The organism is Pseudoalteromonas sp. T1lg65 (genome assembly GCF_051930985.1).
In the GTDB taxonomy this organism is placed as follows: domain Bacteria; phylum Pseudomonadota; class Gammaproteobacteria; order Enterobacterales; family Alteromonadaceae; genus Pseudoalteromonas.
This window is the reverse complement of sequence record NZ_CP196838.1, coordinates 288,358-346,028: the sequence shown is the minus strand read 5'-3', so window position 1 is coordinate 346,028 and position 57,671 is coordinate 288,358. Positions and strand designations below refer to the sequence as shown.

Below are 57,671 nucleotides of genomic sequence, written 5' to 3'. Positions count from 1 at the left end.
ATTCAATATCTCTTCGGAGCGTTCTTTGAGCTTTTCTTCTAGCACTTGTAGACGCTCTTCATATTCGTCGGTGATACTGCCAACTCGTTGGTTCACTATATCCTCAACCTTGTTTTTAATATCTCTAAATGAGGTCCAACCGACCACAACTAAGATGGAAGCAGCCGCTGTGATTAATAAAAAGACGTTATTGATAGTATCAGTGGTGTAAGTGATTGCTCTGTCAGCGGTAGTTAGTTGCGTTTGTGCTAAGCGAGACTCAATATCAGTTCTAAGGCGTAATTGATCCTCGCGAACGGATTTCAATTCATCCAGAATATAGCGCTCGATGAGCGGTCGATACATTGGACTGTCTAGTTGCTGCAATGCTTGTTTTTGTGGTTCTGTGTTAGACTTAGAAGGTTGTTGAGCTTGCTCTTGCGCAACTGTTGCGGAGCAAAATAGTAGTGCGAAAAATAAAATAATTTTTTTCATAACATGTGTTCGGAATGAATTTTTGTCGTCATGGTGCATGAGTTATGGCAGAAATGCAAAGGCTTCGCCAATGTTACACTCACTAGCAAAGGGGGTTGTATGAAATATTCGGTGACCGTTTTGATGTGTTTGCCGCTGTGGAGCATCCCATGTTGGGGCGTAAAGCTGAATGTGGTAACCGAACAATGGCGACCATATAATTATACTGATGAGCAAGGAAAAATTGTTGGGCGTGCGACTCAAAAAGTACGGGAAGTCTTAGATGCCGCTGGAGTTGACTACGAGATCCGCATTTATCCTTGGGTTCGCGCCATGAAAATCGCCCAAACTACGCCTAACACCATGATTTACTCTATCTTTCGTAATGAAACAAGAGAGCACTTATTCCAGTGGGCATGTCCATTGTTGCAACCTGTAGGTGAGTATTTCTTTAAACTGAAAGCCCGGCACGACATAAAAATCCAATCGACGGATGATGCTAAAAAATATGCAATAGCCGTGGTGAAAGGCAGTGCAATCCACGAATTTTTGGTGCAACAAGGCTTTGAGCAAGGCATAAACCTAGATGTGACAGCTGGAGTTGATGGGCTATATAAGAAGTTAGTTGCTGGTCGAGTCGATTTACTGCTTGCCTCTGAGTTCACTATGTATGAGGGCCTTAAAAAAATTAATGTCCCGTATGAAACGGTAGAAGCCATCTATGAAGTGAAAAAAGTTACTGGACAGAAAGCATGTATGGCTTTTAATCATCAGACAGACGCAAAAATTATTGAGCGTATTCGGGTTGAACTCGAGAAGCATAACGAATTGTATATTGGTCCTTAGGCTTCGCTCTCTTCAATTTTGCGTCAAGACTTACCCCAAGTTAGGGAAGCTTCCTATCACCAGTCTTTTCAGCCAAGCGTTGATGGACTTGCACATTGACCATACCACTAATCGGTCCGGGTTGTTTAAGCGATTGCTTTGAAGTGAAGAAATCGCTTTAGTTTGTTCTGTGGGTGCTTAAGCTTGTAACTCTTTGCGGATAATATCTGTGCCAGCTCTCAATGCATACAGCTTGGCATTTGCCACGTTGCGAGACAAAGGTGCCATGCCACAGTTAGTGCATGGATAGAGTTTATCAGCGTCTACATATTTAAGCGCTTCTCTGAGCGTATTGGCGACTTCTTCCGGTGTTTCAATGGTATCAGTTGCCACATCAATAGCGCCAACCATTACTTTTTTACCGCGAATAAGCTCGAGTAATTCCATAGGAACACGAGAGTTATGACATTCAAGTGAGATGATATCGATGCTTGAACGCTGCAGTTTGGGAAACGCTTCTTCATATTGTCGCCACTCTGAGCCCAGTGTTTTTTTCCAATCGGTATTCGCTTTGATCCCGTAGCCGTAACAAATATGCACTGCCGTTTCGCACTTTAGTCCTTCCGTTGCTCGTTCTAAAGCGGCGATACCCCATTGGTTAAGTTCATCAAAAAACACATTAAACGCTGGTTCATCAAATTGAATAATATCAACGCCAGCGGCTTCAAGCTCTTTGGCTTCTTGATTGAGGATCTTAGCAAACTCAAACGCTAGCTTTTCTCGACTTTTGTAGTGAGCATCATACAAGGTATCGACCATGGTCATTGGGCCGGGCAGTGCCCACTTTATTGGCTGTTTGGTTTGTTGTCTTAAAAATTTGGCATCTTCAACAAAAACCGGCTTTTGGCGAGAAACGGGGCCTACCACAGTAGGTACGCTCGCGTCATAACGATCCCGAATTTTAACCGTTTTACGCTGCTCAAAATCGACACCGTCAAGGTGCTCTATAAACGTAGTAACAAAGTGCTGACGTGTTTGCTCACCATCGCTAACGATATCAATACCAGCCAGCTGCTGCTCTTGCAAAGAAACTCGCAGGGCATCTTGCTTGCCGTCTGTTAATTCATCGCCTGCTAATTTCCATGGTGACCATAATTTTTCTGGCTCAGCAAGCCAAGATGGTTTGGGTAAACTGCCAGCTGTCGAAGTGGGTAATAATGTTTTCATGATCAGTAAATCCGTTCTGTTTAGAGTGCGTAATTTGCAGAAAACTGCTCAAGTATGGCTTGATAAGGTTTGATAAAATACTCTTGCGTAAAGCGACCTTGTTCGATAGCTAGTCGACTACGCTCTTCTCGGTCATAGACTATTTGCGTGATAGAGTGGTCCGAATTTCTTAAATTTGGACGGTAGCACCTTCCAGCGACAGCATTGGCGTTATAGATTTCGGGCCGATAAATCTTTTGGAATGTTTCCATCGTTGCGATGGTGCTGATCAACTCGAGGTTGGTGTAGTCATTTAATAAATCGCCAAAGAAATAAAATGCCAACGGCGCGACACTATTTGGCGGCATAAAATAACGCACCTGCAGCCCCATTTTTTTAAAGTACTGCTCGGTTAATGAGGATTCATTTGGTTGATATTCAAAGCCCAGCACAGGGTGTTGATTTTCAGTACGGTGATAGGTTTTGCTATCGGATACGCTAAGGCATATCACCGGCGACTTATGAAAGTGTTGCTTATAGGTATCAGAATCGACAAACTTTTTAAACAATTTACCATGCAACTCGCCAAAGTTATCGGGAACGCTAAATTGCGATTGGCCTTTATTATGATCAAGCAGTAAAACACTGAAATCGTAATCTCGCACGTACGACGAAAAGTTATTGCCAACAATGCCTTCAAGGCGTTCGTTAGTGTGACGGTCGACGATGGTGGTTTTTAACACCTCGATAGAAGGAAAAGCTTCACCACTGCCTGCAATGTCTAAGTCAACTGACACGATATCAAGTTCTAACGCATAACGGTCACCATTTGGGTTATCCCAATTTGCTAATGCGTTGAAGCGGTTATCAATCATGGTTAGGGCGTTACGTAAGTTTTGTTGACGGCTTTCGCCTCTGGCTAAGTTCGCGAAGTTGGTGGTAAGCCGAGTATTATCCGATGGGTGGTAGTTTTCATCGAGACGCGTACTTTTAATAGTAAATGTAATATCTGTATTCATGATGCGCGGTATCCAAAGTTTAATTTGTTGTCTGGTTGTGTGTTAATCACAGCACTAAAATTTTCCCTGTATGCAATTGCACGTTCGACGGCGTTGAGGTTTCGCATCAGGCATGGAGAATTTATACGTGGATCGTTAGATGAAGAAAAACGGTTTAATTTCACATAAAACTTGAGTTAGATTCATCAGTTAGCGCTTGGGCCTGGCATATTTAAGCGATCCACCACAAGCAATATCAACATTCTCAAAAATAAAGGTGGATTTCTAGACGTCTAGATGGTTTTGTTGAATTTGGCTCACTTCAAACATGAAGAATATTCAGGAGGTTTTAAGGCGAGAGCTAATCTAGCGCACATTATTTAGAAAGTGGCTAACATAGCAAATGATGACGATGTCCAGCGTGTATCATAATGACCATGTACTCAGAGATCTCAGCATAAACAGATAACCATCAACGGTTTCAGAAATTAAGAAGCGTGTTCGCTTCTCATCTGCTTTGTAAGTTGTGAAACAATCACATGTTGTAAGGCAAGCCTATTGCAGCCCGCCGCAGGACGACCGGGAGACTGGAGAATACGATCATTAGGTGATGGACGCTGAGATAGGGTTACCCAAAGCGGCAAGATGGAAAGTCACGTAAGTTTCTGCTACTCAACTGAATACGTTCGTGAGTAGCTTGAAATAAAGCACAAGTTTAAGTTTTAACCATGCGAGGAGAAGTATTAGCTTTGTTTTTAGCTTTGCTACTTCCCTTTACAAGTGAAACGACCAACAAAAGCAATCCAAATAATATCGTAACATCGGCGATGTTAAATATGCCGGTTCTTAACGTACCAATGCCGATATTAAGGAAGTCAACAACTGCTCCAGCATTATTGACCCGATCATATAAGTTACTCAGACCACCAGCAAAGATCATCGACAGTCCAATGAGTGATGTAACGCGCTGTTTGGTATTCAGTAGGAGATAACACAATATACCCAGCAACATCAAACCAACTAGAATTACCAACAAGCCAAACCGAGAGTGTATTGACAATGTGCTACCTAGTCCCAAAAATGCACCGGTGTTTTCTATATACTGTAGTCTGAGAAAACCGAATAAATAGCTTGTGATCGTTCCTTCTGTGAGGTTTTTAGCAGCCAGAAATTTGCTGGCTTGATCAGCTCCAATACAGGTGATGGTGATGACAGCAATGGTCATAACTCTGATAAATAGATTCATTGTTTAGAAAAACTTATTGTTATTAAATGGCTCTGTTTGAAATGTATTAAGGAGTTAGGCTGTAATGCATTTCGATGTCTGCTACCTTGCAACTCAAGTAGATGATAAAAATTTTGTTGCAGCTTTAGCTGTGGATTATGCTCAATAATATCCATGCTGGCAGTAAGTTAGCATAGTTTGTACCTGTATTGCTATATTTACTGTCCCAAAAAATGGTTCGTTTTAGCTTCAAGTATTGCATGTGAACTTAACCACAGGGCGTTGGTAGTCGGCGGGATTAATGGTAGGCTGACTGGCGGGAGCTATAGTCGTATTAATCGAGTAATAGTTTGAGTTTTTCTGCACCAGAGCGACTCGTGATTAACTCGGTCGCATGTGCGTCGTTTATGATCACAGCAAGTTTACCGTTGAAATAGCGCTGTATTTCTTTGACGTGATCTAAGTTGACTAAATAACCTCTGTGAAGTCGTACAAACTGTTCGGCAGCTAAGCGTTGTTCCAATTGCTCAAGGCTGAGCGTTAATGGTTTATTTCCAGCTTCGGTATGCGCAATTGCGCCACTGTTTCCAGCACTGATGTAATAGATGTCATTAGGTTCTACAAAACTGATCCGCTCTGCTTGTTTGCTGACAAGCCTCTTAAACGCCGGCTGGCGTTGCTGTAGGGGAGTTAATCTGGCTTCAGCTTTATCCAGTGCGCTTTTAAGTCTGGAAAGCGGGAATGGCTTCAATAAGTAATCAAGAGCATCATGTTCAAATGCCTCTACCGCGAATTCAGAGTAAGCGGTGGTAAAAATAATATAAGGTTTAAAATCAAGCACATCAAGTAAGTCTAACCCGCTGAGTTCGGGCATTTCTATATCTAATAGTGCGACATCGGGTCGTAGTTTTTCAATCAGTGTAAGTGCTTCCTTACCTGTTGTCGCTTCGCCAACGATTTCCACATGCTCTAGCATTGACAGCTGGTTGAGTAGTTTATTTCTTGCCGGAGTTTCGTCTTCGGCTACTAATACTCGAATCATCTTAAACCTGCATTATAATCTGAACCTGTGCGCCACCATCGTTACTTAGTTGCAGCTTGCCTTGGGGTTGCATTGCGACACGCTGTTGAAGATTTTTTATACCAATGCCATGTTGGTGCGTGAGTGCCAGCACCTCACTTGAAAATCCACTGCCATTGTCTTTTATGCTGATATGTAGCTTATCTTGTTTTAACTCAATGCGACATTGAATATGCAAATTTGTGACTTGTCGACAATGCTTAAAGCAGTTTTCAATAATAGGCTGTAGTAATAACGGAGGAATTTTCTTATTCAGTGCAGCGTCGTCAATTGTAAACTCGACTTTTAGCCTTTCGCCAAATCTCGCTTCCTCAATAGCTAAGTAGGTATTCACTAACTCAACTTCTTTCTTCACACTGACTAGTTCTAATTCGCCCGTATCGAGTGAATACCGCAGCACATCCGCAAGTTTGTGAAGTACTTCATCTGCTAGGTTAGGATCAGTATGAATATATGAGGAAATGGTATTAAGGCTATTAAACATAAAGTGTGGATTAAGCTGGTAGCGCAGTGTTTGCAGTTGTGCTTTTTGGGTTGCCTGTTTCTGTTTAGCAGCCTTACTGCGGTATTCAAACATCGCATAACTGGCGTACAAGCAAGTTCCCCAAAGTATGCCATTAAACACCACCATGGCACCCATATTGAGTCCGCCAGGATAATCATAGACAAATTCCAATATCCAGCTAACTACTTGATTACCAAAGCTCATAAAAGCTACGACAGTGAACCACTCGATTATTATGTTGGTCTTACCGTTGCGTCTGCGCGCTAAGATTATTAATGCAGCTCCCCAAACCGGTAGCAAGTAAAAAAACACAAACCAAGTCCAAATACCACGGAATGCGTCTTCGACTGAGTTGGTATAGCCCATAAAGGCATAAAGCGATGCATAAGCGATATCGAGCAACAGCAGCACGACAAAAGAGCGGCGGAAAAAAGGTAAGCGCAAATCTTGGAAGATGGACATCATATTCCCGTTTTTATTTAAGATAGTAAACTGCTCGGGGCCATAGCCCCAAGCTTTTTGTTTATATAGTACAAATATCTAAGCGCTAGGCGAGGTCAGCCTAGCGAGCGCCGCGCTTAAAACCCATTGAGAGGAACAAAATCAAACAGTAAAGGTCAACAGGCCCTAGCGCTGCGTTGATTAATAAAACTTCATGGTTGCTACTTTGGCATCAATTGCAGTAGCCAATTGAGGCTGCCCTGGCATAAGTCTCCACAATAAATCAACACCCTTTAATTCGCTGGTGGTAAGTTCTACTTTTGGGCCAAAGCCAAATTGCTTCAGTTTTTCAAAAGGCACTTTGACTGAGGTCAGCGTATCACTAGGTTGCAGTACGATATGATGATGATCCCAATTTTTTACCTTACTACTATGCACGGAGAAATAGACCGGGTGAGAGCTTTGGTAGCGGATCTCAATACCTTGGTAATCAGAGCCATCACCAAGCATGCCAAAATCGAGCATTGCGCCGCTAAATGAACCATACTGCCCAGGCTTACCAAGTGTTGTAGTGAGCGCTAAGCCAAGTTCTGACCGCTCTATTTGGGTGGTAGAGCTACCGCTAAACATTGTGTCACTCACGGCTACCCAATTTCTCCCATTTTGTTGTGAACTAAAAATTGTCGGATCCAATTTGTTTTGTGCAACAGAGCAAGAATTACCTTGTGGTTGCATTTTGGCGTTAGCAGCGACCAGTTGTTGGCGATCCACTTTTTTGCCAGCGAGAAATACTGATTTAGCTTGAGTTAATGCAGTGATATTTTGCAGCGGGTTGCTTTCGAGTAAGACCAAGTCGGCAGATTTTCCGACCGTTAACGTACCATAGCTACCAGCTATACCAAGCGTCTTCGCTGCATTGATAGTGACTGCTTGTACTATGGTTTGATTGTTAAGGCCTGCATTTTTCAACGCTAATAGCTCAGTGATTAAGCCGCTTCCATGTGGAGTGTAGGGGTTACCAGCATCGGAACCTGCGCCTATGGTTATACCTGCTAATGCAAGCTTTTGTAGGTTTTGATAAGCGATGGACTTCTTTTGCCAAGTAAATTCAAAATAGCCTGTTGGTGGGTCCACTTTATCAAACAAGCAAGACTTGAGCTTAGCGTGCATTGGCGATAAATCTAAACTACTCAGTTGCTGATGATCTGCTTCATCACCATGGTTATGTGCTACGGCAAGGGTAGGGATATAGGTCACCTGATTTGATTTCATCAAGTCAATAAACTCTTCATCTATTGGTTCATACAGGATCCCGTGAGCAAGGGCTGTGGCACCGGCTTTAATAGCGCGTTTACCGTCTTCTAATGTAGAAACGTGAACGAAAAAAGGTAACCCCGCAGCTTTTGAGCGTTTGCCTAGATCGGCAAGTACTTCATCACTTAAAGGCGTAACGCTGCCGTTAAAGGTTTCTATCATCGCTTTGGTGAGCTGCGTTTGGTTAGCTAGGTGTAGCTGCCAGCGTGTTTCAACATCTTTTAAATCAGTCACTTCGTGCGCTTTAATGCCAAATTGAGTTCCATGACCGCCGGGGTTAGTAAATGCAGGACCCGCGGCGTACACATTTGGGTATTGACCATCTAGCCCTTTGACTGTCGATAACATTTCATCTGACATCATAAGGTCGGTCACGCTAGTAATGCCGTAGTAAAGCTGGCTGTTTAAATTCGCTTCAATTGGGAGCTGCTGGTAACTGCTATAGGTTGAGCCGGATGCACTGAGATGGGTGTGTAAATCGATAAAGCCCGGTACAAGATAACCACCTTGGGCATTTTCAACTTGAGTCGCAGTTTGTGCAGACTCGTCCATACTGGCGATAGATTTAATCACACCGTTTTCAATATAAACGCGGCTTAGTTTGCTAAAGCCAGTTGCTTGTTCATTTAAAACATGCACATTGTCAATTCGTAAGCTGTGCTCACTGGCGTATGAATTGATACTCATTATGAGACAAAGTAAAGAAGCATGTTTGACTTGGTTATTTGAGAATATTTTCATTGTTGTACCCTACTGTTGATTTACAGCAAGTCTAGACATACATCTCATTATCTTCAGCAAAACTTGGCTGAACCGACACAAAGCACTGTGAATCGACATATTTGGCTGGCGAAAGACAATTTCTAATGAAGTATAAAAAACCCACAACGTTGTATTGTGGGCTTGGAATAACCAGTTTGTGTATCGTTGACCGGGAAACTAGTTAGCCTCGACTTGTTGTTCTACCCAGTTGCCAAGATCATTGAGAAACTCAGGTTGAAATGCGTGCTCTTCCATCATTATCATCTTAAGCCAAGCCCAAAATGGAGAGTTTATCGAACTAAACTCATCCGCTTTTAGCATGGAATGTAAGGCGTTTTGGTACACTGAGTAGCGCAATTGACTTGGACGATATTGAAAAATAGATTGGTATTTGACGAGGTTGTTTTCGACATCAATATTGGCGTCTTGTGCGCCTAACATCAAAAAAATCGGCTGATCTATTTGATTTAAATCCTCAGTTGAATCTGACAGCATGTTTTTCTGAATAAATTCATATCTAGCAGGGTCTAGCGCCGCTGGTTGAAATGGTTGGGGAATGTGATTTTGGATGAACGTTTGGTATTCCGTGAAGCTTGCGCCAGAAGTGATAAGCTCGTTAAGCAGAGCGTCATACCCTAATTGTTGCTCAATAAACGCGTCATCTTTGCCTTCGCTCACTAACCTCAGTACGGTCATATATTCACTTTGCTCGAGCCAATTTGTAGGCGTTGAGACGAATGCGGCGAATTTAAGGTTTGGGTTTTGTCTAAGTGCTTTGGGCATCACCCAACTTGCTTGTGAAAACCCGATTAGCCCGACTGGTTTACCCGCAAGTTCACGAGTTTCTTGGAGAGTGCTATATGCCGCAAGTACCGTGCTGGCTCTGTCGTCCATGGTTTGTGATAACCAATTTCCTGGCGCTTCATCTACCCCTGGCTTGTCCCATGAAATAGATGCAATACCTTTACTTGCCAGCATTCTCCAGATGGGCTCGTAATATCCATCAGCAAAGCTGTTCATTGCTCCGTCACCATGGACAAAAATTACGCTGCCTTTTATTTCAGTGCGCCTACTTGGAAGCGCCAGCACCGCGTGGCGTACTGCACCATCGGCTTTAAATGTTACTTGAGATAATCGGATGGGTGCTTGAGCTGCATCACAGCCCAGAACGAATAATGTAAAACAACAGCCTATGAGCAGCTTAACTATAAATCGAGCATGCAGCATACTTTCTTTCCTTGCATTAATGTATTTGAATAAGGTCCGAAAAACTATATGTCGCTATTATCGAGTTTGTTGTAATTATTTGTATGGTTTTTGTTTGGCAGTTGTGTTTTAAAGTTATGTATTAACCTCTATGCATTCAATTTTTGGATATAACTTCCATTGGCGCAGCAGAGGTTACTCAAGTACAATGTGCGTTTCGATTGCAATACACCGGAACCTCCAATGGAAATCAAAGTTAATTATCTCGATAACCTCAGAATTGAAGCCAAGTTTGACGACTTTTCAGTTATCGCCGATCAGCCAATTCGCTATAAAGGCGATGGTTCAGCGCCTAGCCCATTTGACTACTTTTTAGCGTCATCAGCATTGTGTGCGGCGTACTTCGTGAAGGTGTATTGTAATTCGCGTGATATTCCTACCGATGGGATCCGAGTTTCGCAAAACAACATCGTTGATCCTGAAGATCGTTATAATCAAATTTTTAAAATTCAGGTTGAACTGCCTGAAAGTATTTCTGAAAAAGACCGCACCGGAATTTTGCGCTCGATAGATCGCTGTACGGTTAAAAAAGTCATCCAAACCGGGCCAGAGTTCCAAGTGGAAGCGGTTGAAAGCCTCGAAGATGATGCCCAAGCGATGTTGATGGTTGATACTGACGAAGATCATAACACCTTTATTTTGGGTAAAGATCTACCGCTTGAGCAAACGATTAAAAACATGACCGCTTTGTTGTCTGATTTGGGCATGAAAATCGAAGTGGCTTCATGGCGTAACATTGTGCCTAATGTTTGGTCTTTACATATTCGCGATGCTGCTTCGCCAATGTGTTTCACCAACGGTAAAGGCGCAACCAAAGAAAGTGCATTATGTTCTGCGCTGGGTGAGTTTATTGAGCGGTTAAACTGCAACTTTTTCTATAATGATCAGTTTTTTGGTGAAGAAATAGCCAATGCGGAATTTGTTCATTACCCCAATGAAAAGTGGTTTAAGTCAGGGCCAAACGATGCATTGCCGACAGAGATTTTGGATGAATATACCCGTGAAATATACGACCCAGAGGGAGAGCTTAGAGGGTCGCATTTAATCGACACCAACTCTGGCAATGTCGAGCGTGGCATTTGCTCAATTCCTTACACCCGCCATTCCGATGGTGAAACGGTGTATTTTCCGTCTAACTTAATTGAAAACTTGTTTTTAAGTAACGGCATGAGTGCCGGTAATAACCTGTTTGAAGCGAAAGTACAGTGCTTGTCAGAGATTTTTGAACGAGCAGTGAAAAGACAAATTATTGAACAAGAGATCGTGCTGCCAGACGTGCCAGAGTCAGTGTTAGCAAAATATCCAAGCATCGTAGCAGGTATTAAAGGGCTTGAAGATCAAGGTTTCCCGGTAGTGGTCAAAGATGCTTCATTAGGCGGTCAATTTCCGGTGATGTGTGTGACGTTAATGAATCCGCGCACTGGTGGGGTTTTTGCCTCATTTGGGGCGCACCCAAGTCTTGAAGTGGCGCTAGAGCGCAGCTTAACCGAGCTGCTACAAGGTCGCAGCTTTGAAGGGTTAAATGATGTTCCTCGTCCAACTTTCAACAGTATGGCGGTGTCTGAGCCAGAAAACTTCGTTGAGCACTTTATTGACTCAACGGGCGTGATTTCTTGGCGTTTCTTCAGTGCTAAGCATGACTACGATTTTGTAGAATGGGACTTTAGTGGCAGTAACGAAGAAGAATGTGAAAAGCTTTTCGGTATCTTAAAGGCTCAAGGCAAAGAAGCGTATATCGCTGAATATACTGATATGGGTGTTGCGTGCCGTATTCTGGTACCAGATTATTCAGAAGTTTACCCAGCAGAAGATCTTATTTGGGATAACACTAACAAAGCGCTTCAGTATCGCTCTGATATTTTAAACATTCACTCGTTGGATGATGACGCGTTGGCAGATTTGGTAGAGCGTTTAGAAGAAAGCCAGTTAGATAACTATATCGATATCATCACTCTGATCGGTGTCGAATTTGATGAAAACACCGTGTGGGGTCAGTTAACGATTCTAGAGCTTAAGATCTTGATTTATTTAGCTCTTGGTGCACTTGAAGATGCTATAGAGTTGGTTGAAACCTTTTTACAATTTAACGATAACACGGTACAGCGCGGCTTATTCTATCAAGCAATGCACGCAACATTAGAAGTCGCGTTAGATGAAGACCTAGAGATCGAAGATTATATTCATAGCTTCACTCGTATGTTTGGACAAGAAGTGATGGATGCCGTGATTGGCTCTATCAATGGTGATGTGAAGTTTTATGGTTTAACGCCGACCAACATGAAGTTAGAAGGTTTAGACAAGCATTTACGCCTGATTGATAGCTATAAAAAGCTACATGCAGCCAGAGCGAAATTCGCGGGAAAATAACCGAACTGATGCGTCAGATTCTTGAAGAAAAAGCGGCCGGTTGGCCGCTTTTACATTAAACTTAGCCAGCTTTACCCACATCGAGCTTTTCAAACCACTCTAAAAACTCTCTTACCATTTCTCCTTTGAAGATCCTGCCATGTTGTGGAGCAAGCATATCGATTTCTAATTCTCGAACCCGAGCAACCCAGTTGTTTTTGGCGGTGTTAGACGGCATCCAGCGGCGGTGGAACATCTCCATATACTGTACATGACGTCCAAAGTTTTCTACAAACATGGGCACGTCGCCTTTTTCAAGCGCAGCGCCAATATCGCCACTCATTAAAATTCGAGCATTCGGGTCATACACGTTAAAATTTCCCGAGGAGTGCAAATAATGAGCGGGAATAAATCGTAAGCTAATTGGCCCAAGCTCCAATGTACCACCTTCATCTTTAATTGGCATGTAAGTAATGTTTTCCATACCAAAATGACGAATAAACCCTTCCCACAGCCATGGCGCATATAGCTTGGCATTGGGAATGGTTTTGTCCCATAGTCCAAGTGACGAAATGATGTCAGGATCTTGGTGTGACGCGAATAAAGTGGTCAGTTGTTCGAGCTTTAGGTGTTGTAATACTCCAGACAACATGGGAGAAAACAACTCAATACCACCAGGGTCGAGTAAAATCGCTTCAGAAGCAGTTTTGATTAAATACTGATTTGTATCAATGATTCGCTCGGCTTTAGACTCGTCGCGCCCAAATACAATCCACTGATGTTCAGAGCCTGAAAAAATGGTTGTCGATTTCAAAAGGCGTTCCTTTGTATTTTATTGATTTCTTTTAGGTTATTAACTGTGACTTGCTTAATTTTTAATGCTGCACCAGCGATGTAATCGGAAACCGACTCAAGGCTATGGCAAAACTCATTGGCTTGAGAAGCTTCAACGCGCGAGCGCACGGCGATGTATTCAGCACTGCGCATTTGCTTTTCTATTTCTTCGAAACAGCCTTGTAGGGCAAACAGTGCACGCGTAAAAGCATGCATATCCGTGTTAAATTCAACCTCTGCTTGATGCACGCGTTGATTAACAAACGGGTTGTCGTGTAGGGTTGCTGCACGTGTTAAATGAGCTGTGTATTGCTGACTACGCATCACCGATAAAGCTAACTTAAACAAAGAGTTGGATTGTTCTTCAATACGCTTGGAAATTTGAATTGTGGCGGTAGAAAACTCGTCGATATAGTTGGTTATGGGGGCAAATCCACGCGCTTCTTCCCCCGCTCGTACCGACACCACTCGGGCATTTTTGGCCGTTAACGAAAGTCGTTTGGCCTCATCCACAATGACGCTAAGGTTAGCGACAACCTTCGCTACAATGACAAAATTATCAATAGAACTGGTAGCTTGGCGCATAATCAGCCGAAGATTAAAATAAGTCTTTAACCAAGCTTAGATAATTTACCGCAAGTGTCTAATTTAAAGTTGGTTTGTTGTTAATTTAAGGCATTAATAGAGCTATATGAATAACTTTCTTTTAGCTTTATGGAAACCCCAGTAAGCTTTGAGCTCAGAGAGTTCTCCAAGTTTGAAAACCCACTTTAACTCGAGCCATCTAGTTTGAATAAGATTTGGTTGTTCTTCGTGGGTTTGAATTTCGTTTGTACACTCCCATGCTTGGTATGTTTTTAAAAATTGGCAGGGGAGTTTTGACAATTTTTTCAGGTTATTGGTCATATCGCCCGATATGATGAAGTTTACACTGGTCCTTTGAGGAACTTTTCTTCCCACATCTCTTAAATCGATATCGAAAAATAGTGCATTGGCGTGCAAAGTTTCTGCTAAATTATCGCCTTCGGCATTATTAAGCTCTAAAGGAGCCCATTGAATAAACTCGTAAAACTGTGCAAGTCGGCTCAATTCTATATGACTATAAAACTTGTTTTCAACGACCTCCCGTTGCAGCATCAAAGTGAAGTGTATTAGCTCAGCTGGGTTACTTTGGTTAGTATATAAAGCTAACTTGGCTTGGTTAAGCAAATAGCTGGGCAGGTTAGAGACTAGCCACTCTTTTATTGAGGTTGGTTGATTACGTATCTTGTGATGAAAGGTAAAACTGACACCGAAGCTACTTATATCGAAAGAGGAAATATTATCCCACTCGAGCCAAATACATTCCAATTTGTTTCTAAATGGATGTTCTATGTCTAACCAAGCATTGATTATATTTATTAGCCAATCGAAGCTCTCTTGTAGCTGATTATAAATAAGAAATTCTTTCAATTTATCAGCGTCTAGACGATCGACTCTGGCCAAAAAGTCAACTTGTTCACTGTCTGATAGCCGATATTCAAAATAAAAAGAGCTGTTGAACCTATCTGTTATATCTTGCACCCTTGAGAATGATGCAGTTACCGCTTTTGGAAAAAGACCACTGAGGTTCTCTATTTGTGCTTTATTAAGTAACTGCATCTATTTTATTTTTACCAAGTAATAGGGTTGTCAAGAAGTTGAGCTTCGGCAGACTCTAAAAGTTTATCAAGCTGCGCTTTATCAAATTGACCACCAATTGGCATATCTTGTAAAAGGTTCTGTAAATCAGTTGGCATGAAGGGACAATATTTTTCAATGTATGTATTTAGACCTACTTCGGTCATTTTATCTATGCCACCATTCACATACATTTCATAAAGAGATGCTAGGTACGAATACTTCTCTTCCATTTCTTGCTTTTTGATTTCTTGACTGCTCATTATTAGTTTCCTTTTTGTTTAGTTTGTGTTTTCGCGTCGTATAACGACCATATAAAATCTGATGCAGGGGTATGTCCTGTGAGCGTACTTTTAGTAAAGTTTGTACCCTGTCCATACCAGCCTCTGTTTAAGAATAAAATGTTAGGGCAGGTATCTTCACCATGAGACTTTTGCAAACATTGTGACTTATTATTTGGGCCCAGCTTATAACTATTGTTATATGAGCACTTTTGTTCTTTTATCATATTAAAAATTTCGACTTGTGCTTTCCCACTGATGCTCTCAATTTCAGTGTTTGTTAGATTGTCACAGCTTTCACTGCTTGACTTGCTAATGTTTGCCCAAACGACCGCTTTTGAGTGACAGCTCATACAGCTGCTGGTAGCCTGCCTATCCCATTCAATTATCTCATTGGCAAGAATCTCACCGCTTGGAATCGCTACTGATTGAGCGAACTCTTTATTTGAAAAGGGAATGATCTCACTGGTTTTATTTGCCGCAAACCCAAAAGCATTAACGGGGCGTTGCACGCCAACCAGTTGGTAGTATTGGCTGACACTTTTTCTCTTTGCAGCAGTACCCTGACGCACTTGATTGTATTCAACCACTGGCTTAGTAATTGGTGTGACACGAGCTAGCTGTGTCTTTCTTTTGCCATCTTTTAGTTGAGGGCACGTATTGATGGGGCACTCTTCTTCTGAACAATTGGGGTTTGTGAAAGACGGATTGTCACCCTCTAGATTATTGATGTGGCTAAAAGTTGTCCATATCCAGTAGTTGTTCGTCGATGCTAACTTAGCGGCTAGGTGAAAAGCAACTAGACCATATTTTTCATTGTTTCTTGGGTTGTTCCAAGTGAAATATTGGTTTTCGTTATCAGCACTGGTTAACTTTTTCCAAGCCAGTTTAATTGACAAGGGACCATTTGACTCATTGGTTTGCCAATTTTTGATGTAGAGTTTCCTATCACTTTTGGTATAGAGTTCAAATTGTTGGGCGGCTGAGTCAAGCGCATTTTTACCGTCGTCAAAAGTATAATTGCTTGCTGCTATGCTGTTAAGGTATGCGGTCAATACCACTTGATTTCCAGCTTGGTCCCATAATGGGTTGTGTGGCTTCGGAAGCTTAATATTAGCTTCGATGTCAGCTTGCTGATGCCAAGTTGGTTCTAGGAATTCTGAAAAACTGCTGGTTGAATAATTTTTACAACTACTGGGAACATACGTGTCTTGTTCTTCCCAGTTTGAGTTGTCAGGGAAGTTGTTTTCATTCAGTAACGTCTCAAAGGCATCCCACGCGAAACTATAATAAAGCTTGTCTACTTCAGCTTGGCGCTCTGGATAGTTTGCATCGATGAAACTGCAAAACTTAAAGTTTCTTTGATTTGGTAAAGCGTTTTCAATTGTGTTGTCTGACGGGCAGATTATGTCGTAAATTCGAGATTCGTCTTGAGCAACCGATGAGTGTGCTATTAATGTAGCAGCAAGAAGGGTGACATTCCTTAACATAGTTGTGATTTTCCCTTTATAAAGGTATTGATGTATTTTACGTCACTGCTTCGCAGTGAATCGATAAACTTTTGATTTATATCTTTTGATTTGCTTTTTTGTTCTGTCTTTTCGGATGCCAGAGCGCAAATATATAAATAAAATGGAGCATGGATTGGTAAGCCTAACATCGCTTCGAGCCCGTTATTAATGGCTTCAATTTGTTGTATCGATGGACTCTTTAGAGCCTTAGCACTAGCTAAATTTAAGAGGTTGAATAACTCGTAGAATTTGAATCCGTAACGAGCTGCCAAGTCATAACCTTGTTCACTGTTTTTTATACATTGCTCAAGACTTTCGTTATCTCCAGACAAAATAAAGTGGAATAGGTTTAGAAGCCCCAACTGACCATGAAAGCTGGATATAACATCGGGAGTAGAACGCGCTTTGGATTCACTCAGTACATCAGTCATTAATGTAAAAGCTTTTGTTATTTCTCCACAAAGGCAAAACGCAAAGCTTGCAAAAGAGCGACAAACTAAGACTGAATCATGGCCAAACTTTTGTGTTTCTAATGCACCGTGAGTTAACTCTATTTCATCAGCTCTTGATGCAATTTCGATAACCGCATCAAAGTTACCTTCTATGAATTTCACTTGGGACTGGCATTCAAGGTAAATAAGGCTGTAAATTGGAGCTGAGTTGACATTCAATTTTTCAATTTGACTTGAGTATTTATTAGCGAGGTCAAGCTCTGCCCTAGCGTAATGATACATAAAAGCATTTTTAGACATTCGTATGCCTAATTCGCGGTCATTTATTGTATCGACTACGTGAAGACATTCGTCGAAGTATTTGGCTGTCGCAGGATCGTTCCACCCCTTCAGCAGGATTTCACATAATGCAAGTTGATTATATAGGTGAAACCGAACATGCTGCATAAGGCCTTTATTAGCTTCAAGCTCCGCGATAGAAAGTGCTTTGTTGTATAAGTTGTGTGCTTGTTGCTTACCATGTGGCAGTTTAAAGCTTAAGCTACCAGCCAAAGAGAACCACTCAACGGCGCACTGTTGGTTATTTGCTAAGTCAGCAAATTGGGCAAGGCGAATTGAGCGGGTAATGTCATCATTCGAACAGTTCAGGGCTATCAGGTAGTTATAAATCCGTGATGCATAATCACTGACTTTTTCAGTATCCATACTCTCATACGCGGCATCCCTTACCAATGCGTGTTTAAAAATATAGCTATCGTTATCAACTCGACGTTGATGAATGATAAGGTCATTTACCATTAACTCGTTAAGGTCGTTTTGAATTTGGTTTTCACTCAATGGTGACGCCGCTACAAGCAGCTCGTATTCAAATTCACGACCAATCGTGGCAGCGAGTTGTGCGGTTTCTTTGGCGTGGTTAAGACCATCTAGTTTTTGCTGTAACGACTCTCTTAAACTGGTCGGCACTTGGTCTAGTTTGTCAGGTGATTGAAACTCAATAATACCAGCGCTGTCATTGACTAACTCTTTCTGTTTTAGCATGCCGACTAATTCTTCGATAAACAGCGGAATACCATCAGTACGGCTGACTAACACATCCAATACGTTACGTGATACAGGCTTGTTGTCGAACAGTTTAACAATGAAATCTTCAGTGGCTTGCTCGGTGAGCTTTTGCAGTGATACTTCAACCAAAGTGAGGTCTTGCAGCTGTGTGGGCAGCGCTTGCCTTGATGTGCTTAATAGCGCATCGCCAGTATTCAACTGCTGAGCAAAGAAATGTAAGAACTCTAAAGTGGTGCTATCGGCCCAGTGAATGTCTTCAATAATATAGAGCTTAAACTGCGATAACCCGTATTGATTAGATAACAATAGAGCGGTTAACCCTTGGAATAACAGTTCTTTTTGCTTCTCCGGTGCAAGTGGTGATGGCTGAATATCATCACCTAATTCCATATTCAACCACACTAACAAGACTGGCAGAGCTTGGTGCCGTTGCAGTGTTGGAGCCTGTTGCTCTAATAGCTTGTCAAACAAGTGGTAAGCTTGCGTGGTATCTAAAGTCTGCGTATTAAACAAATAGCGAACTAAAGTCAGAATAGGATATAGGGCATTGTTTTGATGCTCAGGCAAACATTGTGCAACTAGATGTTGAAACTGTGCGGTATTGGTGCGTATCTCTTGTAGTAACCTTGATTTACCAATGCCCGCTTCACCATGAATATGGGCTATTCGTGTAGTGGCATCACCTTGTTTAACAATTGAAAGCGTTTGCTCTAACTCTTGATGACGGCCAACTAACTCATTTTGGCTGCGCGTACCGCGCATAAACCCAAATGCTTCAACTCGGCGTTCTCCGACTAGGTTAAATACATTACTCTGGGTAAAACTATGGCCAAGTTGTCGCTGACCGTACAAGCTAAATTCTGAATAGAGCTCAAGCAACGAACGCGACTCTGGGCTGCATAGAATTTGTCGCTCGCCTGCTTCTCGGGCGAGTTCCATTGCAAGGTGTGCGTTGTGACCTTCTGGAATGGTGTTGGCATAAGTGGTAAACACACCGGTATGAATACCAATGTGCGCATTAATGGCAACATTGTGCGCCTCTTTCATCAGCGCATTTCGTTTACTAAGCTCACTGGTCATTTCCAGCGCGGTTCGAGCACAAAGGCGCGTGTCGTTATCGCTACTAAGCGGATAACCAAAATAAAACAAACAGGTGTCTGCTAAATTGCCAACGTGATACGCACCATAGCGGGTCGCAATATCTATAAAGTGATTACGTTGAGATTTATAGACGGTATCGATAACGTCGTGGTCTTTTTCTGTGTCGTTTAAGGCTTTGACGCTGAGTCGTACGGCCAGTACTGTAAGCTGTTTACGTTCCGTCAGGACGGTATATTCTTTAACGGCGCGAAACTCAGGATCGTCGTCTCGCATTACAACGGTAGTGTTATCAAATCCATGTTGTGCCTGAAAGTCAGTCAATACACCAACTAAGTTAGACACATTGGTATGGCTTAATTCGGTGTAGGCTTCACGACAGCTGATCACGCGCTCTATCGCATTTTTGTGTAGTACTCGACGCAATAACCCAGCTAACGGGTGGCCGAGTAAAGCACTGGGAATGGGAATGTGCACATCGCTCAGTTGTTTATGGTAAATAGATGCGATGCTGCTACCAGAAACCGCAGGTAGTCCAGTTAAACACTCCAAAAATACCAGCCCCCATACGTATAAATCAGACTTAACGGTAGCGGGTTCACCTCGTAGCTGCTCAGGAGCACTATATGATGGTGTGCCGAGGGTTTCTTGGGTCAATGTTAAGGTTTGAAAGTCGTTTACGCGGTTTTCTTGCACTAGGGTACCGATACCAAAGTCGAGGATCTTAACAAAGGTTTTTGCCCCTGACTGGCAGAGCATTATGTTGGTTGGTTTGATGTCTCGGTGAATAATGCCTTGATCATGCGCATGGACCAAAGCATCTAACACTTGCAACATAACTTCTGTTGCTGACACCGCATCAAATGCGCCTAACTGACTTAACTGTTCACGTAGCGTTTGTCCTTCAACAAATTCAAAAACACCAAACAGTAGATCTTCGTTGATTTGTCCCTTATCCAACAAGCGCACGATATTTGGGTGATTAAGCTTGCTACAAAGCAGGGTTTCACGATTAAAACGTTCGATGTAACGACGCTTTTTTTCTGATTCTAGCTGGGGTTCTAACGCCAGGAATTTAATCGCTACCGTTTGTCCTGTGCTAACTTGGGTTGCCTTAAACACCTTACCAAAGCCACCCTCACCAATTTTGTTTAATAATTGGTAATTTGGTGATTTAAAGGTGTTGGCAATGTAATCATCAGAAAAATGCGTTAGAGACATATCATTACTTTTACTGTCTTTTTGTTAAGAAATAGGGTAAGTCGATTGTAACAAATTGTCTAGCTTAATAATTATTGAAGTTAACGGAACAAATTTTAACCTGCATATTACTTTAGAATTATTACTAAAATATGATTTTTCTTCGCATTAACTCATTACTGCTAACTCAAGTGTTTCGTGTTATTGGTTGCATTACTGTATGAAATATAAGCTTGTTTTTTAACTTGATTGTAGGTAGGAGTCTTATGGGTAAAGGCTTACTTTTTATAAAAATTATATAAATGAAGTCTTAGTAGTGATTTTCACTAATTTATTCTATTTTTTGTAATATATCGTAATTTACAATTGTTCGAAATTTTGATAGTTTTCTGGCGGGTTGCTTCTATCTTTTTGTTTTTTCTTGTTTTTTTACACTTCTTGGTGCTTGTTGTAAAGTTTTTTTAAAATTAACTCATTGTAATTAACGAAAGAATATTCTTGGTTCACGATGGCTAAAATATCTGCTAGCAACAGTGTTTAACTGGCTTTAAATTTTAATCGCTGTTTGAACAAAAATAACGATTGAGCGGATCTACATCGCTTGAATTGAGACAGAAACACCTACTCTATGTGGCAATAAAACACGTTAGCACACGACCACTGTTCCTTATAAGTGTAATGCGCTGTAATGTTGTGTTGTTTAGTAATTTGGTACATTCGTTGTGCTGATTTTGTGTTTAGCGCCAACCTATCGATATGTTGGCTAGCTAAATTTTATATGCGTGTAATGACCATGTGTTCTCTGGCTTTTGACTTTTTTGCATAAATATAATTGGTGATTGACAGCGATGTCACTCTGTACCAAAAAGCTGAGAGCTTAATGGGTGTTACTACGCTGTTTGATATTTAGTGGTGTCAGTTATGCAAAAACAACAAGAAAATTCACCCTTACCGCCTGTCGACTATGCTCAGCCTGAGGTTGAGCAACTACTTCAGCATTCTATTCGTACTCAACTTGAGTCGTTACTGAAATCAAAAATTACCACGGATCAAAGGCAGCAATTACTGCAAAAAAGCTTTACTGATGCCATTTCATTGGTGTTAACCGACAGCAAGGTTGAACACGCGCAATTGCTGGCCGCGTTCGAAACTATGTATGACCATGCTGTGCAATCATTGGCTCAAACTGAGATCAGCGAAGCCTTGCTAACGCGTCAGTTTATTTCAGAAACTGGTTTGGTGATGTCGCCGTTTAATTGCAAACACACCATCAAAGATGTGTATCGCATAAAAGGGTATGCAAGGGGCCTACATAACGCCATTCAAGCTGTGTTGCAGCGCAAAGACAGCATTACCATTTTATATCCTGCTTGTGGTCCGTTTGCGCCACTATTATTACCGCTTCTTTCCTACTACAAGGCCAATCAAACCGTTAATACTCAGCAAATTAAGCTGATTTTATTGGACATGCACCCAGGCGCCATTATTTCTTTAAAGCAGTTGGTTGACGATTTACAGCTTAACGATTTTGTGACTGAAATTATCGAAGCCGACGCCACCAAATATGTGCCAGAGACCACCGTCGACTTATTAGTGCTTGAGGCCATGCAGCACGGCTTTAGTAAAGAAGGGCAGTTGAGTATTGCTAAACATTTGGTGCAGTTTTTGGCGGTTGATGGTTGGCTTATTCCGCAAAATGTTTCGGTGCGAGCGGCAATGATAATTGGTGAAACAGAATACAACCAACAGTGGAAAGATGCCGAATACGCCCATTCAAATAACACGCAAACCGCAGCCCAGCAAGACCGTATTGAGCTGGGTGAAATCCTACGCGTGAATAAATCGACCTTAGCGGCAATGGAAACCCTAACACTGGGTGAAGGCCAGCAAGTGATAAAAGGCAATTTGATCCAATTACCAGCGGGTGTGCCAGATATGAAAGACCGTATTTTGGCTATTTATGCACACATCGACACCTTTAATGATGAAGCTGTAGGCCAGTACGACTCGGGTATCACTCACCCAAAACCAGATATGCACTTTTATGTTGATGCCCAACCTAAGGAAATTGAGCACACCTATTTCACCGCCAAAGGGGGAGACAGTGTGTTGTTTTTCTACCAGTTAAACGGTTTGCCCGGATTTGTACCAGTGAAGGTGGAGGGCTAAAACCATGACAACTTCCAATCAACCATACGCATTTTTTAGCGGGACATGCCAGAGCATTCCCGCTATTAGTTTTTTACAGCAACAGGGTTTACTGGCGTGTGTGGTATTGCCTAATGATGAAGCCAACCCAGATGTGGCACAACTAGCCCATTGGGTACAACAGCAGCAGATCCCTGTGTTTTGTTATCGCGAAGGCAGCGATGCGATGTTGTGCGCAGAGTTAAACAAGCTAAATGCAACGCGTGGTTTGCTTTACCAGTTTAACCAAAAAATACAGCCAACTTGTTTAGCGCATTTTGCCGAGCAACTGTTCGTGATCCACCCCGGTGCGTTACCAACTTATCGAGGTAAAGATGCGCTGTATTGGCAAGTCAGAAATGGCGAATCGCACATTACACTTACCTTATATAGAGCGACTGAAAAAATCGGCTACGGTGATATTGCCAACACCCTTAACGTGGATGTCCACCCGTTTGAGGGAAGTTCGGCAGTTTCGCAAAAACTTTCGCAAGCCTGTGTGCAGCTGATCCATCAATTTATTCAGCTTGACGCACAACGAGCAACGAGCTGGCAACCACAAATTGAAGAGAGCAGTCGTGCGTCGTTGGTAAAAGCTGATGATCTGTCGATTAATTGGTCCACGCAGTCCAGTGTGCAAATTGCCAATATGGCACGAGCCGGAAATGCCGTTAGCTACGTCGCACAATTTCAGGTGCAACAAGGTTGGCATCAACTGATGCAGGCTACAGCAGTTACTACCTCACTTTTTGGCATTCCCGCCGGCACCATAATCGAATTAGACAAACACAACGGGCTAGTGGTGAAAACCCAAGACAGCGCGTTGCGATTAGACATTATTGGCACCCAGCATGGGTTGTTCGACGGTTACCGCTTTGCGGTGTTATTTAGATTGGAGGCCGGTATGAGTTTGCTACCTGCAATCACCAGATAATGCGGTAAATAGCGGTGACTTAACAACTGAGCTGCAAACCTTTAAGAAAGCCCATTAAGCACCGCCATTCAATTGAATTTAATAATAATTTTTATTTGATATCAGAGATGAACACGGCATGGCCCACATGCCAACTCATCGTTGTTTTAACTTTTTGGTTATCTCAGGGTAAAACCTGAATATGGAGCAAATATGAAGCTAACCAAATTGGCAAATTGGCTGGTCTACACCAGCGTTTGCTTTTTATCACTTTATTCCTCGTTGGGGTATGCCACGAGTGTAACTTGGCAAGCAAGCGGTACTACCGATGAATACGTTTACTCCTCTTCAGTTAATGGGAAAAACATATCCCTTACCTTTGACTCCCGGGTAACTCCCGTCACTGAAGGGAAGATTCAGGTTGATCCAACTTATGGGGTGTATTTTAATGAATTGCTGAGTCTGAATTCTTCAGGTTGGGACCAAAACGATATTGGTTACTCTGTTAAGGCAATAGGTTCTACGTTTAGTCTAGATAAGGTTGGCTTTATAGCGCATGTCCAAATTACCGAAAGTGTCAACATGCATGTTGAATTAACTGGATATCTTAACGGTTCCAAAATTGTGACGGAGCAGGTAAAAAGAAACGATATTTCACCGGATTCTCGTTTTTCTATCACACGTGAATCTGATTTGTCAGAAAAAGAAAAGTGGAAAAATATCGATCTACTGGAAATTCGGTTTCCTATTCTGGATGGTTCAGGACAGCATAGTGGTAAATATAAGCCAAAAAATACCTTGAATATATTTGAGTTTTCAGCTCCAGTTGTAACTAACACCTCGCCTGCTATCACCTCAAATGGTGGTGGTGACACTGCTACTATCAATGTCGATGAAAACACCACAGCGGTAACCAAAGTTGTTGCTACCGATGCAGATCAAGGCGATACACTATCGTACAGCCTAGTCACAGGCAAAGACGCTGATAAATTTCAAATAGATAGCTCGGGAAATCTTAGCTTTAAATCAGCACCTGATTATGAAGCTCCTAGCGACAGTGATAGCAATAATAGTTATATCGTAGATGTCCGTGTAGCAGATAATGCTGATGCGAGTGACCTGCAAGAGATAACGGTAACGATTAGAGATGTGGATGATGATCCTCTGGCCGTTCCATCTACGCCTAAACTTGATGACGGATCTAACTCCGGCCTTAAGACTGATACAATTACAAATGATTCGACACCTACGTTTGTAGGTACAGGTGAAAATGGTTCAACGATAAGCTTGACCATAAATGGCACAATTGACGGCGGTACAGCCACTGTTCAGAACGGGACATGGTCAATTACGATACCCCGACGTTCGGATGGAAACTATGCAATTACAGCACAAGCCACAAAAAATGGTGAAACAACAGTTGCATCAGCTCCGCTTGCTTTCACCATAGATGAAACAAAGCCTTCAGGCTTTACTGCCAAATTTGACCAAACTTTGATTAATGAAACCAATGAACAAGCGGCTAGCATTACGCTTACTGGCTTGGAAGAAAAAGGCACGCTTAAGCTGACTTTCACAGGCCAAATGGTTGATGGTCATAGTCCAGCACCAATCGAACTTACGCCTGACTTTGCTGCGGTTGATGGCAAGCAGACCATCACCAACATTGATTTGTCTAGCCTGCCTGAAGGTGAAATTTCACTGTCTGTGCTAGTAACCGATGAGGCGGGTAACACCAGTGATGCCGTAACAGCTTCTGTAACTAAGCGTTATAACGTTAAACCTGAGCTATCTGGAGAACCAGCAACGACAGTTGACGAAGACAGCGAGTTTGACTTTACCCCAACGTTAAAAGACACCGACGAAGGCGATACTCACACCTTTACGATTAATAAAACACCGATTTGGGCGCAATTTGACCCTAAAACGGGTCGCCTATTTGGTACACCAAAGAACGAGCACGTAGGTAAAATTGAAAACATCATTATCAGCGTCACCGATAGTAAAGACACAGTTAGCCTTTCGGCGTTTACATTGGAAGTGGTTAATGTAAATGACGCACCTACAGCAATAACTGCGTCTGCGACGGTAGTAAATCAATCAATAACCGGCGAAAATAAAACAGTTATTACCGTTGAAACCACAGACGTTGATGTAAGTGACAGTCATAGCTATACCTTGGTGACAGCGGGCACGAGTGACAATGGTCGCTGTGCAGCGAGCACGGATAACACAGCGTTTACCATTACTGAAAATAAACTGCTTTCTAAGCAACAGCTTGAAGCGCGTGATCATGTGATATGTGTTCAGGCTAATGATGGCACAGTAACATTTGAACAATCCTTTACTATTAAGGTCAATGATGATGCAGCGCCTATGCCGCCGTCAAAGCCAGATATGATTGCGGAATCTGATACAGGTAAATCATCTTCTGATAACTACACGAGTATGACGACTCCAACTTTTGTTGGTACAGCAGAACGAGGCTCTACAGTTAAGTTATATTCGAACAATTCAGACTTACTGGGAGAACAAACTCTAGATCCGAATGGTAACGGTCAATGGAAAATCACCAGCACGAAAGCGCTGTCAGAGGATAGCAATACGATTTACGCAACTGCGACGGATGCAGGTGGAACAACCAGCGAACGGTCTGAAAGTTTAGTGGTAACAATCGACATCACTGCACCAAAAGGGGAATTCACAATTGACTTAGCCTCTACCAGTGACACTGGTCTGTCGAACACCGATAAATTGACCAATATTCGCACGCCAACCTTTAAAGGTCGTGTTAGTCCCGGCCCGTACTTTAACAAATTGTATAAGGTTGTTGGGGAGTCAGTTCAACTTCTGCAAAATGTGAATGCAACAAATATGGGTACTTGGACTGCTAGGCTTAATCGTGAGCATACCCTTGGAGAGGGTACCCATACGTTCTTGCTTATCATGTTTGACGATGCAGGCAATGAGACTCGCAGTGATACTGTCACCATAGAGGTTGATACGGTTGCTCCAGCTGGTATCACAGCAGCGTTTGAGCAAACATTACTCACCAAAGACAATGAAAAAGCTGCGAGTGTTATCCTTACCGGCTTGGAAGAAAAAGGCACGCTTAAGCTGACTTTCACAGGCCAAATGGTTGATGGTCATAGTCCAACTCCAATCGAACTTACGCCTGACTTTGCAGCGGTTGATGGCAAGCAGACCATCACCAACGTTGATTTGTCGAGCCTGCCTGAAGGTGAAATTTCACTGTCTGTGCTAATAACCGATGCAGCGGGTAACACCAGTGACCCCGTAACAGCTTCAGTGACCAAGCGCTACAACTTTAAACCGGAATTGTCTGGCGAACCAGCAACGACGGTAGATGAAGACAGCGAGTTTGACTTTACGCCAACATTAAAAGACACCGACGAAGGCGATACGCATACCTTTACGATTAATAAAACACCGATTTGGGCAGAGTTTGACCCTAAAACGGGTCGCTTATTTGGTACACCAAAGAACGAGCACGTGGGTGAAACCACAGGGATCATCATTACTGTTAACGATGGTACAGATGAAACCAGTTTAGATAGCTTTGATCTAAAAGTGGTTAATACCAATGACGCGCCGACCGGTGAAAACGTAACGCTTAACGTTAAAGAAGGTGAAACACTAGAGGTTAACGCAACAGAAGGCTTGATGGAGAAAGGCAAAGACGATGACGCTTCTAATGATCCTGATGAAAAGCTTATTGTGCTTGCAGGTAGCCTGCCTAAATACGGCACGCTGACGTTAAACCAAGACGGTAGCTACAAATATGTTCATGATGGCAGTGAAAACCATCTAGATAGCTTTGCTTTTTACTACCAAGACAATGCCAAAGCTGAGTCTGAGAAATATACTGCGACCATTAAGGTGGAAGCCGTTGAGGACGCACCGACTGTTGCAGACGATGTGATTGACCTAACAGAAGATACGCCATCGGCAAAAGTGGATTTGTTAGCCAATGACACCGATCCTGAAAACAATATTGATAAGTCTTCGATGACCCTAGTGACTCAGCCGACTAAAGGTAAGGTAACCGTTGAAAATGGCATCGTGTTGTATACCCCAAATGAGCATGCTAACGGTGAAGATAGCTTTACCTATACAGTAAAAGACGCCCAGCAGCTGGTATCGGAAGAAGCCAAAGTATTGGTTAACATAACAGCGGTAAACGATGCGCCAAAAGCAGAAAACTTTATTGTTAATATTGACGAAGACACCGCATCTGACGCGTTAGCTGTAAGAGCCGAAGCAAGCGATGTTGAAGATACGAACCCGAAAGGCAACATTCGTGTTACTCAAGAGCCAAGTAAAGGTAAAGTCACTATTAACCAAGAAGCAGGTACGCTTGTTTACATGCCAAATGAGAACGTAAACAAAGAAGACAGCTTTAAATATGTGATTGCCGACAACGACGGCGCAGAGTCGAACGAAGCCGAAGTGTCTATCAACATTGGTGCAGTCAATGACCGTCCGACCGTTGCAAACGACAAAACGACGACCAAAGAAGATGAGTCAGTCACTTTAGCTATTTTAGCCAATGACGAAGACATTGAAGATGAAGCCTTTGCTGCCGCTAAAATCACTTTACAAGATGGTGGTGACTACGAGTTAGCCAAGGTTACGGTTGGTGACAATGGTGAACTAACCATAGCGCCGAAGCAGGACAAAAATGGTTTACTGACCTTTACCTATACCGTAGCTGACAGCGAAGACTTGCGTTCAGAGCCTGCGACTGTTGAAGTGACGATTACGCCTGTAAACGACGCGCCAGTTGCACAAGACAACACTGCGAAATTGCTTGAAGATGGCAGTCTTGAAGTGAACGTACTTGGTAACGACACGGACGTGGACAGCGAATTGAAGCCAACGTCGGTGACTGTGGTTAAGCAGCCAGAAAACGGTACTACGAAAGTGACAGCAGAAGGCGCAATCTTGTATACGCCAAATGAGAACTACTTTGGTGACGACGAGTTAACTTATACCGTTGAAGATGCAGAAGGGTTAGTGTCTAACCAAGCGAAAGTAACCATCACCATTGAATCGGTTAATGACGTTCCAGTAATTTCAGGTACGCCATCTCAGTCGGTCAATGAAGATCAAAACTATCGCTTTACGCCAGTTGCCAGCGATGTAGATAAAGATGCATTGACATTCTCTATCGAAAATCAACCAAGCTGGACACGCTTTGACGATGCGACGGGTACGCTAACAGGCACACCAACGGAAGGTCAAGACGGTAACTATGCTGGCATTGTCATCTCAGTAACCGATGGTAAAGCCACAACCAGTCTAGACGCGTTCAACATTGTAGTGAATGCCGTGAATGATGCACCTGTGATTTCAGGTACGCCAGCGTTCAATGTGAAGCAAGATCAGCCTTATCGCTTTGCGCCTTCTGCGTCTGACATCGACTCTGAGTCACTGACATTTACTATTACCAATAAACCAAGCTGGGCTGAGTTCAGCGCGGATTCTGGGTTGTTGTCTGGTACACCAACACGTGATGATGTAGGAACTTACAGTGGTATTGTGGTAAGCGTTAGCGATGGTTCGCTAAGCGACAGTCTTGCTACGTTTAGCATCGAAGTGTTGGCAGTTAATGCTGCACCTGTGGCTAACAATATGCAGCAAACGGTTAAAGAAGACGGCACAACCAGCTTTGTGGCGGATATCAGCGATATCGACGGCGATAGCTTAACTGTTGAAATCCAAAGCCAGCCACAACGTGGTCAGCTAACGGTTCAAGGTGACGTGTTTAGCTACACACCTGCACCTCAGTTTAATGGTACCGACGTATTTACCTACACAGTTAGCGATGGTGAGCTTAGCTCTGAAGCAGCAACGGTGACCATGACGGTTTCAGCAGTCAATGACTTACCGGTAGCCGTTGATGATAGCTTCACATTCACAGCGAATAATTCAGGTCAGTACACCTTACCCGTATTGGAAAACGATACCGATGTAGACGGAGATACGCTGCGTATTGTGGGCGCTAAGTCAACACTAGGAAACGTAGCGGTAGATGGTAATGTACTGACTCTGCTTGCCGAAGGTGTGTCACAAGGCCAAGCTGTGATTTCTTACCTTGTGGAAGATGGCAGTAAGGGACGTGCTCAAGCTAAAGCGGAAGTCACTATTACTAGTGGTTCATCGGGGGCAATCAGCCCAAGTATTGTCGCGCCACAATCTATTACCGTAGATGCAACGGGTTTGTTTACTAAAGTAGACCTTGGCACAGCAGTAGCAAATGATGGCAGTGGTAATGCGTTACCGGTTTCGATCAATGAAGCGCAGCCTATCTTTGCTCCGGGTCGCCACGTTGTACACTGGAAAGCCGAAGACAGCCAAGGCCGACAGGTCGTTGCAAACCAAGTGGTGAATGTCAATCCATTAGTTTCATTACAAAAAGATGCACAAGTCAGCGAGGATAATGGCTATACGCTAGCAGTGTATTTAAATGGTGAAGCGCCAAGTTATCCAGTCACTATCCCGTATACAGTGACAGGCACAGCTGATGCTGCTGATCATGATTTACAATCAGGTGAGTTTGTTATTACTTCCGGAACGCAGGCGAGTATTGAGTTCACCGTATTTGCTGATAGCGCAGTGGAAAACAACGAAACCATCGTAGTTACTCTAGGCGAAGGCGTAAATGCCGGTGCCAAATCAACAGCAACCTTTACCATTGTTGAACAAAACGTAGCGCCAAGCGTGCGTACGGTGGTTTCACAAAATGGCGAAGCACGTAGTTTAGTCACAGCAACTAACGCTGAAGTGTCGATTACTGCGCAGGTAGCCGATGTTAATGCAAACGACCAAGTTAGTGTGGAATGGCAAGCCCCGAGTGAGCTTGAGAATCTATCATTCGTTGACAACGTATTTATCTTTAACCCAGAGTCGCTTGCGGTTGGTATTTACAAAGTCGTGGTGATTGCTTCTGATGATGCTACGCCAAGTCTGTCAACTAAAACGGAAGTGTATGTTGAAGTAGTCGACACATTGGCAACCTTGTCAGATACCGACAGTGATGGCGACTTGATCCCGGATAACCAAGAAGGCTATCAAGACTCAGATGGCGACGGTATCCCTGACTACCTAGATAACATCGATACGTGTAACGTGATGCCGCAACAAGTCAATGAATCGTCACAATTCTTAGTAGAAGGTGATGCTGGTGTGTGCTTGCGTAAAGGTGCCACGGTTGCACAAAACCAAACCGGTGGTGTGCAGCTATTCGAAACTGAAGTTACAGCAGATACTGAAGCGGTCAATATTGGCGGTATCTTTGACTACATTGCAGTAGGTCTACCTAAAGATGGTGATGTGTACAGCATCGTGATCCCACAACGTAAACCTATTCCAGCCAATGCGGTATACCGCAAGTTCAAAGATGGTCAGTGGAATAACTTTGTGGTTGATGCGAACAACCAGGTGCTATCTGCACGTGGTGAGCTAGGCTTCTGTCCTCCTCCGGGTGATGCACAGTGGATCGATGGTATGACAGAAGGGGATTACTGTGTGCAACTGCGTATTCAAGATGGTGGCGCGAACGACGATGACGGCGTTGCCAACGGTACTGTGGTAGACCCAGGGGGTGTTGCCGTGCCGATGTCTAATAACGCCTTGCCTGTCGCAAATAGCGATGAACTTACGGTGATCTCAGGCCAAAGGGTGGTCATTGATGTACTTGCTAATGATACGGACGCAGATGGCAACACGCTAACAATCACCAGTGCCTCGGCTGACTTTGGTCAAGTTGAAGTGGTCGACAACCAACTAGCTTACACCGCGCCTGCGATGTTCTTAGGGGTTGCAACTGTTCAATACGGTATTACTGACGGCGCTGGTGGGACGGCGCAAAGTATGGTGACGGTTGCTATCGCAAATAACCAAGCGCCTGTTACGGTAAATGACAGTGCTAGCACCAATGGCGCAGCGCTGCTACTAGACGTATTAGCTAACGACACTGATCCTGAAGGGTTGGCGCTGACGCTGGTTTCAGCTATAGCGGAGCACGGTTCGGTAACCATTGAGGGAGCTCAACTACGTTATTCTCCTGCAAGCAACTTTGAAGGCGTAGATACTGTCCGTTATGTGGTTAGCGATGAATTTGGCGCAACCGCAGAAGGCGAAGTGCGCGTTGCTGTAAACGTCAAGTCAGACAACAAAGTTGAAAATAGCTCATCGGGTAGTCTGGGTGTACTGAGTGTGTTACTTATTTCTGCTCTGGTACTTCGTCGCAGCAAATCAGGGTTACCTGCATTTGCACTAGTAAGCAGCATGGCGCTAGTGACCACAGCGGCGATGGCAAACGACTGGAAAGTGGCTGGTACCGCTGGTGTAGCATCAGCAGATAGCAAGGTAGCGAACGACTCGTTCGCTACTGCTTACCTAGATGACAAAAGCACCAGCTGGTCTATCGGCGCTTTTTATCAGCTATCACCACAATGGGATGTGGGTTTGAGATATATCGATTTAGGTGAGGGTAAAGTCGCGTTCAGTGGCTTAACTGCAACACCTGATGAGATGCATAAAACCTTGTCCTCTTTAGCCCCAGTTTTACCCAAAGGGACTGCGCTACAGCTGGGTTATGAAGCTAAGCTGGCTAGCGCGTTAACTGGCAAACTGTTTGTTGGTGCACTCAGTTGGAAGTCTGAAATTGATAGCAAGTTAAATGGTAGCTCGCGCATTGTGCATAAAAACGATGGAACCAGCGGTTTTGCTGGTGCTGGTCTACATTATCGGCTGAGTGATTCAACCTCGTTAGGTATGGACTATAGTCGCTATTTTATTTCAGAAAATGACATAGATGAAGTGGCAGTGTCAGTCAGTTATCGCTTCTAAAATAATCTGATTTACATAAAAAGCCAAAGCCCTATATATTTGTCATATAGGGCTTTTTTATAGTGCGCAACTTAATAGCTTGACTGTAATATAAAGTAATGTACCTATATTCAAAATTTAGGTATGGTTCTAGTAACTATAAAAATTTTAACAATAATCAAGGAATCAAACTATGTCTGAAGGCGCATATCAATGTGAAATGATGCCGTTCGCAGGTAATTTTGCGGTGCGAGATTATGCGGAGTGTCGTGGGCAATACATGGCGATTGCACAGTATCAAGCGGTTTATTCGTTATTGGGTACAATTTATGGTGGAGATGGTCGAACAACATTTGCATTACCCGACTTAAGAGGCCGAAGTCCGATTGGTTATGGGCAGGCTCCAGGCTTGGAGCCCTTTCGTTTGGGCCAAACGCCAGGACAAGAGTCTATTCGTTTAAACGTCAATCAGCTACCGTCGCATACTCATATGGCTCAAACTCACGTCTCAGTAGTAAGTAAGGCAACAGCGACGCTCGCAGTGGCGGAAAATCCAGCTAACCTGCAAACCCCTAACGAAGACTGCTATATTGGCACGGCACAAAACCCCAGTTTCTTCAAATCAACGCCGTTGTCAAAAGAGCAGCTTGTGGAAATAAAAGGGCCAGAAGTTGACGTTCAATCTGCAGCGTCAGCTATAGTCAATATTCTATCCACAGGTACGGGTAATGACATAGATATTCGTAACCCCAGTGTTGCAATCAACTGGCAAATTTGTATTCTTGGCCTTTATCCATCACGCGCTTAATTTAAGGCTTGGATAAAGAAGTTGATACCGCATAGGCGTCATGATTTTGCGGTATCTTATTGGTTATACCAGTTCTATAAATTAGTTGATCAGATATTAACGTGAATTGGTATTATTTATGGGAAATTCGCCACAACTTTAGTCATAGGCTTGGCAGCTTTAGGGTTGAACTTAGCTGGATCTTCACCAAGTAAAACCAATGCCGTCGCCGCGATTTGCGAAGACGTGTATTCCTCGTTTGATTTAACTAAACCATTCGCTGCCACCTTAGGTCCAACTACAGCTAGCCAGACTTGCTCAGAGCCAACAATGCCATTCGGGGCTTTTTCTAACATCTGTGGATATTTTTTCGCAATGGCTTTTCTTGAAGAGTGGTGTTGCCAATCGGCCACTGTTTTTCCTCTGCCATGATCTGTGGTGATGATTAGATAAGTATTGTCTTTATACTGTTCGATAGCTTGTAAGGTTTCCCACAATTGCGCAATGAGCTTGTCAGCGCGGTTTATGCCCTTGATGTACTCATCATAATTGCCATTGTGGGCGTAATCGTCAGGCTCTCCTAACGCCAGCATTATCACACGGGGCTTATGCTGCTCAACATAGGCTTTTGCATACTGATAAGTAAAGGCATCAAAGCGAACCGTTTGCCACGGACTGGGGATTTGTGATTGTAACGCATTCACTTTTAATAATACGGGATCGGTCGTGGCTGCTTGTTCAAATCCAGCGTTAATATGTAAGCCGCTGCGTTGGCGATTGAAAATGGCTGGAAAGACATCCCAGCTAGCAAATACCGCGAGATTGTTTTTTTGCTCAGGCTTTGCTTGTAACCACTCTAAAAATGACACGTTGTGATTAGGCACTTTGTCGTTTGAATCAATGCTTGGGTCGGCCAAACCCGTCACGATTTCATTGTAGCCCGGGTAAGAAAAGTACCAAGGGTTACTCACGCGCATTAACGACCCCTTGTTTCTATCGCCAATGATGGCACCTTGCTTTGCGACTTGTTGCCATAAAAATGGCATCAGTTTTTCACGCTTTTGCTGCTCTGTTTCAGCATCAAATAGTTGCCGTAGTTGCTCTGGTGACTTTGTTACTTCAGCGTGATTAACCAGCGCATTGTCGATACCATAAAACACTTCCTGCCAACGTACGCCATCAATAGTCACCAACACAAGGTTAGTTGGATGGCTATTGGCAGAGCAAAGGTTGGTAAACAGCAGTAGCGAGAATACTAAAAAAGTTTTCATTTTGTCACTCCATTAAAAAAGGGCACCGCAGTGCCCCTAGGGAAATCAGGTCAGCTAAAAATCTTAGAATGTAGCCTTGAAATTAACTGCTGCTGTACGTGGCGCGCCGATCCAGGCAGATTGGTTAGCAACACCACCAAGGTAGCTTTCATCATTCAAGTTATTAATCGTGAATTTTAATTCGACATTCTCGATACCGTTTACTGGCTGGCTGATGCTCACACCTGCGTAGAAGTCAGCCACAGTGTAAGAGTCTATCTTCTTGGTGTTTTTAGCGTCCATCCAACGGTCGCCTACCCATTTTGTAGATAAACCTGCAAAGTAGTTACCTTTCGCCCAGTCTAAAGACACCACAAACAAGTCTTCAGCAGAACCAAATACCGTTTTACCTTTAGGGAAGTCAGCAGTACCTTCGGTATACTCAGAGTCGTTATAGGTGTATGACGTATACAAGCCCCACTCATTGCTGATGTACCAAGTCGCTGACGCTTCAAAACCTTTAGATTCGATACCACCGACGTTTTTGTATGCGCCGCTGGTGCCTACATCGTAGTTGATACCATCTGTTGAATCAGCAGAAATAAAGGTCAAACGATTTTCGAAATCAACATTATAAATGGTTAAGCTCGCGCTCAAGTCAGTTGAGTTGTAGCGTAGACCAAGGTCAATGTTTTCAGCGGTTTCTGGCTGGATCTCTTCAAGTGCAGAAGCGTCACGCTCTAATACCGTGTCTTTGATAGCTGCAAAGTTTTCAGCGTAACCAGCAAAAAGCTCTAAACCTTCGACTGGCATTGGTGCAACAATACCAGCGCTGAACAGAGTATCTGAATCAGAGTCTACCGAAACATTCTTAGATGAGTCGAACTTATTAATACCTTCAAGTTCAACCATAAACTTCTTGGCACCAACACGAACGCGGGCTGCACCCAAGTCTAGTTCGTCTTCCACATACAACATCGTGGTATCTACGTTAAATTCACGGCTGTACTGAACCCAATACGGTGTATGGTCGAATTGAATTGATGAGCGCGTGTCGGTACGTTTGTGCCAATCACGCCACTCTTCACGTTGGTAATCTTCATACCAGATACCTGCTCGTAATGTATTAGGCATATCACCTAGTTGACCGTAGTGAACAAAGTCACCATTAAAGCCAATGCGGTCTTTGCCATAGTGTGTGTGGCGGTAAGAACCAACTGGAATTGCCCCCGCTTCGTGACAAGCAGGGTCATATTCAGCGCCAGCGCCACCGTATGGGAATGTTAGGCTTGAAGGGCAACCTTCGATTGGCAGCATTTCATTGCCATCTTTATCTGCAAAGAAAATCTTACCGATCTGTTCACCACCCGTATAAGGTGCCTGACCAAGTAGTTCTGAATGTGGCTTGTTTGGACCATCATTGTTGATGTCCATGATGTAAGGCGGGATCCAATCACCACGGCCTTTATTGTTGTGAACATATACGTTACCCGTCAGTGACCAATCTTGTTGCTCGTAGGCCGCTTCTAGATAACCAAAGGTATTTTCACGGTGCGTTTGCCAGCCATTACGATAAACTTGGTCGATATGTGGAATGCCAGTGATGGTATCAGTTAAGCGGTCCCAGGTTGGGTTTTCTTTAAATTGAGCGGCGCTAATGCGTTGGTAGTTCGCTTCATGAGCATCATCGTATGAGCCATAGGCTTTAATCGTTAGCGGGCCATTTTCATGCTTGATCTTTGCCGCGATATGGTCGCGTTCGGTGTTACCTACCTGATTAACCCAGTCGGTGTTGCTGGAGCTTGAAACACTCACCCAAGCGTAAGTGTTTTCTAGCACTTCACCGGTTTCATAACGGGCAAAATACTTTTTCGCTTCGAAGTCACCTGCGGTAATAGACAGAGTCAAACCTTGGTTTTCACTTGGGTCAATGGTGGTGAAGTTTAATGTACCGCCCAGCGCTTCGTTTGAGCGGGAAGCGATATCAGCAGTACCCTGAGATACTTGAACTGCACCTAGGTTTTCTGTGTCGATATAGCGGTTGGCTTTCGCGCCACCACCATAATTTGAGTTACCGTTCGCGATCCCATCAATGGTGATACCGATTTGTTGTTCATCAAGACTTAACTGAAAACCACGAATAGATACGGTTGTTGACCAATCATCTGAACCGAAAGTGTCGCCTTCATTGATTAGTACACCTGGAAGGTTGTCGATCACTGCTAATGCAGATGTCATAGAGGCTTGTTGTTTGACCATTTCATCGCTGGTGGCGTTGTTAGCAAAGGAAACACTTTGTCCAACGACAGTGACTTCTTCTATTGTGTCATCTTGTTTCTTTTCTTCTGCTTGAACACCTGCGGTAAACGCTGCAAATAACGCAGCGGTGATCAAATTGTAGTTACGGTTAAGTCTCATAATTATCCCAACTTTTAAACTAATGCTTATTACTAAAAGGTTGGGCGGCAGTATGTCTCTAAAATGTGACAACTGGCCTTCTTTTTATTGAACGTTCAATTAATGAAAAATGAAAGTTGTATGTCTCTAGTGTGACTTTTTGTAATTTTACAAAGTGAGCAGCATATTTTTATGTCATTTGTTGTAAAGCGAATTAGTGTACATTCAAAGTGGCAATTGTTTGGTGCAAGTTACGGCAGCTAAGAAAGTACCATAAGAAAACCAACATCTGTGGATATGACTATTAAAATAAGGTAGTTATTTAGTGCTTTATTATTGCAATTAAAGCATTGAACTGATAGTTTTCGTCCCCCTTAAAGATACTAGGTATATATTTACTCCCATGAGAAAAACTGTTTCTGTTTTATTACTGTCTTTATTTGTTAGTGCCTGTGGTGGTTCTGGTTCAGATAAAGAAGAGGAAAAGAGCGTTACTGAAGAGCACACTTCAACGACAACACCACCACCAGCAGAAGTTAGCAAGTTTTCAGCAATAGCTGGTGTATATGACGCCAGTTATAATTCAGATAAAGCTATTGTACTAATCACAACTGCTGGGCAGTATCGGGTTTTTGATGATCTTAATGATTCGCTTGGAAATAATAAAACCTGCTATGCAAAACCTTCGGCTACTACGCCAAATAGTCAATACGATGGTCTAAGTTTTGAGTTTGACGATAACTCTCGTCATTTTAATTTAAAGGATGCTAACCCTAGTCTTGCATTTGAAGTAGATGAAAATGACAAGCTGACTTATATCATTTACGGTGGCAGTATCACAGTTGGTGGGGGTGGATTTACTATTGGATCTGCTGAAAATAAAGTTGTTATTTCACGTCAGAAGTTAGCATTGACCGAATCGGATGTACTTGATAATCAGTGTCAATAACAGCTACTTGTTTTTGCTAACCGAGTATCCAGATACTCGGTTAGTATTTCAATTAACTAAGTTATTCTTGGCCGACAAAGAAATCTTTATGTAACCCTTTCCATTTCTTTAACAGTAGATTTATATCCTTCATGAGCATGGCTCAGGTTTTGGCGTACCATATTTCCGCTTTATTTCACTATATTTGCTGTTTTGGCTGCGCAATAGATCCAGCATTTCACACCTGAACGCATGGTTGCAGCAACACGCTGATAGTCATCCACCTCGTAATCGTCAGCTTGTTTTAGTTCGTCGTCAGTAATTTCAAATACCGTGCCTTGAACGCCTTCCGATGAGGCTGTTGACTCAACTAAAATGGGGTGAATGTCCTTTTGGCTAGCTGCTATTACCGCAGCATCGGTGATCTTCACTTGTGCTACTTTATAGCCGTCTAGGATATCTGGTGTTCCCGTTAGTAACCTACCAAAAGTCTCAAGTTGTACTTGTTCTTGTTGTAATGTGCCGTATGAAAAAAGTAGGGGCATAGTCGGTTCTCAAATTTGATAGCTCAGTTAACACGATCCACCGACAATCAAAAGATGTCGGTGAATGCATACTAGTGCTTTTCAATTTCGGAAACAAGTGTTGGCTATTTATCCGATGTTGAGGTTATTTGCTCCGATAATTTTAGCTGAGATCATCTACTGTGATCAGTCCAAGTATAAGAGAATAAATCAACAGGTTTACCTTGGTCTGGTTGGGTGTAGTCACAAACACCATCCGGGAAGGCGTTCTTGAGTTCCTCTAAATATGGCGACATATCTATTTCACCATACATTCCCATTTCTATGGCGTCTTGGACCGAGGTTAATTGGCACTTGAAGATATCGCCACTCCAATTTCCGCCAGCTTGAATACGACTGGTGCTAAACATCGGATAGCTTGCAGAGCACAGCCCTTGAGGTTGCTTGTTCCAAGCACCATCATAAACCTTTGCGCCTGCCGCAATCACCTCACCGAGGTTATTAAAACAGGTATCGGTGAGCATTTGGGGTTTAGCCTCAGAGACAGTCAACGTTGGATTATTATTCAAATTCATCAGCCATTGATCCATCGCTTCAAAGGCGAGCTGTGTAGGGTTGTAGTCTTTATGTGCCACCCAAATGACATGATTGTTACTATGCCCATTGGCCTGTTGCAGGCGTAAACGAGAATAAAACGATGCAGACATATGATGCATATCTAGCTCATTTTCCAGATAATGGCGGGCATCAATAATCGGCAAATCAACAGTACCAATAAAGACCTGACCGGAGCGATACGCTTGACGCATAGCTTGAATGCTACCTTCGTGACGAGGTGCAACACCATCAACAGGCTCGGTGATATTGTGATTACCCCAAAGCGTTAACCAAAGCGGTAATTTATTACCGAATGGCAGCGCAATTTCTTCTTGTTGCATCTGTTGTTGCGGTTTCCAGCTGCCGACTTTTTTGTTGATATCTAAAAATTCATCAATGGTGATTTGTTGCTGTTTCAGAGCTTCAAGACCGTATTGCACGCCGACATTGTCCCACGTGCTTAATCCCATACCGTGTTGATCGGTTCCAAATACGTGTTGCATGTCTTGCCAATAACTCCAATGAGTTTGCTCAACCACGGGCTCTGTGAAAAAGGCGCGTAAAAATCCCTGTCTTGGGTTATTGATAAAGGTAGATAAGCCAAAGTAGCCATTGATGCACTCACTATTGCCATCAGGAAAGCTAGGTACAAAGCCTGCCATTAACTGATTGAGAGGCTGAAGGAATCCAGCCCGTTGTGGAAAGTCATTGACGGCGTTCATGCCCTCTAGATGACGTCTGCGGGTCCAGTCGTGCCACGCTTTTTTGTCATCGGCTCTAAAGGTGAAGTAATTATTGAGCAAGTCACAATCCAACGCATAAGTGGTTTGAGTGACCATGTCGGGGTAACTATAAAGCGGGATTAAACCGTCCAAAATACCAGTGCTATTTTGGGCAATTAAGTATTGCGCCAAGCCACCACCCGAACCTCCTACGCCAACGGTGTAGAGCGGTTCACCGTATAAACTAGTAAACTGCTTTTTGACTCGTCGTGCGGTGTCTTCTGCAAGCAGCATATTGTAGGTGTAGCTGGTTTTGTTACCGCTGGAACTTATCACCGCATAGCCATGCTGTAATTGCTCAAGTTGACGTGTAATGACTCGTTTTGCTGATTGGCGGCCTTGTCGATAGCCAATGCCAGAACCACCGTTAAATTGGTAGATTAGCCTTTTGTTCCATTGTGATTGCGCTAGTCTATCGCCAATTTCATTCGCAGCAATTGGCATCACCAAGGTGTAGATAAATCGATTTATCGTACCTTGCTCAACCCGGAAAATGAGTTCCGGTGTCATATTGCGTATCAGGCGGCGCAATGACTCGGTTGACGACGCTTTTACGACTTGACCAGCGTCGTTTTGGTAGTAATAGTCAATTCGTGTTGGTGTTGAACAATCTTTACTGTAACCGATAATTTGCTCACCAGCGTAAACTGCTACGCCATCACCATCTTGGTTATCGACCACAGGTTGTCCAAGCCCAGATTCTCTGGTCATACAGTAAAAAGGATATTGATTAGGGCCAGAATACAGGTTTTGCGTGGGTCCAACCTGACCGATTTTAATGGGGAAAGGAAATGGATCTTGAGGACGTTGCACCTTAGAAATATGAGGATAAAAATTTAAGGTTAAATTGTATTCAGACTTTGCAACTTGTTGAACTGCATAACGTTTGTTCTCATCTTGAGGAGAAAGCCAAAGCCAAAGTGCGATGCTAATTGTTGCAACAATTAAGATGGATATAACACGATACGTCATGGCATAACCCTAAACTATTCTCGATACTTTAAGTTTAGGAGCTGGCGATTTTCGCGTTGTTATTTGATTGTTATTTGTTATTTAATGGCCGTCTAAAATCCAATCTCGTTGAACGTGATATGGTTTTACCGGCGTCAAAACATAGAATTTTAACTTGCTATTAACTTGGCGTTATGTGTTTTCTTGGCGGTGTAAATAATGTTCAATCAGTGTGGGATTAAAGTTCAAACTGCTTGTGGATTTGTTGGATGGTTTCTGGTTTTACCGTTTTTAAATACTGTTCGATCGGAACGACGAAATCCTCACGGCCTTTCTTGAACCCCATGTACTGCTTTTCAGAATGCAAAGGAGTGCTGAGCAACTCAACGTTAAGCTGGTGGCTGCGGATCATCTCACTAGCCCAAATTTTATCGACTAAAATGGCATCGACTCGGTGATTGTCGAGCACACTAAAAAACTTAATACCATCACCATGATTTTCTTCGTAATAAGAACGCTTAATCAGTAGAAACTTGAGTTTGTTGAGTTTTTTTACTACTACATCAGGATAAGTATATTCTTCAGAAATCATTAATTTGGGACTTTGTAGGCGAATAATTTCCCCTAGCGTTTTAAACCGTCCGCGTTTTACAGCAAAAGCCAGCTGCCAAGTGGTAAATGAAACACTCACGGTCGGCAAGTCGTCTGATTTATCAACATGCAAGGTAAAATCAAATTCGTTGTTTTGCACCCCAGATAAACATCGTCGATATGGCCGCTCATAAAACGACAACGCATAAGGCGAATTACCCAACGCGGTTTTGATGATTTCGACTTCGATGCCCGTTGGCAGCTTATTGTCATCAACGAAGCTATATGGCCACCACCTTTCAAAACAAATGCGAATTTGGGGCATTGCGGCGCTGTCGTTGGCCTGACACATGGCAGTAAAGGTGAATAAAAATATTAGTAACAGCTTCATTGTAATGGCTTTTCGTCTTTGTTGGTTGTTTTTTAATCTTCTTAAATAATAGCAGGCGCTGTTAGGGCCTGTTGATCTTTCAAGTTTGTTTTTGTAGCAGTTTAATTGGCATTTATGCAAGGCAGAATAAAATGTCTGCGTAGGTCAACAAACGCGATTTACTCTCATTTAAAGTGCGTTTGTTTTGTGCTTTTGTTATGCTCCTGTGCAGCAAATTTTAGATTGGAAAAAATATGGAACTAACTACTTGGCTTAGTTTAGCGGCAATCTGTGCAATGGGTGCGATGTCTCCGGGGCCGAGTCTTGCTGTGGTGTTGAGATACAGCCTTTTTCACAGTGCTTTGCATGGGATCGTTGCTAGTTTATCGCATGGATTAGGGGTAGGAATTTACGCCAGCTTGGCGATATTAGGGTTATCCAGCTTAATTAATCAATTTCCTTTATTGTATCAAATTATGGTATACGGCGGTGCTGCATATTTAGCTTGGATTGGCTACAAGGTATTAAGTAGTAAAAGCGAAGGGTTACAGGTTTCACAACTCAACGAGGCGACGTCGTATTGGCAAGCTGCTCGAGATGGGTTTGCCATCGCGTTTTTAAACCCAAAACTGGCGATATTCTTTGTGGCACTGTTCTCACAATTTATTGATCCAGAAGCGATGACACTAAGCATCGGCATCATTATGTGTGTAACGGTATTAGTCATTGATTCAACTTGGTATTTCGTCGTGTCGGTGTTAAGTGCCTCGGCCAGAGAACGCTTTGATCTTACCGCCAAAAGAACACTGATTGACAAACTGTTAGGTGTCGCGTTTTTACTGTTAGCAGCGCGTGTGTTGTACCAAGCGATTAGTGGTTAATTGCTTTGAGCATAAATAAGCAGCTTGAGTAAACAAACTGCTTATTTTTGCTTTTCAACATAATGATGGAGGATAAAGGCCTTAAGTCGTTGTGTATCGGGTTCATCCAAGGTAAAAGTAATTTCTAGCTGAAGATCTGAGACGACGGTTAAGCTTTCGATATTGGCAAAAAGTGGTTTACCTTCATTGATTTTTATTTTAGCGATCCTGGTAAGCAAACGGCTTTTCAGAGCTTCTGCTTTAAATGGAAAAGTGGCAATTACGCCCCCTGATTGAGAAATAGTCGTCATTGAAAAGGGCATAAACTGATTGCCTATGCGAATAAAAACGGGCGTACAAGGGCAGGTATGCCAACTCGTGTGGGACAACTCCTTCGCTTCGACAATGTTTGGTGCATCCAGTTCCAGAGACAATAGCGAGGTCAGTGTTTGCAAGTTATGCAGTGGAAACTCCAATACCTCATGGTTGCTTTTTGCGACCAGCGAAAATTGACCATCCTCTGATAAACGTTTTAGCAGTTGTCGAATTTCACCGTAGGTATCCCATTCGATTTCATCATTACCTTGATCTGAGGTTGTCACTTCAAATTCGGCATTGGCTAAAATTCGCTGAATAAAGTGCAACTCTTCCTTTGTCAGTTTCATATCAGGTACTTCCATTACGATTGAACAAGCTTTGCTCAGCAATAATAAGGCCAACCAGATAAACAAAGGTTGTGCTTGCTGCTGGTTATGACTCTGGACGAACATCAAAGCTTCACAAAGTGCAACTGGGTGGCAAAAGATTGCCGATACGGCAATCTTGCTGTTTAGAAATATGCAACGTAAAGCAAGCTATTTCTCTATACCAATATCAATCGCAATGTTGCGTTTGTACGACCTCAGGGCTTTAAATATGCGCCCTTGGTATGACTGCGACAGCAACGTTCCTCAATCCCATCATTTATATATCTGCACCTAGGGCCTGTTGATCTTTGCTGTTTGATTTTTGTTCCCCTCAGTGGGTTTTGAGCGCGGCGCTCGACTTGCCGCCTAGTAATCTAAGTAAAAGTTGAGCAACAATGCACAAAGCGCACTGAGGTGAACCCGAAGGGCAGCGCTTGATTGGCTTTTCTACTACGTAATCGCCTGACTTACATAGAATAACTATGCTACGTAGGCTCTGCCTTGTACAAATGCCAATCAAACTGCTGCAAAAACAAACTTGAAAGATCAACAGGCCCTACAATAGAAAACTTTAATGGAATGATGGTTGCTTACTAAAAGCCTTGGTATCGAGACTGCATAAGTGGATTATTTGGATGGCAACAATATTTAGCGAGTTTTCATTAGCATCGAAAAAGTTTGAACTAGGACCAGACAATCATCCGCATCAAGCTCCGAGCGACTCAAAGTTCGGGCAACAATACCAGGCGCTACAACAGCCTGTTGTGCCAGACTTAGAAGAATCTAATGAACAAGACAAGCAAGTACATTTTGCCGATGTTAAACTTAAACTGGGAGCCGATATTACTAACTTAGTTGCCGATATTGAGTTTTCCAGCGAGCGAGAAAAAGTACTTACTGAGCTAGCTGCGCTATTATGGCATGTGATGGATAGTCAGTTACCGACTGAAATTAATAAGCAGGATGCTTCTCAAGTCATGTTGTTCAATGGCTTAGGGCTGGACTTTTTGGCATATAAGGAGCTCACCGAACGGCTGGAATTGTTGTCTTTACTCGAACAAGGTGTTAACGCGCAACAGAGCCTTACGAGTTCAGATAAAGAAAGCACCAGAAGCATGATAGCGAGTCTTAGAACAATCATCGAAAAGCAACAAAGTGCCATGTTGGCGGGACAAGGAGCAAAGCACCCCGACCTAGAACGAAAGCATTACAAGGCGGAATTAGAGTCTTGGTTTGGTGGCTTAGGTTTTGACTCGGATATGCCTGTAATGGGACTTACGAATGAGTAAACCTCCAGCAAAAAAAGCGCTACTCACTTATTAGACAACCCTTGTTAACACACTAGATTTTGAAAATCGCAAAGGTTTGTTGATCCATTTCTATAGCAATTTCCGTAATGGCTAAATGTTAACAATATTGCCGGCAAGTTGTTCAACTGAATAACTGAAGTATCCATATCGATGAAGCTCGAATTCAATAACACACAGCTTCACGCATGGGTATTTTCTATTTGGACGAACCTTCGAAAATGGGAGACGATCATGAGTAAGGTTACTCTATCGTTAGTAGCTTGTTTAAGCCTTTCACTGCTATCTGGATGTTCAGATAGCGATAACAACGTAACGGTCAATCAACCCCCTGTGGTAGAAACGACTACCACGATTGCAGATGTTGCAGCTGACAACGAAAGCTTCTCTACCTTGCTAGCTGCGCTACAGGCCACTGGGTTAGATCAGGTGCTAGATGACCCTTCCAAAAAATTTACGGTATTTGCTCCGACCAACGCGGCTTTTGCAGCATTAGGGGAAGGGGCCGTGGCAAGCTTATTAGAGCAACCCGAAGTACTCACCGATATTCTGACTTATCATGTACTTGAAGGCGAAGTGGACGCTCAAGCCGCGTTGAGTAGCGCGGGGTCAACCGTAGAAATGGTTAATGGTGACAAGCTAGCATTGTCGTTTAATGGCGAGTCCCTGCAGCTTAACGGTGTAACCGTGACATCTACCGATTTAAAAACAGACAACGGGATCATCCACGTTATCGACGCCGTGTTGATGCCGCCTGAAGATGCAGATCCTGTCGCGACCAACATCGCAGAAACAGCGGTTGCAGCGGGCTCATTCAATACGCTTGTATCGCTATTACAATTAACCGGACTAGATGCCGTGGTGGCAGATGACAGTAAAAAATTCACTGTCTTTGCACCAACCGACGAAGCGTTTGCGAAAATAGACGCAACCACATTAAAAGTGCTCGCAAACAATCCTGAAGTACTTAAACAGATACTGCTACAACACGTTGTTGTGGGAGAGGTTGACTCAATCACGGCCTATAGTCTTGCTGGCAACAGCGCTGAGACGGCATCCGGTGCAGACGTGGCAATTAACATCGACACCGAAATGGATCGTTTGATGTTCGGCAACGCCAACATTATCGACACAGATATTGTTACCAGTAACGGTATCATTCATGTAATTGACTCTGTGGTTATTGGGGATGTTGAGTTGCCACAAGCGCTTGGCTCCATCGTTGGTGTAGCAACCAATGCGGGCAGTTTTAATACCTTAATTGCCGCACTACAGGCCACCGGTCTCGATACGACTTTGGCTGATATTAACAGTGACTTTACGGTATTTGCACCAACCGACGCCGCTTTCGCAGCATTAGGTGACGACACCATTAACGCACTACTGCAAGACACAGAAACACTCAGCAATATCTTGTTGTACCACGTTATCGCATCGCAAAAAGTGCAGTCTGATGCAGCAGTAAGTCTAGCTTCTTCAAGCAATAACCAAGTTGAAATGGCCAATGGCAGCATGGCAACACTCACCCTAAGCGATGGCAAACTGATGATAGACGGCGCTACCATCACCACCGCAGACGTGATGGCCGACAACGGTGTAATTCATGTGATAGACGCGGTAATAACACCTAGCGAATAAATTCCTTCGTTCCTTTGACTAGCCCAAAGCGCAGCAACTAAGCTGCGCTTTTTTTGATTTTTGGCTGGTTAATTAACGCCTTGCATGGATTGAGTTATCGTTTTGCACTCGCGCCGATACCCACAAGTAGCCACTTGCCGCTGGATTTCGACCACACTTGCATGCCGCCGCCTTCAGCGGTGAAAGGTGAGCCATCTTTTAAAATCACTGTTTGTTGATACTCGTTGACTAAAATAGCGGTGTTTTCGTCTATCACTGAAACTTTGACGTTTGTAAAAGTGAGGGATTCTACTTTTTCTAAAGCGCTAAAGCTTGGATCTATCAGTGCTTTTAATTCAGAGGCTGAGTTCCAATTGCTACCATCGGCATTTAAGCCGACGAATTTTTCTTGATCAATAAATTCAAAGTACTGGGCGCTGTTTAATGTTTTAGAGGCAGCAACAAGCCCTTGAAAAGCGGTAGTGACTTGTTGTTCTATATCTGTTTTATGTTGTTCAGTAATGGTCATTGTCTTAGTGCAGCTTGTAATTAGTAAACCAGCAAAAGTGATTGCTAAGGTGTGTTTGATAAATTGTGTTGTAATCGTCTTATTCCTAAATATGGTGTTGTCAGTTATCTAACGGTTTTTGTGATTTATAGTTCTAAGGACATTGCCAGCTTTTCAATGCCATGAGCAGGCGTCCAGCGTTTAAATTCACTAAAACCATGTTTTTCATATAAATTAATGGCAGGCGTGTTAGTCGTTGCGGTTTCAACGATGGCTGAAGTATCATTGGATGCTAAAAACTAAGCGCCGTCTTAATTTTTGATTACCAAAACCCCTATACGCAGCTGAGGTTAATTACTTGAGTCTAAAATCAAAACCAAGCAACGATACCAGCAATAAACATCGTCAATAATCCCATTAAACTAATTGCGAAAGCAATGGAGCGAAGTAGCTTAAAGTTTAAATAATAAAATATCATATGGCCCATGCGTCCGAGCAAGTATACCGAGGAACCGATGTTTAACCACTGTGGATTGGCGGAAGACAACAGCGCAAACGCGACGAATAAAATAAATATCGCAACGCTTTCATTGGTATTGGCTAACGCTCTTGAGGCGCGAAAAAGAAACGTATTATGGTTTGCTGGGATTGGATGTCCCGGAATGTGTTTTGCCTTAATACTGGCAATGTCGATAACCGCTAGTTGGATAAATGCGAGCAATCCTATTAAGCCGATAACTAACACTGTGATTTTATACGTTTCAATAAGTTCCATTCAAAGATTCCTTGATACATAATTTTGGTATGGTTTAACAGCGATAAGTTGTTGAGCTGGACAACTGGAGTCTTTATGAAATGACCTCACATATTTCCATTTCCCTGCTGTTTATTCATTCAGAAAAAGTCTGTACCCATTACAGCTATGTTATTTAATTTCCGTAAATAACCGTTCCTTTACTAGAGCGTGTTGATCTTTGCTGTTTGGTTTTTGCTCCCCACAGTGGGTTTTGAGCGCGGCGCTCGACTTGCCGCCTAGTAATCTAAGCAAAAGTTGAGCAACAATGCACAAAGCGCACCGAGTTGAACCCGAAGGGCAGCGCTTGATTGGCATTTCTACTGCGTAATCGCCTGACTCACATAGAATCCTATGCTACTCAGGCTCAGCCTTGTATAAATGCCAAGCAACTGCTGCAAAAACAAACTTGAAAGATCAACACGCTCTACAGAATTAGAATTTATTGTATATACGTTCAGCTCAATATATTTTTATAATCATTACAATACACTGATAATAAAGCGTGAAAAGACGACGCGGGGGTGGCTATGGAAAAAGTTATTAAATTTTTACTTTCAACTGTGATTGTTATTGTGGTGTTTGTTATTTCAGCCAGCGCTGCAGGAGTATTGGCGGATATAGCAGGGCTTTGGAAAAAGCCGATTATTGGTGGCGTTGCCGCGGCGTGTGTGGTGATTAGTGCTTATATTTCGGCGCCAACCTATAAGTTGATTGCGGCAACGATATGGCTGTGTGTTGGTGCGATTGCGGCTTGGGTGCTCTCAACGGTGTTTATGTATGCAGAGGACCAAGCCACGCAACTGCCTCTGTACATCACCTATGCAAGTGGAGCGATAGCGTTATTGCTGTGTTTTGTATGGCATAAAAAGTGTTCCTTAAAACCCAATGTTAATTAGTCTGAGGTTTACACCTACTTGATTTTTAATGATAAATAGATGACTATCCAAAACATAATACGCCCTGTTTCATTGTCATCATCAGGAATTGTATGAAGTACCCAGCGCCTTTAAATTCAGGTAGCACCATTGCCATCACGGCTTTTTCAGCGGGTGTGCCTGAGGCATTGCACCCGCGCTTAGATATTGCAATTGCTTACCTTAAGCGGTTGGGATTTATGGTTAAGTTAGGTCGTTGTCTAAAGCAAAATCATAACTATGTGAGTGCCAGTGTTGATGAACGAGTGGCTGAGCTTATGGCAGTGCTACTTAATGATAGCAATGATGCCATTATGGCACCTTGGGGTGGGGCTATCGGTATGGATTTATTGGATAAGTTGGACTGGCAGCAACTAGCGCAGGCAAAACCCAAGTGGATAATTGGCTTTTCTGATATCAGTACCTTACTCACTGCTGTGACTAATAAGCTTGGCTGGGCGACGGCACATGGCACAAACTTGATGCAACTTTGTGCGGCACAGCATGACCCACTAACAAGCCAACTGTTTGCCTATTTGAGCACTGAAAAAGGCGACGCGTTTACGCAACTTGCGGCGACCCACAAAGAATCTGCACCTTTGGACTTTGTTAGTTCGCCACAAGCAGGTTTTACCTTGGGTGAGGTAAGCCAATGGAGGGCGCTTGATGAAACAGCGCAACCTATTCAGTTTGAAGGGCGCTTACTGGGCGGATGTTTGGATATTCATATGTTGCTGGCGGGCAGCGAGTTTTTTGATTTGGAGCGATTTGCTGCCATTTACCCAAATGAAAAAGTGATTTTGTACTTAGAAAATGGTGAGCTAACCCCTGCGGCGTACTTCCGAGCATTACAAAGCGTTAAATTAAGAGGCTGGTTACGCTATTTGTCTGGGATACTCATTGGCCGAAATCCAGTACCGCAGGCAACCGACAGCGACTGGACACACCTTGATGCCTTGCACCATGCATTTTCAGACAGTGATATTCCTGTTTTATATGATGTAGACATTGGCCATGTTGCGCCAAACCTTACCTTAATTAATGGCGCCATCGCGCATGTTAAACATGATCTGACCCAGTCTTCAATTACTCAGAGGTTAGCGTAATGATTGAAATTAAACCGGGGACATTAGAGGAAATGTTAGCGATAGAATCCGCCATTCCTGAGTTTAGCAACCCAAAACAGCGTGCTGATTTGGAAGCGAGGTTAACGAATCGTCGGTTTCTATTATTAGTTGCCTACGAAGACAGCCAGCCCGTTGGTTATAAGTTGGGTTATGAACTTAACGACAACGAGTTTTATAGTTGGCTTGGTGCGGTGTTGTCTAGCCATCGCGGTAAGGGATTAGCAAAGCAGATGCTTGTTGAGCAAGAACGTTGGTGCCGGGCGCAGGGATATCATGCCATCCGTGTTAAATCGATGAACCGTTTTAAAAACATGCTGTTGATGCTGATCAGTAATAATTATCGAATAGTCGAGTGTGAAGCTGTGGTCGCGCGGAACGACCACAAGATTCACTTTTATAAATCGCTAATTTGACTTCAGCAATTGAGGTTAAATTAGCTCACTTTGCGCTGAGAAAAGAACAGCGCGGCCATCATAATACTGCTACCGACGGCCAGCTGAACTAAGTCGGCTTGTCGATTCCAAATAAGTACGTTGACCAGTATTCCAGCTGGGATCAGTAAATTGTTCATCACCGCCAACTCACCCACCGAAACTCTAGTTGTGCCAACATTCCACGCAAAATAACCGAGTCCAGAGGCAATCAATCCCAAGTATACAATCACGCCCCATTGTAATGGTGAAGACGGGAGCGCAGTATGATTACCCAACAGCAAAAACGCGACGCTCAGTACAAGGCTTGCGCCAATAAAGAAATACCCAAATGCTTGATGATGCGTAAAGGTATAACGGTTACTCAAACGCTTATAGCACACCTGACCAATTGCAAAACACAGATTTGCACCTTGTACTAACAGTGCGCCAACCCAAAAATCTTCGCTGAGGCTGGTGTAGCGGATAGTGATGGCGCCAACAGTGGCAAGTGCGGCAGAGGTTAAAAAAGAAGCGTGAAAACGACGGCTCACTATATCGTTAAACAGCGTAATATAAATCGGTGTCATAACCGTAAACAATAACACTTCTGGAACCGACAAATACAAAAATGAATGGTAGTAAAAACCATACATTGCACCGATTTGCACAGCACCAATTGCCATCAATTTACCAGCCAGCGACACCTTGACAGTTCGCCATTTTAATATAGGAAGAAACACCAAAGCGGCCAGCACGGTTCTGGACGCGGCGCTAAACCAAGGGTCAACTTGGCCGGCTAAATAGACCCCAATGAGAGAAAAAGAAAACGCCCATAGCGCGGTGACAAACCAAAGTAATGCCATAACAACTCAAAAATAGACAAAAGTGTAACTAGTTTATCACGAGCGATAGAAATAGTGACTGTTCGAAAATAACGATGTTATTGATCTTTATTATGTGATTTTAATTTAGTAACGGTGGGATATACTGATTTCGATTTCACAGTACATCCCTTCAATTTTACCCATGATGTGTTTGGCCGCCGCTGCGGCCTTTTTTCTTTTTGTACCTTGATACCAAGCCCGTTACTTAATTTTGCGATGACGTTCGTCTCTTGTTGGATGGCACGGCTTCGCCGTTTATCCAACCTACATGGAATTGTCGTGTGTAGGTCGGTATAAGCGCAGCGCCATCCGACGTTTTAATCGAAGAAGTCTATTTATAATTAATCTTTTTAAACGCGTCGTACACCGCCAAGTGTAGCGTGTCGCCATGATCTAGTTGTTCAAAGTAAGCAAACTCTAATTGCGCTTTGTCTTTAAGTTTTTCACTGACTTTATCGTGGAGTTGTTTGGCTACGCGCTCCATTAGCTCACCCTCTTTACCTACGCCAATATACACAGATTTCGGTATGCTTGTTGGAGTAAACTCGCGAGCCAGTAACGATTCGTCATCCCACCATAAACTTGGGCTGATGATGACATAATGGTTAAACAATTCTGTGTGATGGTATAAAATTTCACTGGCGAGCAAGCCACCGAGAGATTGACCAATGATGGTGCGGGTATCATTTGTGCGGTAATGACTTTCAATGAGCGGTTGCAATTCTTCACCTAAAAAGCGGATAAATGGTTTTGCACCGCCGTGGGTTGGTAAATCGCGTTTATCGAGGGCATTATTACTGACGGTGGTGAAGTCGTGTTTTCTGTCTTGATTAGTAATTCCAACCACAATACTTTGCGGTAACATTTTTAGCCAAGGAAAATTCGCAAACTGAACCAATCCAGCGATATGAATAAAATCCTCGTCCTTGGACCCATCGAGTAAATAAATCACCGGGAAACTTTGTTGACCATTCTCTTTATACCCTATGGGTAAATAGATATTCACCGAACGACTCTGTTTAAGGATCTGAGACTCGAAAGTCAGCGTAGTGGCAAACTCAAATGGTGTGCGACTGATCTCTCCTTTGGCAAGGGCTGGCGAACTCATCAGCGTAAGAATTAAAAATAAAATGGGCTTATTCATCTTGCGAATCCTTTAAGTGAAAAATAAGTAAACAAAATGCTACTTTTATTTTTTTGATAACAAGGTGGTTGCGTTAAAATAGTTTGTGTTGATCTAGGTACGATGTGAACACACAGACTTTTATATTGAAGAGTTGTCTGGACTGACTACTTACTCTTATTACCATTCAACATAGCGACTATCGATGTTATCGAACAATCTGTATTGTTTTAGGAAAAAATGTAACGCATCTGCTTGATTTTGGAAATTCATGAAGTAGAATGCCTGTTACAGTTTGTAAAATTTAAGTAACTTAAAATTGCAACCTAATCATATTCAACTATAACCGATATCAAACAAAAGGATTGAGTGGTGAGTCGTTACGATAATTACTGCACCGGGGAGGATTTGCGCCGTATGCGCATTGCGGCTGGAAAAACCACCCAACAAATGGCCGATTTGGTGGGAATTTCTCGTCAAACCTACGAAAACTACGAAAACGATATTGGTAAATTTTCTTACGCCTATTTTCAAGTATGGTGTGATCACTGTGGTATCAACCTTAATCCCATCCGAGAGCAGTTTAAAGCACTGAGAACAATCATAGATGATTCAAAGCTTTGGAGAAAAAGCCCGACCCCAAGGAAAGAAAAAGGGGAGGTGAAATAATGGCTTCAACTTCTTTTGATATTGTTAATGATAAAAGCTGGTTTAAAAATTCATTTAACGAGCTGTTTTCATCTGTACCTGTACACGCTAAAGTAGCATTAACGCTTACCCATCGGTGCTCAGTTAGAAAGAGGAATTTATAATGCTATTCAATATTTTAAATGTAGTTAACGATTTTTTTACCATTAAGCATAAAAAAAACCATAAGCAGAAATCACTGTTGCTTGAATTGGATAGCGAAGACTCCACTTCATCGCAAAAATTACTTAATGCTGTGGTTGGTGGGAGTTTAGGTTGGCAAATTCCACGATATCAATCTACAAATGTGACACCTTCTAATGGTTCTGTTGCACAAGAGCTTTCTAAAAAGGAAGTGAATAAAGTGTTTGGAGGGAGTGCTGGTGTGTTACATCCACGAGGTCAAGCAGTGGCAACGATACCTGTGCCACCCTCTGTCTATACAGTAGTGACTAGTGGATCAAGCGTTGAAGGTACAGAGTCTTCAACGCATTGCAAGAAACATGAGGGGAAAGGATGAAACCGTCATCACTAATTTTATTATTTAGTATAGTGTTAGCTTCTATTTTTGCTGTGCTTCATTACAGCTCTGCGAATCTTTTGTATGCATTATTTCTGCTGATTATGCTTATTGCATTTACTTCAGTTAAAGGTCAGGAGAACTTAAAACAAATTACGATTTGGATATTTTTGGTTACTGCTATCGAATATGCAGGGTTTGGTCTGTTAACTAGCCTTTATGAAACTGGCACACCATCTTATATTACAAATGCTTGTATTATGACTCTGCATTTAGCTATTGATATCTCAACATTGCTGTTTATTAAATATCGCGTCAGAGTTTCGTTAAAGTTTATAAACTTTTTTGGTGTCAAAGATTGGCGTTCTATTTATCCAACCTTTGCGGATTATATTATTTATGGTATCTGTCTTGCGTTTATCGCCGTCGATTTGGCGGCACTTGCAGAGCATGTCATTGTGTATATGGATAAGTTTTTTGGCGTTGCTCCCGAAGTCGCACAGCAATTTAAAAATTGGGATTTGGTCTATAACAGCTATCCAATTATTAAGTCGTTGCTGTACTCGTCTATGATTGCAACCATTGTCGCGACTGCGATTGCGGAGTACAGCAAGCGTATGCCGGAAGTTGATGATGAACAGGTAGCAGAATAACAAAGCAACTGATGTTCATTACCTTTATAAAGCCTGCCCCGTGCAGGCTTTGTTGTATTGATGGGAAGCCGTAGGTCGGTATAAGCGCAGCGCCATCCGACGTGGTAATCTGGTATAATTCGGCCCGCTGAGAGCGGGCCTAAATGCTGGGTTACTGTATTTGGCCTCGCAACTCACCGCTTGGGTTAGCTGGGGTATGTACGTTGACATAGTGTCCGCCACTGGCAAGTACCGCAAAAATTTCAGCGGTTAGCGCTGCATCGGTTGGCGCCACCCAACGATTCGCGTCGTTTTCGTCTTGCGCTAGTGTAAGCAATACCGGGCCGTTCTCTCCGGCCACGCCAGTATGAATATGAGCCGCCGTTGCGTCGGCCACACCGCTAGTCAACACTTGTAGTTCCAAACCAAAATTAGTGCGATTTACCAATGCATATCCACTACCCGAGGCGGTTGTGGTTACAGCCGGTACTTCTTGTGCTCCGCTGAGCGGAAAAGCGACCAAGGTAAAATTCTCGGTTAGGATCTGACCGCGTAGTTCACCGCTTGAGTTAGCTGGGGTATGGACGTTGACATAGTGACCACCAGAGGCAAGCACGGCAAAAATATCTGCATTGATCATGGTGTTTTGCGGCGTCATCCAGACGTTCATATCATCCGCGCTTTGTTCAAGGGCAACAAGCACATCGCCATTGCTACCAATGCGACCAGTGTGAATATGCGCCGCTGTTGCATCTGCTACGCCTGAAGTTACCACACGTAGCTCAACGCTATAATCATCGGTATTGACTAACGCGTAGCCATCGCCTGAGGCCATAGTCGAAACCGCAGGTACTTCTTGCGCCCCGGATAGGTCAAATGTCGCTACCGCGAAGTTGTCGGTTAAGATTTGCCCCCTGATCTCGCCATTGGGAAGCGCTGGGGTGTGTACGTTAACGTAGTGCCCACCAGACAGCAGTGTAGTTAAGGTTGCTTCGTCAATCATGGTGCCTTCTGGCGTTACCCAGTCAGTCATCACTTCATCGTCTTGTTCAAGTACCACTAGCACACTGCCATTGGCGCCAAATCTACCGGTATGAATATGTGCGGCGGTCGCATCATCGATACCAGAAGTTACTGCGCGTAGATAAAGCTCTCCGTTGGTGCTGTCATAAGATGCGTAACCATCGCCCATCGCATCTGACTGGTTCATCGGAACTTGTTGGGAACCATTGAGTTTGAAGGTGATAATACTGGTAGTGTCCGGTACAATTTGCGCACGCAGCTCACCATTAGGAAAGCTTTGTGTGTGTAAGTTAATGTACCAATCGCCATCAAGCATATCCGCTATCAAAGCTTCGGTTAAATCCGTTATTGGAATGGTGACTTGATTGTCGCTAGCAGCTTCGAAAGCAAAAGCGACTTCGCCGTTTTCACCTAAATCACCATCATGAATGTGTGCAGCACTAAAACCTTCTACATCGCTATAGTCCAATGTTGCTCTAAACTGCATTAGATTTTCATCCAATTCAACGTTTGCTGTTGCAGTTTGCATAGAGCTGTTCATTGGCACTTCTTGTTTACCCGTTAAAGTAAGCTCGAAGGTTTTAGTCGCTGAAAACTCTGGGGTTGGTGTTGGAGGTGTTACTGTGTTGTTGTCGTCACTATCACTGCACGCCATAAGCAGCATGAGGCTAGCACTTAATATAAACTTTTTCATTACACTCTTCCTAAAGATTGGGTTAAAAAGGATGATAAAAAATCATCCATTGCCAACCTTACGAAGGTGATTGCTCAAAAGTTCACCGAAAACACAAAAAAACTCAACGTTGTGCTTATTGTACCTAATAAGTACGCTGCTCAAGTGTGACCGCACAGGCTAAAAAACGAGTGTTTCGAGCAAGTCTACGGTTTCTGTTCCACCAGCTTGAATCGCTCCACCCATTAAATAAACCTGGTTGTTTACTGCCACAGCACCTAAGCCGTGGCGTGTGGTAGTCATTGTAAACGCTTCTGTTCGCCAGCTGTCACTATTTAGGTCGTAGCTCCAAATTGAGTCAAATGCCCTAGCATCAATAAGCTTGGTACCAGACTTCGTGTGCTGATAACTATATTGTTCTCCACCAAAAACGTACATGCGGCCGTTATGATAGACACACGCAAGGCCCGCACTGGCTTTGGGCATAGGCGCTAGATTGCGCCAGCGATCTTCTTTAGGATCGTAGCACTGAAGGGTGGTTAGATTTTGGTTATGCTGACTAAATTGCCGTCCGCCTACAATATAAAGTAAACCATTATGTACCACTGAAGCTGCAGAGTTACGAGCGATATCCAGCGGTGCGCCTTGGTACCAGCGACCTTTGTCGTAAACCCAGTGTGCGCTGGTATCAGTTAGCTGGTTCTGGGTATTTAAGGTCCGCCCGCCAATAACGTGAATTGTGTCGTTAATGCATCCGTAGACTGATTCTGCTTGCGCAATGGGTAAGGCTTCGACTTCATGCCACGCGGTTAGCTGCTCATTGCTCCTATAAACATTTGCCCGTACTTGCCAAGGATTTTGTCTATCGGCATAAAACCCGCCAATGCCATAAAGCTTATTTTGGCAGGTAACCAGCCCAAGGTGATGCCTTGCTTCTGGTAAATCTGCGCCTTTGCTCCAGCTGTTTTGGATTGGATCATACAGATGTAAATCGGTTGTTGGGGCAAGGTGACCAAACGGTGCATCGGGTTCATTGGTGCTTTGCAGCCCGCCAGCTATACAAATTTTGTCTTGAAAAACGGTTGGATAGATTTCTTGCATAGCGTTTGGCATTGCTTTTCGGCGGCGCCAAGTGGGGGAAGATGGCCGCAAATAGGTAATAGCTGGCAATGAGCACGCTGTGGCTGCTAAACAAAGTCCGCCTAAAGCAAATTGAGATAGAAAAGTTCTACGCTGCATTCAATGTATCCTTAATATTAACTTTTTAACTCAGGCTTGGAGAATCGTTTTGAAAGCTGTTGTTAGATTAAAAGCTAAAGCTCGCATGCAGGGATGATATTACTCATTTATCCAAAGCTGAGATTAATAACGACCGGATATCTACAAGATTCTTTCAATTGTGTTTTGTATCAGCGTGAGAAGCTGAGTTTATAAATCAGCGTTTAGTATTAGTTACAAATTATAATAGAGTAAATCAATGTCCCGCGTCATTATGCCCTCACCTCAAACGAGATATGTCTAAATAAGGGAAAAACTTGACTCATACAGTGATAAATTTGTTTTTATACATAATTTATTCATATTTTATTCGTTAACTGTGTTCACACTACAAGCAGATTTAAAGTGAATACTAATAAGTAAGTAGTAATTGCGAAGCTGCCCACGATAAAACCAAAAAATGGATTAGAGTATGAAAAAACAACACTGGCTACCGCTTTATTATTGAGCCTCTTTCCTATTGGACAGCCGAAGGCTTTTTCCTCTAGCGATTTAGGCGCCAAGTTAGCTGAAAACGTGGTTAACGCGATCCTTGGTGAAGCGGGCAATAAAATAATGGGTGAAATCTTTGGCACTGGCCCAAAACCTCTGACCAAAGAAGAAGTAGCAGATATTATCAATAGCGCTTTTGAAAAGGCGACTTCGCAAGATATCACTGAAAAACGCATCGCGTTGGCAAACAAAATTAGATTGTATAAATCGGGTAATTACGATCAGGCTTGGGAAATAATGAATGATGCCGGAGACTTACAAGCATTGGTCGAGTCACACATCAGCAAGGGCAACTCAACCGTTGCAATACCTGCTTATGTGGCTGCATGGAATGCGCGATTGGCATTTGCCGCAGAAGCGTATCGGATCACCCAAGACCCTCATGACAAACATCAAGTTGCTATCGAAGCGCTGCATGGCCTGACATACCTAAATTCATATTTGCGTGAAGACTTTCGCGATACCATTCGTGGCAG

43 protein-coding genes and 1 pseudogene (2 of these 44 only partly in view) are annotated in these 57,671 nt (G+C 43.1%); 17 read left to right on the top strand and 27 right to left on the bottom strand.

Features of this window, described 5'->3' with window-relative positions:
• On the bottom strand, positions 1–474 hold the 5' portion of the coding sequence (locus ACSLBF_RS18865) for a tetratricopeptide repeat protein (protein WP_440056944.1). It extends 405 nt beyond the left edge of the window; the window shows 474 of its 879 coding nt (coding positions 1–474); the start codon lies at positions 472–474; the stop codon falls past the left edge of the window.
• A 99-nt stretch (positions 475–573) separates the two neighbouring features.
• Here ACSLBF_RS18865 and ACSLBF_RS18860 point away from each other — a divergent pair, with 99 nt between their 5' ends.
• On the top strand, positions 574–1,299 hold the full coding sequence (locus ACSLBF_RS18860) for a substrate-binding periplasmic protein (RefSeq protein ID WP_440056943.1): 726 nt from the start codon (positions 574–576) through the stop codon (positions 1,297–1,299).
• A gap of 177 nt (positions 1,300–1,476) precedes the next feature.
• On the opposite strand, the gene ACSLBF_RS18855 is transcribed toward ACSLBF_RS18860, so the two are convergent.
• The 7 genes from ACSLBF_RS18855 to ACSLBF_RS18825 form a co-directional block, all read right to left on the bottom strand.
• Positions 1,477–2,505, bottom strand: coding sequence for a methionine synthase (locus tag ACSLBF_RS18855; RefSeq protein ID WP_440056942.1), 1,029 nt, complete (start codon positions 2,503–2,505; stop codon positions 1,477–1,479).
• 20 nt (positions 2,506–2,525) lie between these two features.
• Complete coding sequence (locus ACSLBF_RS18850) at positions 2,526–3,503, bottom strand: DUF1852 domain-containing protein (RefSeq protein ID WP_440056941.1); 978 nt, start codon at positions 3,501–3,503, stop codon at positions 2,526–2,528.
• A 694-nt stretch (positions 3,504–4,197) separates the two neighbouring features.
• Positions 4,198–4,728: a signal peptidase II gene (gene lspA, locus ACSLBF_RS18845; RefSeq protein ID WP_440056940.1), complete on the bottom strand. Its 531-nt coding sequence runs from the start codon at positions 4,726–4,728 to the stop codon at positions 4,198–4,200.
• Positions 4,729–5,041: 313 nt separating this feature from the next.
• Positions 5,042–5,749 (bottom strand): LytR/AlgR family response regulator transcription factor, encoded by a 708-nt coding sequence (locus ACSLBF_RS18840; RefSeq protein ID WP_440056939.1) that lies wholly within the window; start codon positions 5,747–5,749, stop codon positions 5,042–5,044.
• Position 5,750: 1 nt separating this feature from the next.
• Positions 5,751–6,758: a sensor histidine kinase gene (locus ACSLBF_RS18835; protein WP_440056938.1), complete on the bottom strand. Its 1,008-nt coding sequence runs from the start codon at positions 6,756–6,758 to the stop codon at positions 5,751–5,753.
• A 177-nt stretch (positions 6,759–6,935) separates the two neighbouring features.
• On the bottom strand, positions 6,936–8,789 hold the full coding sequence (locus tag ACSLBF_RS18830) for a CIA30 family protein (RefSeq protein ID WP_440056937.1): 1,854 nt from the start codon (positions 8,787–8,789) through the stop codon (positions 6,936–6,938).
• Positions 8,790–8,987: 198 nt separating this feature from the next.
• Positions 8,988–10,037 carry an alpha/beta hydrolase family protein gene (locus tag ACSLBF_RS18825; protein WP_440056936.1) on the bottom strand — a complete coding sequence of 350 codons (1,050 nt, stop codon included), beginning with the start codon at positions 10,035–10,037 and terminating at the stop codon, positions 8,988–8,990.
• 222 nt (positions 10,038–10,259) lie between these two features.
• On the opposite strand from ACSLBF_RS18825, the gene ACSLBF_RS18820 reads away from it, so the two are divergent.
• The gene (locus ACSLBF_RS18820; protein ID WP_440056935.1) at positions 10,260–12,443 is read left to right on the top strand and encodes an OsmC domain/YcaO domain-containing protein; all 2,184 of its coding nucleotides are present in this window, start codon (positions 10,260–10,262) and stop codon (positions 12,441–12,443) included.
• Positions 12,444–12,504: 61 nt separating this feature from the next.
• Here ACSLBF_RS18820 and ACSLBF_RS18815 read toward each other — a convergent pair whose 3' ends face one another.
• The 6 genes from ACSLBF_RS18815 to ACSLBF_RS18790 all read right to left on the bottom strand — a co-directional run bounded on the left by ACSLBF_RS18815 (position 12,505) and on the right by ACSLBF_RS18790 (position 20,543).
• Complete coding sequence (locus ACSLBF_RS18815) at positions 12,505–13,236, bottom strand: MBL fold metallo-hydrolase (RefSeq protein WP_440056934.1); 732 nt, start codon at positions 13,234–13,236, stop codon at positions 12,505–12,507.
• Positions 13,233–13,841: a chemotaxis protein gene (locus ACSLBF_RS18810; RefSeq protein WP_440056932.1), complete on the bottom strand. Its 609-nt coding sequence runs from the start codon at positions 13,839–13,841 to the stop codon at positions 13,233–13,235. The genes ACSLBF_RS18815 and ACSLBF_RS18810 overlap by 4 nt, the downstream gene beginning before the upstream one ends.
• 102 nt (positions 13,842–13,943) lie before the next feature.
• Complete coding sequence (locus ACSLBF_RS18805; protein WP_440056931.1) at positions 13,944–14,897, bottom strand: hypothetical protein; 954 nt, start codon at positions 14,895–14,897, stop codon at positions 13,944–13,946.
• Positions 14,898–14,908: 11 nt separating this feature from the next.
• Positions 14,909–15,178 (bottom strand): hypothetical protein, encoded by a 270-nt coding sequence (locus tag ACSLBF_RS18800; protein WP_440056930.1) that lies wholly within the window; start codon positions 15,176–15,178, stop codon positions 14,909–14,911.
• Positions 15,179–15,180: 2 nt separating this feature from the next.
• Positions 15,181–16,686, bottom strand: coding sequence for a hypothetical protein (locus tag ACSLBF_RS18795; protein WP_440056929.1), 1,506 nt, complete (start codon positions 16,684–16,686; stop codon positions 15,181–15,183).
• Complete coding sequence (locus ACSLBF_RS18790; protein ID WP_440056928.1) at positions 16,680–20,543, bottom strand: TOMM system kinase/cyclase fusion protein; 3,864 nt, start codon at positions 20,541–20,543, stop codon at positions 16,680–16,682. Before ACSLBF_RS18790 ends, ACSLBF_RS18795 begins: the two co-directional genes overlap by 7 nt.
• Before the next feature lie 900 nt (positions 20,544–21,443).
• On the opposite strand from ACSLBF_RS18790, the gene ACSLBF_RS18785 reads away from it, so the two are divergent.
• The 4 genes from ACSLBF_RS18785 to ACSLBF_RS18770 all read left to right on the top strand — a co-directional run bounded on the left by ACSLBF_RS18785 (position 21,444) and on the right by ACSLBF_RS18770 (position 33,286).
• The gene (locus ACSLBF_RS18785) at positions 21,444–22,691 is read left to right on the top strand and encodes a hypothetical protein (RefSeq protein WP_440056927.1); all 1,248 of its coding nucleotides are present in this window, start codon (positions 21,444–21,446) and stop codon (positions 22,689–22,691) included.
• A 4-nt stretch (positions 22,692–22,695) separates the two neighbouring features.
• A complete protein-coding gene (locus tag ACSLBF_RS18780) occupies positions 22,696–23,643 on the top strand; it encodes a formyltransferase family protein (protein WP_440056926.1) in 948 nt (315 codons plus the stop codon).
• Positions 23,644–23,835: 192 nt separating this feature from the next.
• Positions 23,836–32,499 (top strand): Ig-like domain-containing protein, encoded by an 8,664-nt coding sequence (locus ACSLBF_RS18775; protein WP_440056925.1) that lies wholly within the window; start codon positions 23,836–23,838, stop codon positions 32,497–32,499.
• A 172-nt stretch (positions 32,500–32,671) separates the two neighbouring features.
• Complete coding sequence (locus tag ACSLBF_RS18770; RefSeq protein WP_440056924.1) at positions 32,672–33,286, top strand: phage tail protein; 615 nt, start codon at positions 32,672–32,674, stop codon at positions 33,284–33,286.
• 116 nt (positions 33,287–33,402) lie between these two features.
• On the opposite strand, the gene ACSLBF_RS18765 is transcribed toward ACSLBF_RS18770, so the two are convergent.
• Both ACSLBF_RS18765 and ACSLBF_RS18760 read right to left on the bottom strand, forming a co-directional pair.
• On the bottom strand, positions 33,403–34,536 hold the full coding sequence (locus tag ACSLBF_RS18765; protein ID WP_440056923.1) for an alkaline phosphatase family protein: 1,134 nt from the start codon (positions 34,534–34,536) through the stop codon (positions 33,403–33,405).
• Positions 34,537–34,599: 63 nt separating this feature from the next.
• The gene (locus ACSLBF_RS18760; RefSeq protein WP_440056922.1) at positions 34,600–36,933 is read right to left on the bottom strand and encodes a TonB-dependent receptor domain-containing protein; all 2,334 of its coding nucleotides are present in this window, start codon (positions 36,931–36,933) and stop codon (positions 34,600–34,602) included.
• Positions 36,934–37,315: 382 nt separating this feature from the next.
• Between ACSLBF_RS18760 and ACSLBF_RS18755 the strand changes: the two genes are divergently transcribed.
• Positions 37,316–37,861 carry a hypothetical protein gene (locus ACSLBF_RS18755; protein WP_440056921.1) on the top strand — a complete coding sequence of 182 codons (546 nt, stop codon included), beginning with the start codon at positions 37,316–37,318 and terminating at the stop codon, positions 37,859–37,861.
• A gap of 170 nt (positions 37,862–38,031) precedes the next feature.
• Here the strand turns inward: ACSLBF_RS18755 and ACSLBF_RS18750 are convergent, their stop codons facing one another.
• The 3 genes from ACSLBF_RS18750 to ACSLBF_RS18740 all read right to left on the bottom strand — a co-directional run bounded on the left by ACSLBF_RS18750 (position 38,032) and on the right by ACSLBF_RS18740 (position 41,676).
• Entirely contained in the window at positions 38,032–38,385 is a 354-nt protein-coding gene (locus tag ACSLBF_RS18750; protein ID WP_440056920.1) for a gamma-glutamylcyclotransferase family protein, read from the bottom strand.
• A gap of 152 nt (positions 38,386–38,537) precedes the next feature.
• Positions 38,538–40,715: a DUF6351 family protein gene (locus ACSLBF_RS18745; RefSeq protein ID WP_440056919.1), complete on the bottom strand. Its 2,178-nt coding sequence runs from the start codon at positions 40,713–40,715 to the stop codon at positions 38,538–38,540.
• A gap of 217 nt (positions 40,716–40,932) precedes the next feature.
• Positions 40,933–41,676 (bottom strand): substrate-binding periplasmic protein, encoded by a 744-nt coding sequence (locus tag ACSLBF_RS18740; RefSeq protein WP_440056918.1) that lies wholly within the window; start codon positions 41,674–41,676, stop codon positions 40,933–40,935.
• 233 nt (positions 41,677–41,909) lie between these two features.
• On the opposite strand from ACSLBF_RS18740, the gene ACSLBF_RS18735 reads away from it, so the two are divergent.
• Entirely contained in the window at positions 41,910–42,536 is a 627-nt protein-coding gene (locus ACSLBF_RS18735) for a LysE family translocator (RefSeq protein ID WP_440056917.1), read from the top strand.
• A 41-nt stretch (positions 42,537–42,577) separates the two neighbouring features.
• Here ACSLBF_RS18735 and ACSLBF_RS18730 read toward each other — a convergent pair whose 3' ends face one another.
• Complete coding sequence (locus ACSLBF_RS18730) at positions 42,578–43,180, bottom strand: hypothetical protein (protein ID WP_440056916.1); 603 nt, start codon at positions 43,178–43,180, stop codon at positions 42,578–42,580.
• Between the two features lie 656 nt (positions 43,181–43,836).
• On the opposite strand from ACSLBF_RS18730, the gene ACSLBF_RS18725 reads away from it, so the two are divergent.
• The gene (locus ACSLBF_RS18725) at positions 43,837–44,490 is read left to right on the top strand and encodes a hypothetical protein (RefSeq protein ID WP_440056915.1); all 654 of its coding nucleotides are present in this window, start codon (positions 43,837–43,839) and stop codon (positions 44,488–44,490) included.
• Positions 44,491–44,742: 252 nt separating this feature from the next.
• The gene (locus ACSLBF_RS18720; protein WP_440056914.1) at positions 44,743–46,146 is read left to right on the top strand and encodes a fasciclin domain-containing protein; all 1,404 of its coding nucleotides are present in this window, start codon (positions 44,743–44,745) and stop codon (positions 46,144–46,146) included.
• A 94-nt stretch (positions 46,147–46,240) separates the two neighbouring features.
• Here ACSLBF_RS18720 and ACSLBF_RS18715 read toward each other — a convergent pair whose 3' ends face one another.
• The 3 genes and pseudogenes from ACSLBF_RS18715 to ACSLBF_RS18705 form a co-directional block, all read right to left on the bottom strand.
• Positions 46,241–46,654, bottom strand: a complete 414-nt coding sequence (locus tag ACSLBF_RS18715; protein ID WP_440056913.1) for a nuclear transport factor 2 family protein — start codon at positions 46,652–46,654, stop codon at positions 46,241–46,243.
• A 125-nt stretch (positions 46,655–46,779) separates the two neighbouring features.
• Positions 46,780–46,914: pseudogene (locus ACSLBF_RS18710) on the bottom strand (GNAT family N-acetyltransferase); the annotation flags it as partial.
• An 89-nt stretch (positions 46,915–47,003) separates the two neighbouring features.
• Entirely contained in the window at positions 47,004–47,408 is a 405-nt protein-coding gene (locus ACSLBF_RS18705) for an MAPEG family protein (protein WP_440056912.1), read from the bottom strand.
• Positions 47,409–47,956: 548 nt separating this feature from the next.
• On the opposite strand from ACSLBF_RS18705, the gene ACSLBF_RS18700 reads away from it, so the two are divergent.
• The 3 genes from ACSLBF_RS18700 (at position 47,957) to ACSLBF_RS18690 (ending at position 49,883) form a co-directional block, all read left to right on the top strand.
• Positions 47,957–48,325, top strand: coding sequence for a hypothetical protein (locus ACSLBF_RS18700; RefSeq protein WP_440056911.1), 369 nt, complete (start codon positions 47,957–47,959; stop codon positions 48,323–48,325).
• A gap of 92 nt (positions 48,326–48,417) precedes the next feature.
• Positions 48,418–49,449: a S66 family peptidase gene (locus ACSLBF_RS18695; protein ID WP_440056910.1), complete on the top strand. Its 1,032-nt coding sequence runs from the start codon at positions 48,418–48,420 to the stop codon at positions 49,447–49,449.
• Positions 49,449–49,883, top strand: coding sequence for an N-acetyltransferase family protein (locus ACSLBF_RS18690; RefSeq protein ID WP_440056909.1), 435 nt, complete (start codon positions 49,449–49,451; stop codon positions 49,881–49,883). Before ACSLBF_RS18695 ends, ACSLBF_RS18690 begins: the two co-directional genes overlap by 1 nt.
• Positions 49,884–49,903: 20 nt before the next feature.
• Here the strand turns inward: ACSLBF_RS18690 and ACSLBF_RS18685 are convergent, their stop codons facing one another.
• Both ACSLBF_RS18685 and ACSLBF_RS18680 read right to left on the bottom strand, forming a co-directional pair.
• A complete protein-coding gene (locus tag ACSLBF_RS18685; RefSeq protein ID WP_440056908.1) occupies positions 49,904–50,746 on the bottom strand; it encodes a DMT family transporter in 843 nt (280 codons plus the stop codon).
• 352 nt (positions 50,747–51,098) lie between these two features.
• A complete protein-coding gene (locus ACSLBF_RS18680; RefSeq protein WP_440056907.1) occupies positions 51,099–51,911 on the bottom strand; it encodes an alpha/beta hydrolase in 813 nt (270 codons plus the stop codon).
• A 396-nt stretch (positions 51,912–52,307) separates the two neighbouring features.
• On the opposite strand from ACSLBF_RS18680, the gene ACSLBF_RS18675 reads away from it, so the two are divergent.
• From ACSLBF_RS18675 to ACSLBF_RS18665, 3 genes are all read left to right on the top strand, one after another.
• Positions 52,308–52,559 (top strand): helix-turn-helix transcriptional regulator, encoded by a 252-nt coding sequence (locus tag ACSLBF_RS18675; protein WP_440057041.1) that lies wholly within the window; start codon positions 52,308–52,310, stop codon positions 52,557–52,559.
• A 142-nt stretch (positions 52,560–52,701) separates the two neighbouring features.
• On the top strand, positions 52,702–53,097 hold the full coding sequence (locus ACSLBF_RS18670) for a hypothetical protein (protein ID WP_440056906.1): 396 nt from the start codon (positions 52,702–52,704) through the stop codon (positions 53,095–53,097).
• On the top strand, positions 53,094–53,750 hold the full coding sequence (locus ACSLBF_RS18665; RefSeq protein WP_440056905.1) for a hypothetical protein: 657 nt from the start codon (positions 53,094–53,096) through the stop codon (positions 53,748–53,750). Before ACSLBF_RS18670 ends, ACSLBF_RS18665 begins: the two co-directional genes overlap by 4 nt.
• A 151-nt stretch (positions 53,751–53,901) precedes the next feature.
• Here ACSLBF_RS18665 and ACSLBF_RS18660 read toward each other — a convergent pair whose 3' ends face one another.
• The gene (locus tag ACSLBF_RS18660) at positions 53,902–55,446 is read right to left on the bottom strand and encodes a CHRD domain-containing protein (RefSeq protein WP_440056904.1); all 1,545 of its coding nucleotides are present in this window, start codon (positions 55,444–55,446) and stop codon (positions 53,902–53,904) included.
• 159 nt (positions 55,447–55,605) lie between these two features.
• A complete protein-coding gene (locus tag ACSLBF_RS18655; RefSeq protein ID WP_440056903.1) occupies positions 55,606–56,664 on the bottom strand; it encodes a Kelch repeat-containing protein in 1,059 nt (352 codons plus the stop codon).
• A 555-nt stretch (positions 56,665–57,219) separates the two neighbouring features.
• Here ACSLBF_RS18655 and ACSLBF_RS18650 point away from each other — a divergent pair.
• Positions 57,220–57,671, top strand: partial view of a hypothetical protein gene (locus ACSLBF_RS18650; protein ID WP_440056902.1) — the start only. 595 nt of this gene lie beyond the right edge of the window; only the first 452 of its 1,047 coding nucleotides appear in the window; its start codon is at positions 57,220–57,222; its stop codon lies beyond the right edge, outside the window.

Excerpts from the sequence above, each read along its gene's own strand:
- ACSLBF_RS18740 (WP_440056918.1), bottom strand. The coding sequence starts at position 41,676 with ATGAAGCTGTTACTAATATTTTTATTCACCTTTACTGCCATGTGTCAG.
- ACSLBF_RS18695 (WP_440056910.1), top strand. The coding sequence starts at position 48,418 with ATGAAGTACCCAGCGCCTTTAAATTCAGGTAGCACCATTGCCATCACG.
- ACSLBF_RS18855 (WP_440056942.1), bottom strand. The coding sequence starts at position 2,505 with ATGAAAACATTATTACCCACTTCGACAGCTGGCAGTTTACCCAAACCA.
- ACSLBF_RS18705 (WP_440056912.1), bottom strand. The coding sequence starts at position 47,408 with ATGGAACTTATTGAAACGTATAAAATCACAGTGTTAGTTATCGGCTTA.
- ACSLBF_RS18770 (WP_440056924.1), top strand. The coding sequence starts at position 32,672 with ATGTCTGAAGGCGCATATCAATGTGAAATGATGCCGTTCGCAGGTAAT.
- ACSLBF_RS18665 (WP_440056905.1), top strand. The coding sequence starts at position 53,094 with ATGAAACCGTCATCACTAATTTTATTATTTAGTATAGTGTTAGCTTCT.
- ACSLBF_RS18685 (WP_440056908.1), bottom strand. The coding sequence starts at position 50,746 with ATGGCATTACTTTGGTTTGTCACCGCGCTATGGGCGTTTTCTTTTTCT.
- ACSLBF_RS18790 (WP_440056928.1), bottom strand. The coding sequence starts at position 20,543 with ATGTCTCTAACGCATTTTTCTGATGATTACATTGCCAACACCTTTAAA.
- ACSLBF_RS18670 (WP_440056906.1), top strand. The coding sequence starts at position 52,702 with ATGCTATTCAATATTTTAAATGTAGTTAACGATTTTTTTACCATTAAG.
- ACSLBF_RS18715 (WP_440056913.1), bottom strand. The coding sequence starts at position 46,654 with ATGACCATTACTGAACAACATAAAACAGATATAGAACAACAAGTCACT.
- ACSLBF_RS18755 (WP_440056921.1), top strand. The coding sequence starts at position 37,316 with ATGAGAAAAACTGTTTCTGTTTTATTACTGTCTTTATTTGTTAGTGCC.
- ACSLBF_RS18700 (WP_440056911.1), top strand. The coding sequence starts at position 47,957 with ATGGAAAAAGTTATTAAATTTTTACTTTCAACTGTGATTGTTATTGTG.
- ACSLBF_RS18760 (WP_440056922.1), bottom strand. The coding sequence starts at position 36,933 with ATGAGACTTAACCGTAACTACAATTTGATCACCGCTGCGTTATTTGCA.
- lspA (WP_440056940.1), bottom strand. The coding sequence starts at position 4,728 with ATGAATCTATTTATCAGAGTTATGACCATTGCTGTCATCACCATCACC.
- ACSLBF_RS18720 (WP_440056914.1), top strand. The coding sequence starts at position 44,743 with ATGAGTAAGGTTACTCTATCGTTAGTAGCTTGTTTAAGCCTTTCACTG.
- ACSLBF_RS18680 (WP_440056907.1), bottom strand. The coding sequence starts at position 51,911 with ATGAATAAGCCCATTTTATTTTTAATTCTTACGCTGATGAGTTCGCCA.
- ACSLBF_RS18860 (WP_440056943.1), top strand. The coding sequence starts at position 574 with ATGAAATATTCGGTGACCGTTTTGATGTGTTTGCCGCTGTGGAGCATC.
- ACSLBF_RS18820 (WP_440056935.1), top strand. The coding sequence starts at position 10,260 with ATGGAAATCAAAGTTAATTATCTCGATAACCTCAGAATTGAAGCCAAG.
- ACSLBF_RS18660 (WP_440056904.1), bottom strand. The coding sequence starts at position 55,446 with ATGAAAAAGTTTATATTAAGTGCTAGCCTCATGCTGCTTATGGCGTGC.
- ACSLBF_RS18805 (WP_440056931.1), bottom strand. The coding sequence starts at position 14,897 with ATGCAGTTACTTAATAAAGCACAAATAGAGAACCTCAGTGGTCTTTTT.
- ACSLBF_RS18735 (WP_440056917.1), top strand. The coding sequence starts at position 41,910 with ATGGAACTAACTACTTGGCTTAGTTTAGCGGCAATCTGTGCAATGGGT.
- ACSLBF_RS18840 (WP_440056939.1), bottom strand. The coding sequence starts at position 5,749 with ATGATTCGAGTATTAGTAGCCGAAGACGAAACTCCGGCAAGAAATAAA.
- ACSLBF_RS18780 (WP_440056926.1), top strand. The coding sequence starts at position 22,696 with ATGACAACTTCCAATCAACCATACGCATTTTTTAGCGGGACATGCCAG.
- ACSLBF_RS18825 (WP_440056936.1), bottom strand. The coding sequence starts at position 10,037 with ATGCTGCATGCTCGATTTATAGTTAAGCTGCTCATAGGCTGTTGTTTT.
- ACSLBF_RS18830 (WP_440056937.1), bottom strand. The coding sequence starts at position 8,789 with ATGAAAATATTCTCAAATAACCAAGTCAAACATGCTTCTTTACTTTGT.
- ACSLBF_RS18655 (WP_440056903.1), bottom strand. The coding sequence starts at position 56,664 with ATGCAGCGTAGAACTTTTCTATCTCAATTTGCTTTAGGCGGACTTTGT.
- ACSLBF_RS18750 (WP_440056920.1), bottom strand. The coding sequence starts at position 38,385 with ATGCCCCTACTTTTTTCATACGGCACATTACAACAAGAACAAGTACAA.
- ACSLBF_RS18745 (WP_440056919.1), bottom strand. The coding sequence starts at position 40,715 with ATGACGTATCGTGTTATATCCATCTTAATTGTTGCAACAATTAGCATC.
- ACSLBF_RS18800 (WP_440056930.1), bottom strand. The coding sequence starts at position 15,178 with ATGAGCAGTCAAGAAATCAAAAAGCAAGAAATGGAAGAGAAGTATTCG.
- ACSLBF_RS18690 (WP_440056909.1), top strand. The coding sequence starts at position 49,449 with ATGATTGAAATTAAACCGGGGACATTAGAGGAAATGTTAGCGATAGAA.
- ACSLBF_RS18775 (WP_440056925.1), top strand. The coding sequence starts at position 23,836 with ATGAAGCTAACCAAATTGGCAAATTGGCTGGTCTACACCAGCGTTTGC.
- ACSLBF_RS18765 (WP_440056923.1), bottom strand. The coding sequence starts at position 34,536 with ATGAAAACTTTTTTAGTATTCTCGCTACTGCTGTTTACCAACCTTTGC.
- ACSLBF_RS18730 (WP_440056916.1), bottom strand. The coding sequence starts at position 43,180 with ATGAAACTGACAAAGGAAGAGTTGCACTTTATTCAGCGAATTTTAGCC.
- ACSLBF_RS18785 (WP_440056927.1), top strand. The coding sequence starts at position 21,444 with ATGCAAAAACAACAAGAAAATTCACCCTTACCGCCTGTCGACTATGCT.
- ACSLBF_RS18675 (WP_440057041.1), top strand. The coding sequence starts at position 52,308 with ATGCGCATTGCGGCTGGAAAAACCACCCAACAAATGGCCGATTTGGTG.
- ACSLBF_RS18850 (WP_440056941.1), bottom strand. The coding sequence starts at position 3,503 with ATGAATACAGATATTACATTTACTATTAAAAGTACGCGTCTCGATGAA.
- ACSLBF_RS18835 (WP_440056938.1), bottom strand. The coding sequence starts at position 6,758 with ATGATGTCCATCTTCCAAGATTTGCGCTTACCTTTTTTCCGCCGCTCT.
- ACSLBF_RS18725 (WP_440056915.1), top strand. The coding sequence starts at position 43,837 with ATGGCAACAATATTTAGCGAGTTTTCATTAGCATCGAAAAAGTTTGAA.
- ACSLBF_RS18810 (WP_440056932.1), bottom strand. The coding sequence starts at position 13,841 with ATGCGCCAAGCTACCAGTTCTATTGATAATTTTGTCATTGTAGCGAAG.
- ACSLBF_RS18795 (WP_440056929.1), bottom strand. The coding sequence starts at position 16,686 with ATGTTAAGGAATGTCACCCTTCTTGCTGCTACATTAATAGCACACTCA.